54 protein-coding genes and 1 pseudogene (1 of these 55 only partly in view) are annotated in these 55,545 nt (G+C 66.7%); 27 read left to right on the plus strand and 28 right to left on the minus strand.

The features are described 5' to 3' along the window. The coding region (locus tag NFU08_RS09470) for a transglycosylase domain-containing protein (protein WP_251422548.1) at positions 1-2,144 on the minus strand (2,144 nt) is incomplete at its 3' end. Between the two features lie 178 nt (positions 2,145-2,322). Here NFU08_RS09470 and NFU08_RS09475 point away from each other — a divergent pair. Further along, positions 2,323-2,937: a PadR family transcriptional regulator gene (locus NFU08_RS09475; RefSeq protein WP_251422552.1), complete on the plus strand. Its 615-nt coding sequence runs from the start codon at positions 2,323-2,325 to the stop codon at positions 2,935-2,937. Between the two features lie 45 nt (positions 2,938-2,982). Here NFU08_RS09475 and NFU08_RS09480 read toward each other — a convergent pair whose 3' ends face one another. The 3 genes from NFU08_RS09480 to NFU08_RS09490 all read right to left on the minus strand — a co-directional run bounded on the left by NFU08_RS09480 (position 2,983) and on the right by NFU08_RS09490 (position 5,817). Then, positions 2,983-4,323, minus strand: a complete 1,341-nt coding sequence (locus NFU08_RS09480; RefSeq protein WP_251422554.1) for an ammonium transporter — start codon at positions 4,321-4,323, stop codon at positions 2,983-2,985. A 439-nt stretch (positions 4,324-4,762) separates the two neighbouring features. Next, on the minus strand, positions 4,763-5,557 hold the full coding sequence (locus tag NFU08_RS09485) for a carbon-nitrogen hydrolase family protein (protein ID WP_251422557.1): 795 nt from the start codon (positions 5,555-5,557) through the stop codon (positions 4,763-4,765). 23 nt (positions 5,558-5,580) lie between these two features. After that, complete coding sequence (locus tag NFU08_RS09490) at positions 5,581-5,817, minus strand: DUF2630 family protein (protein WP_174177323.1); 237 nt, start codon at positions 5,815-5,817, stop codon at positions 5,581-5,583. Positions 5,818-5,874: 57 nt separating this feature from the next. On the opposite strand from NFU08_RS09490, the gene NFU08_RS09495 reads away from it, so the two are divergent. Next, on the plus strand, positions 5,875-6,273 hold the full coding sequence (locus NFU08_RS09495) for a DUF3592 domain-containing protein (RefSeq protein ID WP_251422560.1): 399 nt from the start codon (positions 5,875-5,877) through the stop codon (positions 6,271-6,273). Between the two features lie 21 nt (positions 6,274-6,294). Here the strand turns inward: NFU08_RS09495 and NFU08_RS09500 are convergent, their stop codons facing one another. The 3 genes and pseudogenes from NFU08_RS09500 to NFU08_RS09510 all read right to left on the minus strand — a co-directional run. Then, a complete protein-coding gene (locus NFU08_RS09500) occupies positions 6,295-6,633 on the minus strand; it encodes a DUF202 domain-containing protein (protein WP_174177319.1) in 339 nt (112 codons plus the stop codon). Positions 6,634-6,636: 3 nt separating this feature from the next. Beyond that, on the minus strand, positions 6,637-7,041 hold the full coding sequence (locus tag NFU08_RS09505) for a YidH family protein (protein ID WP_251422563.1): 405 nt from the start codon (positions 7,039-7,041) through the stop codon (positions 6,637-6,639). A 56-nt stretch (positions 7,042-7,097) separates the two neighbouring features. After that, positions 7,098-7,310, minus strand: a pseudogene (locus NFU08_RS09510) (YnfA family protein); the annotation flags it as partial. Between the two features lie 32 nt (positions 7,311-7,342). On the opposite strand from NFU08_RS09510, the gene NFU08_RS09515 reads away from it, so the two are divergent. The 5 genes from NFU08_RS09515 (at position 7,343) to NFU08_RS09535 (ending at position 12,337) form a co-directional block, all read left to right on the plus strand. Continuing rightward, positions 7,343-8,374: an LLM class flavin-dependent oxidoreductase gene (locus NFU08_RS09515; RefSeq protein ID WP_174177315.1), complete on the plus strand. Its 1,032-nt coding sequence runs from the start codon at positions 7,343-7,345 to the stop codon at positions 8,372-8,374. Between the two features lie 225 nt (positions 8,375-8,599). Further along, entirely contained in the window at positions 8,600-9,697 is a 1,098-nt protein-coding gene (locus NFU08_RS09520) for a ferredoxin reductase (RefSeq protein WP_141002268.1), read from the plus strand. A gap of 13 nt (positions 9,698-9,710) precedes the next feature. Next, positions 9,711-10,898 carry an acyl-CoA desaturase gene (locus NFU08_RS09525; protein WP_251422566.1) on the plus strand — a complete coding sequence of 396 codons (1,188 nt, stop codon included), beginning with the start codon at positions 9,711-9,713 and terminating at the stop codon, positions 10,896-10,898. A gap of 271 nt (positions 10,899-11,169) precedes the next feature. Next, positions 11,170-11,367: a hypothetical protein gene (locus NFU08_RS09530; RefSeq protein ID WP_251422569.1), complete on the plus strand. Its 198-nt coding sequence runs from the start codon at positions 11,170-11,172 to the stop codon at positions 11,365-11,367. Positions 11,368-11,500: 133 nt separating this feature from the next. Beyond that, positions 11,501-12,337 carry an alpha/beta fold hydrolase gene (locus tag NFU08_RS09535; RefSeq protein WP_251422572.1) on the plus strand — a complete coding sequence of 279 codons (837 nt, stop codon included), beginning with the start codon at positions 11,501-11,503 and terminating at the stop codon, positions 12,335-12,337. Positions 12,338-12,511: 174 nt separating this feature from the next. Here the strand turns inward: NFU08_RS09535 and NFU08_RS09540 are convergent, their stop codons facing one another. The 6 genes from NFU08_RS09540 to NFU08_RS09565 all read right to left on the minus strand — a co-directional run bounded on the left by NFU08_RS09540 (position 12,512) and on the right by NFU08_RS09565 (position 18,621). Further along, on the minus strand, positions 12,512-14,131 hold the full coding sequence (locus NFU08_RS09540) for a carbohydrate-binding domain-containing protein (protein ID WP_251422575.1): 1,620 nt from the start codon (positions 14,129-14,131) through the stop codon (positions 12,512-12,514). Positions 14,132-14,169: 38 nt separating this feature from the next. After that, the gene (locus tag NFU08_RS09545; RefSeq protein ID WP_251422578.1) at positions 14,170-14,958 is read right to left on the minus strand and encodes a polyphosphate polymerase domain-containing protein; all 789 of its coding nucleotides are present in this window, start codon (positions 14,956-14,958) and stop codon (positions 14,170-14,172) included. After that, positions 14,955-15,635, minus strand: coding sequence for a DUF4956 domain-containing protein (locus NFU08_RS09550; protein WP_251422580.1), 681 nt, complete (start codon positions 15,633-15,635; stop codon positions 14,955-14,957). The genes NFU08_RS09545 and NFU08_RS09550 overlap by 4 nt, the downstream gene beginning before the upstream one ends. 75 nt (positions 15,636-15,710) lie before the next feature. Continuing rightward, positions 15,711-16,820 carry a GtrA family protein gene (locus NFU08_RS09555; RefSeq protein ID WP_251422583.1) on the minus strand — a complete coding sequence of 370 codons (1,110 nt, stop codon included), beginning with the start codon at positions 16,818-16,820 and terminating at the stop codon, positions 15,711-15,713. Between the two features lie 9 nt (positions 16,821-16,829). Continuing rightward, positions 16,830-17,813 carry a phosphodiester glycosidase family protein gene (locus NFU08_RS09560; protein WP_251422587.1) on the minus strand — a complete coding sequence of 328 codons (984 nt, stop codon included), beginning with the start codon at positions 17,811-17,813 and terminating at the stop codon, positions 16,830-16,832. Between the two features lie 64 nt (positions 17,814-17,877). Then, a complete protein-coding gene (locus NFU08_RS09565) occupies positions 17,878-18,621 on the minus strand; it encodes a GAF and ANTAR domain-containing protein (RefSeq protein WP_174177296.1) in 744 nt (247 codons plus the stop codon). Between the two features lie 300 nt (positions 18,622-18,921). Between NFU08_RS09565 and NFU08_RS09570 the strand changes: the two genes are divergently transcribed. Beyond that, the gene (locus NFU08_RS09570) at positions 18,922-19,515 is read left to right on the plus strand and encodes an adenylate kinase (protein WP_174177294.1); all 594 of its coding nucleotides are present in this window, start codon (positions 18,922-18,924) and stop codon (positions 19,513-19,515) included. 34 nt (positions 19,516-19,549) lie between these two features. Then, positions 19,550-20,422: an NAD(P)-dependent oxidoreductase gene (locus NFU08_RS09575; protein ID WP_174177292.1), complete on the plus strand. Its 873-nt coding sequence runs from the start codon at positions 19,550-19,552 to the stop codon at positions 20,420-20,422. A gap of 3 nt (positions 20,423-20,425) precedes the next feature. Here NFU08_RS09575 and NFU08_RS09580 read toward each other — a convergent pair whose 3' ends face one another. After that, positions 20,426-21,547 (minus strand): DNA alkylation repair protein, encoded by a 1,122-nt coding sequence (locus tag NFU08_RS09580; protein WP_251422590.1) that lies wholly within the window; start codon positions 21,545-21,547, stop codon positions 20,426-20,428. Between the two features lie 78 nt (positions 21,548-21,625). Between NFU08_RS09580 and NFU08_RS09585 the strand changes: the two genes are divergently transcribed. Beyond that, on the plus strand, positions 21,626-22,426 hold the full coding sequence (locus tag NFU08_RS09585) for a phosphatase PAP2 family protein (protein ID WP_251422593.1): 801 nt from the start codon (positions 21,626-21,628) through the stop codon (positions 22,424-22,426). A gap of 32 nt (positions 22,427-22,458) precedes the next feature. Here NFU08_RS09585 and NFU08_RS09590 read toward each other — a convergent pair whose 3' ends face one another. After that, a complete protein-coding gene (locus NFU08_RS09590; RefSeq protein WP_174177288.1) occupies positions 22,459-22,779 on the minus strand; it encodes a MerR family transcriptional regulator in 321 nt (106 codons plus the stop codon). A gap of 136 nt (positions 22,780-22,915) precedes the next feature. On the opposite strand from NFU08_RS09590, the gene NFU08_RS09595 reads away from it, so the two are divergent. From NFU08_RS09595 to NFU08_RS09605, 3 genes are all read left to right on the plus strand, one after another. Next, positions 22,916-23,341 carry an Hsp20/alpha crystallin family protein gene (locus NFU08_RS09595; protein ID WP_251422810.1) on the plus strand — a complete coding sequence of 142 codons (426 nt, stop codon included), beginning with the start codon at positions 22,916-22,918 and terminating at the stop codon, positions 23,339-23,341. A gap of 109 nt (positions 23,342-23,450) precedes the next feature. Then, positions 23,451-23,774: a J domain-containing protein gene (locus NFU08_RS09600; protein WP_251422596.1), complete on the plus strand. Its 324-nt coding sequence runs from the start codon at positions 23,451-23,453 to the stop codon at positions 23,772-23,774. A 97-nt stretch (positions 23,775-23,871) separates the two neighbouring features. After that, the gene (locus NFU08_RS09605) at positions 23,872-24,249 is read left to right on the plus strand and encodes a hypothetical protein (protein WP_174177286.1); all 378 of its coding nucleotides are present in this window, start codon (positions 23,872-23,874) and stop codon (positions 24,247-24,249) included. A 28-nt stretch (positions 24,250-24,277) separates the two neighbouring features. Here NFU08_RS09605 and NFU08_RS09610 read toward each other — a convergent pair whose 3' ends face one another. Further along, entirely contained in the window at positions 24,278-25,687 is a 1,410-nt protein-coding gene (locus tag NFU08_RS09610; RefSeq protein WP_251422599.1) for an ATP-binding protein, read from the minus strand. 147 nt (positions 25,688-25,834) lie between these two features. Between NFU08_RS09610 and NFU08_RS09615 the strand changes: the two genes are divergently transcribed. Beyond that, positions 25,835-27,412, plus strand: a complete 1,578-nt coding sequence (locus NFU08_RS09615) for a glycoside hydrolase family 1 protein (protein ID WP_251422601.1) — start codon at positions 25,835-25,837, stop codon at positions 27,410-27,412. Here the strand turns inward: NFU08_RS09615 and NFU08_RS09620 are convergent. Beyond that, positions 27,409-28,509, minus strand: coding sequence for an App1 family protein (locus NFU08_RS09620; protein WP_251422603.1), 1,101 nt, complete (start codon positions 28,507-28,509; stop codon positions 27,409-27,411). The genes NFU08_RS09615 and NFU08_RS09620 overlap by 4 nt on opposite strands. 65 nt (positions 28,510-28,574) lie before the next feature. Next, on the minus strand, positions 28,575-29,306 hold the full coding sequence (locus NFU08_RS09625) for a DUF72 domain-containing protein (RefSeq protein WP_251422606.1): 732 nt from the start codon (positions 29,304-29,306) through the stop codon (positions 28,575-28,577). A gap of 61 nt (positions 29,307-29,367) precedes the next feature. On the opposite strand from NFU08_RS09625, the gene NFU08_RS09630 reads away from it, so the two are divergent. The 3 genes from NFU08_RS09630 to NFU08_RS09640 all read left to right on the plus strand — a co-directional run bounded on the left by NFU08_RS09630 (position 29,368) and on the right by NFU08_RS09640 (position 32,296). Beyond that, positions 29,368-31,218 carry a glycoside hydrolase family 15 protein gene (locus tag NFU08_RS09630; RefSeq protein ID WP_251422609.1) on the plus strand — a complete coding sequence of 617 codons (1,851 nt, stop codon included), beginning with the start codon at positions 29,368-29,370 and terminating at the stop codon, positions 31,216-31,218. A gap of 68 nt (positions 31,219-31,286) precedes the next feature. Then, positions 31,287-31,577, plus strand: a complete 291-nt coding sequence (locus NFU08_RS09635; protein ID WP_251422612.1) for a hypothetical protein — start codon at positions 31,287-31,289, stop codon at positions 31,575-31,577. Next, positions 31,577-32,296, plus strand: coding sequence for an HAD family hydrolase (locus NFU08_RS09640; protein ID WP_251422615.1), 720 nt, complete (start codon positions 31,577-31,579; stop codon positions 32,294-32,296). The genes NFU08_RS09635 and NFU08_RS09640 overlap by 1 nt, the downstream gene beginning before the upstream one ends. A 55-nt stretch (positions 32,297-32,351) precedes the next feature. On the opposite strand, the gene NFU08_RS09645 is transcribed toward NFU08_RS09640, so the two are convergent. Then, entirely contained in the window at positions 32,352-32,600 is a 249-nt protein-coding gene (locus tag NFU08_RS09645; RefSeq protein ID WP_174177272.1) for a hypothetical protein, read from the minus strand. Between the two features lie 169 nt (positions 32,601-32,769). Here NFU08_RS09645 and NFU08_RS09650 point away from each other — a divergent pair, with 169 nt between their 5' ends. Further along, positions 32,770-33,951 carry a zinc-dependent alcohol dehydrogenase gene (locus tag NFU08_RS09650; protein WP_251422618.1) on the plus strand — a complete coding sequence of 394 codons (1,182 nt, stop codon included), beginning with the start codon at positions 32,770-32,772 and terminating at the stop codon, positions 33,949-33,951. Between the two features lie 27 nt (positions 33,952-33,978). Here NFU08_RS09650 and NFU08_RS09655 read toward each other — a convergent pair whose 3' ends face one another. From NFU08_RS09655 to NFU08_RS09675, 5 genes are all read right to left on the minus strand, one after another. Beyond that, entirely contained in the window at positions 33,979-35,124 is a 1,146-nt protein-coding gene (locus tag NFU08_RS09655; RefSeq protein WP_251422621.1) for a serine hydrolase, read from the minus strand. A gap of 87 nt (positions 35,125-35,211) precedes the next feature. Continuing rightward, the gene (locus tag NFU08_RS09660) at positions 35,212-36,024 is read right to left on the minus strand and encodes a bifunctional allantoicase/(S)-ureidoglycine aminohydrolase (RefSeq protein ID WP_174177266.1); all 813 of its coding nucleotides are present in this window, start codon (positions 36,022-36,024) and stop codon (positions 35,212-35,214) included. A gap of 16 nt (positions 36,025-36,040) precedes the next feature. Continuing rightward, positions 36,041-37,318 carry a DUF6986 family protein gene (locus NFU08_RS09665; RefSeq protein WP_251422623.1) on the minus strand — a complete coding sequence of 426 codons (1,278 nt, stop codon included), beginning with the start codon at positions 37,316-37,318 and terminating at the stop codon, positions 36,041-36,043. A 3-nt stretch (positions 37,319-37,321) separates the two neighbouring features. After that, entirely contained in the window at positions 37,322-38,920 is a 1,599-nt protein-coding gene (aceB, locus tag NFU08_RS09670) for a malate synthase A (RefSeq protein ID WP_174177262.1), read from the minus strand. 39 nt (positions 38,921-38,959) lie between these two features. Beyond that, on the minus strand, positions 38,960-40,408 hold the full coding sequence (locus NFU08_RS09675; protein ID WP_251422626.1) for an NAD-dependent malic enzyme: 1,449 nt from the start codon (positions 40,406-40,408) through the stop codon (positions 38,960-38,962). A 209-nt stretch (positions 40,409-40,617) separates the two neighbouring features. Here NFU08_RS09675 and NFU08_RS09680 point away from each other — a divergent pair, with 209 nt between their 5' ends. After that, complete coding sequence (locus tag NFU08_RS09680; protein ID WP_104189556.1) at positions 40,618-41,373, plus strand: IclR family transcriptional regulator; 756 nt, start codon at positions 40,618-40,620, stop codon at positions 41,371-41,373. A gap of 92 nt (positions 41,374-41,465) precedes the next feature. Here the strand turns inward: NFU08_RS09680 and NFU08_RS09685 are convergent, their stop codons facing one another. Together NFU08_RS09685 and pucL are read right to left on the minus strand one after the other, a co-directional pair. Next, complete coding sequence (locus NFU08_RS09685) at positions 41,466-42,977, minus strand: nucleobase:cation symporter-2 family protein (protein WP_174177258.1); 1,512 nt, start codon at positions 42,975-42,977, stop codon at positions 41,466-41,468. A gap of 182 nt (positions 42,978-43,159) precedes the next feature. After that, positions 43,160-44,068 carry a factor-independent urate hydroxylase gene (pucL, locus tag NFU08_RS09690; protein WP_174177256.1) on the minus strand — a complete coding sequence of 303 codons (909 nt, stop codon included), beginning with the start codon at positions 44,066-44,068 and terminating at the stop codon, positions 43,160-43,162. A gap of 359 nt (positions 44,069-44,427) precedes the next feature. Here pucL and NFU08_RS09695 point away from each other — a divergent pair, with 359 nt between their 5' ends. Next, the gene (locus tag NFU08_RS09695; RefSeq protein WP_174177254.1) at positions 44,428-44,616 is read left to right on the plus strand and encodes a hypothetical protein; all 189 of its coding nucleotides are present in this window, start codon (positions 44,428-44,430) and stop codon (positions 44,614-44,616) included. Here NFU08_RS09695 and NFU08_RS09700 read toward each other — a convergent pair. Beyond that, entirely contained in the window at positions 44,613-45,980 is a 1,368-nt protein-coding gene (locus NFU08_RS09700) for an 8-oxoguanine deaminase (RefSeq protein WP_251422629.1), read from the minus strand. The genes NFU08_RS09695 and NFU08_RS09700 overlap by 4 nt on opposite strands. Before the next feature lie 402 nt (positions 45,981-46,382). Between NFU08_RS09700 and NFU08_RS09705 the strand changes: the two genes are divergently transcribed. The 7 genes from NFU08_RS09705 to NFU08_RS09735 all read left to right on the plus strand — a co-directional run bounded on the left by NFU08_RS09705 (position 46,383) and on the right by NFU08_RS09735 (position 55,312). Beyond that, the gene (locus NFU08_RS09705) at positions 46,383-46,877 is read left to right on the plus strand and encodes a nucleoside deaminase (RefSeq protein WP_174177249.1); all 495 of its coding nucleotides are present in this window, start codon (positions 46,383-46,385) and stop codon (positions 46,875-46,877) included. 15 nt (positions 46,878-46,892) lie between these two features. Then, the gene (locus tag NFU08_RS09710) at positions 46,893-48,413 is read left to right on the plus strand and encodes an NCS2 family permease (RefSeq protein WP_251422632.1); all 1,521 of its coding nucleotides are present in this window, start codon (positions 46,893-46,895) and stop codon (positions 48,411-48,413) included. Positions 48,414-48,574: 161 nt separating this feature from the next. Continuing rightward, positions 48,575-49,816 (plus strand): XdhC family protein, encoded by a 1,242-nt coding sequence (locus NFU08_RS09715; protein WP_251422636.1) that lies wholly within the window; start codon positions 48,575-48,577, stop codon positions 49,814-49,816. Then, the gene (locus tag NFU08_RS09720) at positions 49,807-50,727 is read left to right on the plus strand and encodes an FAD binding domain-containing protein (protein ID WP_251422639.1); all 921 of its coding nucleotides are present in this window, start codon (positions 49,807-49,809) and stop codon (positions 50,725-50,727) included. The genes NFU08_RS09715 and NFU08_RS09720 overlap by 10 nt, the downstream gene beginning before the upstream one ends. 3 nt (positions 50,728-50,730) lie before the next feature. Beyond that, a complete protein-coding gene (locus tag NFU08_RS09725; protein ID WP_251422642.1) occupies positions 50,731-53,562 on the plus strand; it encodes a molybdopterin-dependent oxidoreductase in 2,832 nt (943 codons plus the stop codon). A 76-nt stretch (positions 53,563-53,638) separates the two neighbouring features. Continuing rightward, positions 53,639-54,619: an aldo/keto reductase gene (locus NFU08_RS09730; RefSeq protein WP_251422645.1), complete on the plus strand. Its 981-nt coding sequence runs from the start codon at positions 53,639-53,641 to the stop codon at positions 54,617-54,619. Between the two features lie 21 nt (positions 54,620-54,640). Beyond that, on the plus strand, positions 54,641-55,312 hold the full coding sequence (locus tag NFU08_RS09735) for a uracil-DNA glycosylase (protein ID WP_251422648.1): 672 nt from the start codon (positions 54,641-54,643) through the stop codon (positions 55,310-55,312). Here the strand turns inward: NFU08_RS09735 and nboR are convergent. Beyond that, positions 55,309-55,545, minus strand: the final stretch of a protein-coding gene (gene nboR, locus NFU08_RS09740; RefSeq protein WP_251422651.1) for a nicotine blue oxidoreductase. Its footprint extends 393 nt past the window's final position; only the last 237 of its 630 coding nucleotides appear in the window; its start codon lies off the right edge, out of view; the stop codon is at positions 55,309-55,311. The genes NFU08_RS09735 and nboR overlap by 4 nt on opposite strands.

Raw genomic sequence — 55,545 nt, forward strand, 5'->3', positions numbered from 1 at the left:
ATCATTGATGGCGGCGGGGGTGGGAACGGGTTGGTGGGATACAGCGGCGCTGCCTGAAGCATGTAGTTGGCCCACTGCGGCCCGGCAATCATGTAGCCGTCCAGGCGGGGGTAGAAAGTCCCGTTGATGGTCACGTTCTGCCCTGCCCGCTTCTGCCCCTCCAGCGCGTCGCCGAAGAAGGAAGCTGTGGCAACGCCGGTGGTGTAGCCAACGATCCAGGTGGACCCGTTGTTGTTCGAGGTACCGGTCTTGGCCGCCACGGGGAACTTGTCATGGGTCTTCGGGTTGATCCAGACGCCGGATCCCTTGACGAGCACATCCTGCAGCACATTGTTGACGCCACGGGCCACGTCCGGCTTCACGGCATCACGGCACTCCACGGGCTGGGCGGGAAGATTGCCGCCGGTTGCATCCTTGACGTCCACCAGGGCGATCGGTGAGCAGTAGCGGCCGTCATTGGCGAACGTGGCAAAGGCGTTGGCCAGGTGGAGGGGAGCGACGCCGATAGCGCCGAGAAGGTTGCCCAGCTGATGCATGTTGATCGGGGCTCCATCGAGTCCGCTGTGCAGCCCCACGGCGTCCACCATCTTTTGGATACCGCAGAAATCGAGCTGCGCTGCCGTGGCGAACGTGGCCGTGTTGATCGAGTTGTACAACCCGTAATTGATAGGCATCTTCCGGTAGAACCCCTCTTCGGCATTCTGGAGGTCGTCAGCGGCGCCCAGCTGGGGGTTGTTCTGCGCGGTGCTGTAGGCGCCCATCACCTTGCCGCAGCTGGACCGCCACGGGAAGTCCAGCGGATAAACGCGCCGTGAAGCGTCCACCTCCGCGGTCAGGGACTTGCCCTCGTTAAGCCACTCGGCGAAAGTGAACGGTTTCATGGTGGATCCGGGCTGGAAGCCGCCAGCGCCGTTGAGGTCGTTCCCCTGCGGGTCCTTGGCATCGACGTTAAAGTTCAGGTGCGTGTCGAACTTGCCCGGTTCCGGCAGGAACACCGTGTTCTGGGCCATCGCGAGGATCTTGCCGGTCCCCGGCTGCACGGTGACCAATGCGGCGCCCCACCGGTCCGGGTTCGGTCCGGCCGTGCCGTCCACTTGCGCCTGGGCGGCCGCCTGCAGCCTGCTGTCCAGGGTGGTGACAATGGTGAGTCCGCCGCGGTAGAGCTTCCGCTGCCGTTCGATCAGGCTGGGCCCGTACGCAGGGTTGTTCAGGATGAGATGGGAAATGTAGTCACAGAAGTAGGGCGCCATGGCCGCGTAGGCGCAGCCCTGCCGCTCCGGACTGATCTTCAGCTCGATCGGTGTGGCCACGGCTTCATCGTGTTGGGCCTGGGTGATCTTGCCCTGGAGCAGCATCTCCGAGAGCACCTGGTTCCGGCGGACGATTGATTTGTCCGGGTTGATCGCCGGGTTGTAGAACGTGGGGCTGTTGACGAGTCCGGCCAGCAGCGCGGCCTGGGGAAGGGTGAGGTCCTTGGCGGTGGTGCTGAAGAAGTAGCGCGACGCGGCTTCGATGCCGTACGCGTCGCTGTTGAAGAAGACGATGTTCAGGTACCCCTCAAGGATCTGCTCCTTGGTGAACTTCTTTTCCAGCGCAATGGCCAGCTTCATCTCCCGGAGCTTGTCACCAACGTCCTTCTGTCCGGAGAGGATCACCTCGTCCGGCCTGTCCTGCGACAACCGTGCTTCGTTGACCACGTTGGTGACGTACTGCTGAGTGATGGTTGACGCGCCTTGCTGGCCGCCCTGCGTCAGGTTGGAAACCAGTGCCCGCACAATGCCCTGGGGATCGATGCCGGCGTGTTCGTAGAACCTGCTGTCCTCGATGGCAATGATCGCATCCTTGATGTGGGGAGACATCTGGTCCAGGGGAATCCTGACGCGGTTCTCGGCGAAGAAGGTGGCGATCGGCTGGCCGTCGGAAGTCAGCACTTTGGTGGATTGCGACGGCGGCTGGACGGTGAGTTCCTCGGGCAGGCTGTCGAAGAACCCAATCGAATTGCTGACGCCGAATCCCGCAGCCGCCACCGCCGGAACCACCAGGCTGGCCGCCAGGACGCCGCACATGGCACTCGCCGCCAGGAACCCCAGGAACCTTCCCAGGGCCGCGCCGAAACCGTTTCTGTGCTTCCTTTTCGTCGCCATTTCTCAGCCCTCGAGCTTGGAGGTCTCCAAAGACTACGCCGGTCCAGCGGCACTGTGTGGTGCCGAAAGGTCAGGATTTGGTCACACTCATGATCTTGACGAGGCGATAGTTAGCGACATATCGTTAACTATCGCCGAAAAGGTCGGTGAACTTATCCCGCGAGAGGACGGTGCCACGATGAAAGGCATGCACGATGAGAAATTTCCCGGCGCTGATTTCAGGAACGAGCCATTCGGGCGGGGCAGGGGCCGCAGGGGGCCGCACGGGCACCGCGGGGGAGGCTTTGGCCCTGGCTTCGGACAGGGCTTCGCGCCGGGCTTTGGCCCCGGGTTCGGTCCAGGGTTTGGCCGTGGCCCACGGCGGGCGAGCAGGGGGGATGTCCGGGCAGCCATCCTCTCGCTCCTGGCCGAGGCGCCTTCCAACGGTTACGGATTGATCAAGACGATTGCCGAAAGGACGGAGGGCGCGTGGCGGCCCAGTCCCGGATCCATCTACCCCACGCTGCAGCAACTCGTTGACGAGGACCTGATCTCAGCCCTCAGCGAGGGCCGCGGGACGGAGTTCACGCTCACGGACCAGGGCCGGGCCTATGTGGCCGAGCACGGTGAAGAAATGGACAATGCCTGGAATGCCGGGCCGGACAGCTCCGACCGTGAGTTCCACCAGAGCATCGGCAAACTGATGGGAGCCATCCATCAGTTCCGCAGTGGTGTCAGCGAGGAGCAGCGCGCCGCAGCCATCGAAAAAATGGATGAGACCCGGCGGGCGCTGTACAAAATCCTGGCGGACTGACGCGGCGCTTAGTGCACGACGTTCCGGCCCTTACCGCCGCGCCGGTCAGGCAAAGGAGTCTTCTTTAGTCCGCGTGGCGCTCTTGCTGGGCCGGTCGGCGGCAGCTGCCACCCCCGCCGCGGGGGAGGGGGAGGCGGGATGCAGCGGATTGAAGCCCGCGCCGATTTCCCCGAACGCGTAGGCGCTCTCAGCGTGTTCAGCCAGATCCACTCCAGCGGTTTCCGCCTCAAGGCTGACCCGGAACCCGATGGTCTTGTTGATGGCGCGGCCAATGACAAAGGTTCCTGCGCCGGAGAGCAGCAGGGTGATCACCACAGCCGCCGTCTGGGCAATCAGTTGCTGCGCACCGCCGCCGTAGAAGAGTCCGCCGCCCTGGCCATCCACCGGAAGGGCGATGAAGCCGAGGGCAAGGGTGCCGATGAGTCCGGCGCCAAGGTGCACGCCCACAACGTCCAGCGAGTCGTCCAGGCCGAAGCGGTACTTCAGGTCAACGAAGACGGCGCAGGCGGCTCCGGCCACGAAGCCCAGGCCGATAGCGGCCACCGGGCTGATGTTGGCGCAGGACGGCGTGATGGCCACAAGCCCGGCAACCACACCCGAGGCGGCACCGAGGGACGTCGGATGCCCGTGGCGGATCTTTTCGGTGACCAGCCAGCTCAGCATCGCCGCGGCGGGAGTCACCAGGGTGTTCACCCAGATCAGGCCGGCCTGCTCAGCCGTTGTTGCCGCGCCGCCATTGAAGCCGAACCAGCCGAACCACAGGATCGCGGCACCCAGCATGATGAAGGGGACGTTGTGCGGGCGGTGGTTGGGGTCCTTGGCGAAGCCGTGGCGCTGCCCCACGATCAGGGCCAGGACAAGGGCTGCGGTCCCGGAACTGATCTCCACCACTGCACCGCCGGCGAAGTCGATGACCTGGCCGAATACGGCGGTGACTGCTCCGCCGGCGCTCATCAGCCCGCCGCCCCAGACCATGTAGGCGAGGGGGCAGTAGACCACGGTGATCCAGAGCGGTACGAACAGTGCCCACGCGCCGAACTTTGCGCGGTCAGCGATGGCTCCACTGATCAGCGCCACCGTGATGATCGCAAACGTGGCGCTGTAGCCGGCTTTGATCAGGTCAGGGGAGCCCATCAGGCTCTGCAGGCCGAAGTTGGCGAAAGGATTGCCGAAGATGCCCAGCACGCCGTCGCCCGTTGTCATGGAGTAGCCCCACAGGACCCACACCACGCCGACGATCCCGGCGGAGATGAAGCTCATCATGATCATGTTGAGGGCTGCCTTGGCGCGGGTCATGCCGCCGTAGAAGAGGCCCAGCCCGGGGGTCATCAGCAAAACCATCGCGGCTGAAATCATCAGCCAGATATGTTGGGCAGAAATTTCCACCTGCGGGTCCCTTCGCGTTGCGCCAGCGGGGCGCTCTTTGCCGGCCCTCGCACTTCCCCCGGCGTCTATGGTTGTCCTCCGGTGTTTCAGGAAGGGCGCGCAAAAGTTGCGGCTGCGTTACACAATCCGCTCCTACGTGAAGTTCACGCGTCGATCATGTTTCAAGCTTGTTAACCGCCGCCCTCCACGCGGTGGCACCGATACGGCATAGGGCCCCAGGCCAGCGCAACGGCGCGGGACGGACCGGGCGGAAGGTGAGAACCGCCGTCGGACGCGAAGAACGCGTAGGTTTCCTGTGCGTAACCGGCGGCTCACCCTCCCGGCGCTGGGTTTCACAGCCTTAAGGACCGACGACGGCGCGCCGCTGGGAAAGTGCGGTGCGCCGTCGTCGTGCGCTGCCAAAGGTGGGAGGCCCAGCAGGATGGCAGCAGCGAAGGCGTCAGAACTGCCGGGCGTTGGCCAGTACGGGAAGTTTGCTGCGAACCTCATCCACCATGGACGGGTCGATATCCACGACGGCGAGTTCCGGCCTCCCGCCCAGCGCCACGACGGCGGAGCCCAGGGGGTCGATCACCGCGCTGTGCCCTATGCCCGTTGGGGCGCTGCCTGCCGGACCTGCGCCGACGGTTTCCGGGTCCCCCTGGCCGCAGGCCACCACGAACGTGGTGCTGTCCAGCGCGCGCGCCCGCACCAGGAGGTCCCACTGTTCAGCCTTGCCCTCGCCCGCTCCCCAGGACGCACACAGGATGTTGACCTGCGCCCCGGCCCGGGCGTTGGCGGTGAAAAGGGCAGGGAAGCGGACGTCGTAGCAGGTGGCGAGGCCGAAGACCGTGCCGTTGAGCTCGAAAGTCACGGGAGTTTCGCCCGCGTCCACAGTCTTCGACTCTGTAAAACCGAAAGCGTCGAAGAGATGGACCTTGTCGTAGGAGGTATCGACGCCGGGGCCAGTGACCAGCAGGGTGTTGCGGACCCGTCCGTCCTTCCCGGGAGTGAACATGCCTGCCACGATCACAATGCCTTGGTCCCTCGCGATGGCCCGGACTTCGCCGGCCCAGGGGCCGTCCAGTGGCTCTGCGACGTCGCGGAGGGAATGGCCGAAGGCCCGCATGGCAGCCTCGGGGAACACCACCAGCTCCGCACCAGCGGCCTTCGCCTGCGCCGCGTAGTCCCGGATCAGTTCCAGGTTTTCTGCGGGGTCTGCACTGCTGATGATCTGGGCTACAGCCAGACGCATGAACGCTCCAATCTGGGGGGCCGCTACTGTTTGTAGCCTTCGACTTCGCTGACGGGCCGGGCTTCGGCATCGTTGGGGTTCTCGCCGGAGTCCGACTTGGCCCGCCGCTGCCGCAGCAGGTCCCAGCACTGGTCCAGGCTTTCCTCCACCTGCTTCAGCCGCGCCTTGTCCGGCACCTGCCCGTCCCCGGGGGCCTCCCGCAGTGAGTGCTCCTCCTCAACGAGGGCCTGGATGCGCGTCAAAATATCCTGATCATTCATGGCTTCCCCTTACTCCCCGGACCGGTCTCCCCAGCGTACGCCTGTACCATCTGAATCATGCCCACTGTGCTTGATATGGCAGGTCCAATCCTGGAAATGCTGACCTGGATGTGCCTGCCCGCCGGGCTCGCGCTGCTCTTCTACACAGGCTTCCTCCGCCGCTTCGTTCATCCGTGGGCTGTGGCTGAAGCGGTGGTGTATTCCGACAGCACGGGCGTGGGCTTCCGCTGGTTCGACCGCAAATACCAGGTGCACCACGCGCCTATGTCACCCCACGACATCAGGGACCTGGCTGTGGGCGACACCCTCCCCATCTACTACCACCCCAAACGCCCCACCCAGTGGCAGACCGCTGCACCGGAAGAGGCAGGCAAAACCGCATCGGTGCTGGGCCGGTGCCTGACGGGCATTGGCGCCGTGGCCTTCCTTGCCGGCTTTATCCTGCCGATGTTCTAGGGGCTGCCCTGGACGGCTGCCCTATCCAATAAGCACCACGCCAATGCCGAGGGCGCCCAGGATTACCCCGGCGGAAGCCGTCCAGAGCACGGCGGTGATGTCGGCGTCATGCCTTTCCTTGCGGATACCGTGCGAGCTCACGCGGTAGCGGCGCCGCTGCGTGAAGTAGATGCCGGCGGCCGTCCCGGCGGACACCGTGAACAGGAGCAGGATCGGAAGGCCGTGCTGCGGCAGCCAGCGCAGGAAGATCGCGCTGACCGTCACCAGGGCCAGCATGGTCCTGCCCCACGCGAGCGTGGTCCGTTCAGGCTGCAGTCCGGGATCCCCATGCAGTGGTGCGGGGCCGCGGGATGGCGCCACGGGTCAGCGCCAGAGAATGAAGATCAGTACGACGACGGCCGCCAGGGCACCGGCCGCAGCCAGCAGTGGCACGATGAGGGGCAGCGGCAGCGGCGCCTTGTTGCGCATGCTGCGTTCCACCCGGAGCCACCGGACAGCGGAGCCTGCGCTCAACAGCATGCCGAGCAGTAGCAGGACCACCGCCAGGCCCTTGCGGACCGGTTCCAGGAAGAGGTCCGAGGTGAAGGCTTCAATGGCGATGCCGCCGGCCAGCAGCGCGAGGGAGGTACGGATCCAGGCCAGGAACGTGCGCTCATTGGCCAGCGTGAACCGCGGGTCCGGTTCCTCCCCGCCAGGCAGCAGGCGTTCGGCGATTCTCCCGCGCGACGGCGGGACGGGGGCGCTGGCGGGCTGCTCGCGGTTGGTCACGGTGCCAGTTTAGCTATGCGGCTGGGTGCATCCTCCGCTGCGCTGTCCTCGCAGCGCTATGCCCCGCTGCGAGGGGCGAACATGATCACTGCCACGCCCAGCAGGCAGATCAGTGAACCAGCGATGTCCCAGCGGTCTGGCCGGAAGCCGTCAAAGATCATTCCCCAGGCCAGCGATCCGGCCACAAACACCCCGCCGTAGGCCGCCAGGATCCGGCCGAAGTGGGGGTCAGGCTGGAAGGTGGCTACAAAGCCGTAAGCCCCCAAGGAATGCCGGGGGCCAGGCCGGGGTTGGGCCGTGTATGGAGCGCATCGGATTTCTCTCATTTGGCCATTGGGGTCCCGGGCAGGGCTCCCGCACCAGGACAGCCGGTGATGCCCTCCTCCAGGCCATCGACTTGTCGGTGGCGGCGGAGGAACTCGGGCTGGACGGCGCGTTCTTCCGGGTGCACCACTTCGCCCGGCAGCAGGCCTCGCCATTCCCGCTTCTGTCCGCCATCGCCGCGCGCACCACCAGGATCGAGATCGGCACGGGTGTCATCGACATGCGGTACGAAAACCCGCTCTACATGGCCGAGGAAGCCGCGGCAGCGGACCTGATCAGCGGCGGCCGGCTGCAGCTCGGCATCAGTCGCGGGTCACCCGAGCCGGCCCGCCAGGGAGCGGCAGCCTTCGGGTACGTGCCCGGCCCCGGAGAAACCGACGCGGACATGGCCCGCCGGCACACCGACCTCTTCCGGAAGGCGATCACCGGTGCGGGGGTCGCGGAAGCAGACCCGCGGTACGCAGGCGGAGCCACCGGACTCCTGCCGGTCCAGCCGCAGTCGCCCGGGCTCGCCGAGCGAATCTGGTGGGGAGCCGGGACCCGGAAGACAGCGGTCTGGGCCGCGGAACTCGGCATGAACCTGATGAGCTCCACGCTGCTGACCGAGGATACCGGCGTGCCCTTCCATGAACTCCAGGCCGAGCAGATCCAGTTGTTCCGGGATGCCTGGGCTGCAGCAGGCCACGAGTACACGCCGCGGGTATCGGTAAGCCGCAGTGTCCTTCCCATCGTGGATGAGGAAGACAGCCGCTTCTTTGCCGGTGCCGCCCTTCGGGACGGACGGGACCAGGTGGGCATCATTGACGGGCTCACTGCAAGGTTCGGGAAGAGCTACGCGGGCGCCCCGGACGTGCTGGCGGAACAGCTCGCCGCGGACACCGCCGTCCAGGCCGCCGACACCCTCCTGCTGACCATCCCCAACCAGTTGGGCGTCGACTTCAACGCGAAGCTGCTGGGCACTATCTCCCGGCACATCGCGCCCTCGCTGGGATGGAATCCCGGCTCCTGAACAGCCGCGGCGAAAGAGTGCTGACCTAAAATTTCTCCCCGCCAGCAGCAATACGGCGATATAATAAGTAGGCTTATGGAAGGGTGGGGGAACATTACGCGTTGCCGAACCGTTACTCTTAGAGTGCGGCTTGGGGGCTTTGCGCCACTTACTACAGCGTGACTGCGGAACGGTCATATGACGGAGAGAGAGAAATATGGCTCGCGCCGCTCTAGGCTTAATAGCATGATCCGGTTACGCCAGCTGGCCCAGGCGGCCACTGTCCTCACCACGCCCTTGTCGCCGGAGGACATCCTCGCGCTGTTCAACCCCGTCTACTCCGCACGGCAGCTCCGTGGTGTCGTCACGCGCGTTGTCCAGGAGACGGCCCAGTCCGCAACGATCTTTTTCCGGCCCGGCCGCGGCTGGCACTCGCACCTGGCGGGCCAGTGGGCGCGCATCGGCGTCGAACTCGACGGCGTCCGCCACTGGCGCTCCTACTCCCTCAGCGCCCCTGCCGGCAAGGACCCCGCCATCACCGTCACGGATGTTGGCGCCGTGTCCGGCACCCTGGTGCGCACCACCAAGCCCGGCGATGTCCTGTTCCTGGCTCCTCCACAGGGCGACTTCGTCCTCCCCGAGCACCCGCGGCCCCTGCTGATGGTAACCGCGGGCAGCGGCATCACTCCCGTCATGTCCATGATCCGTACGCTCGTCCCGCGGCGTCCGGATGCCGACGTCGTGCTTGTTCATTCGGCCCGCACTCCCGGCGACAGCCTCTTCCGCGAGGAACTTGCCGAGTTGGCGGACCAGTTCCCCAACTTCCGCCTGGCCCACTGGTTCACCGGTGAGCAGGGCCGCATGGACCTGACCAACACCTCCCAGCTGGACGAGATCTGCCCTGACTGGAAGGAACGCGCGGCGTATGCCTGCGGTCCGGACAGCTTCCTGGACGACGCCGAGGCGCTGTGGAAGCGCGCGGCGCTCACCACTGCAGCCCCCGGCTCGGACGTGGCGGTGGCCGGCAGTGCCGGCAACCTCATGATCGAGCGCTTCAACACCACCTTTGAAGGCGGTGTGGGGCACGACGGCGGGCTGGTCACCTTCGAAGCCTCGGACAGGGAAGTGGAAGCCGACGGCGACACCCCCATCCTCGACGTCGGCGAAGACGCAGGAGTCCTCATGCCCAGCGGGTGCCGGATGGGCATCTGCCACAGCTGCCTGACCCCACTCCTGTCCGGCCAGGTCCGCGACCTCCGCACCGGCGAAGTCCACGGCGAACCCGGACAATTGATCCAAACGTGTGTCTCGGCAGCCGCCGGACCCGTCAACCTCGAAATCTGAGGAGCACCACGGTATGACTGTAGTAACACCGAGCAAGACCACATCCGCCGAAGGCAAGCCGACCGGAGGGTCAAGGACGCGCCCCGGAAAGCTCGCCGAGTCCGGCAGCCCCACCGTCCGGCCGCCGGCCGCCGCGCACCTGAGCGATGAGCAGGTGGCGGAACTTGGGCGTGAACTGGACGCCATCCGCGACGAGATTCTCGCCAAGCGCGGGGCGGCAGACGCCGCCTACATCCGCCGCGTGATCAAGGTCCAGCGTGGCCTGGAGATCTCCGGGCGTGCCGCGTTGCTGGTCAGCAAGAACAAGGCTGCCTGGGTTACCGGAACCACGCTGCTGAGCCTGGCCAAGATCCTGGAGAACATGGAAATCGGGCACAACGTCCTGCACGGCCAGTGGGACTGGATGCGGGACCCGGACATCCACTCCACCACCTGGGAGTGGGACTTCGTCACGCCCTCACGCTCGTGGCAGCACACCCACAACGACCTCCACCACCGCTGGACCAACGTGGTGGGCAAGGACAACGACGTCGGATACAACCTCCTGCGGATGGACGAACAGCAGCCGTGGAAGCCCATTAACCTGGCCAACCCGCTGTTCAACGCCATCCTGGCGCCCCTCTTCGAGTGGGGTATCGCCATCTACGACCTTGAGCTCACGGAGTTCAAGGAAGGCAAGAAGTCCAAGGAAGCGCTGCTCAAGGACCTCAAGGCCCTCGGCAAGAAGGTAGTCACCCAGTTCACCAAGGACTACGCCGCAACCCCGGCTGTCGCCATGCTGACCGGCTCCGGCAAGCAGGCCCTTTACGGCACCCTGACTGCCAACGCCGTTCGCAACGTGTGGGCCCACGCCGTGATCTTCTGCGGCCACTTCCCCGAAGGCACGGACACCTTCACGGAGGAAATGGCGGAAGGCGAAACCCGCGGTGACTGGTACATCCGCCAGATGATCGGCTCCGCCAACATCTCCGGGTCGAAGTTCATGCACATCATGACCGGCAACCTCTCGCACCAGATCGAGCACCACCTGTTCCCGGACCTGCCGTCCAACCGGTACGCCGAGGTGGCGCCCAAGGTCCGTGAGATCTGCCAGCGCTACGGTTTGAAGTACACCACCGGGCCGCTGCTGAAGCAGGTCGGATCCACCTGGGGCAAGATCTTCAGGCTGGCATTGCCCGGCAAGACGGCAGCCACGGCCTAACCGCCGCACCGCCTGCCCAAAGCACTGAAAGCACCTCCGGCTCCGGGATTATCCCCGGGACCGGAGGTGCTTTTCTGTCCCCACCGACGCTCTCTCACCTAACGCAAGGTTTCCCCGGACGCTCTCTCACTTAACGCAAGGTTTCCCCGGACGCTCTCTCACTCGATGCACGTTTCCGGCCGATCCTCTCGCACTTTCCCTGGAACCCTCTCGCACACCCGCGGCAGGCGCGCATAATTGATCCCACAGCGCGGCGCCCAGTGGAGGAATCATGCGGATTGTCGGAGCACTCATCGTTATCTGGCTCATTATTGGCGGTGTGGCCGCCTGGCAGCGCGGCTATTTCGGCGCCGCGCCCGGAAACTGCGCGGAGGCCGGAACCATTGCCATCACCATCGCTGCGGGACCGCTGAACTACATGGGAGCGAATCCGCAGATTACCTGCGAGCTTCCGCAACCCTCCCCGTAGCAGGGCGTGCCTGGCAGAAAGCCACGCGCGGGAAGGGCTGGACTGGACGGTGGACCGCCCTAGAGTAGGTACTGCGCGGCCGCGGCACCCTCCCGGCCGCATCGATCCCACAGTCTCGAAAGGACCCGCCGCGATGGCCTTCATCACCGTTGGAACCGAAAACAGCACTGATATCGAGCTTTACTACGAAGACCACGGCTCCGGCCAGCCCGTCGTGCTGATCCACGGGTACCCCCTGGACGGTTCCTCCTGGGAAAAGCAGACAGCGGCCCTCCTTGACGCGGGCTACCGTGTCATCACCTACGACCGCCGCGGTTTCGGCAAATCAAGCAAGACCACCGAGGGCTACGACTACGACACCTTCGCTGCAGACCTCAACACTGTGCTGACAGCCCTGGACCTCAACGATGTTGTACTGGTGGGCTTCTCCATGGGCACCGGCGAGGTGGGCCGTTACCTGGGCACCTACGGCTCCGCCCGGGTGGCGCGGGCAGCCTTCCTCGGCTCCCTGGAACCTTTCCTGCTCAAGACCGATGACAACCCGGACGGCGTCCCGCAGGAGGTTTTCGATGGGCTGAACGAGGCCGTCACTGCGGACCGGTACGCCTTCTTCACCGAGTTCTTCAAGAACTTCTACAACTCGGACACGTTCCTGGGCACGCCCCGACTGAGCCAGGAGGCAGTCAACGCCAGCTGGAACCTGGCCGCGAATGCGGGTGCCACGGCATCAGTGGCAGCCCAGCCCACATGGCTTACGGATTTCCGGGACGACATCCCCAAGATCGACGTTCCCGCACTCATCCTCCACGGCACCGCGGACAATATCCTGCCCATCGACTCCACCGGCCGGCTGTTCGCCAAGGCCTTGCCCAGCGCCGAATACGTGGAAATAGAAGGTGCCCCGCACGGCCTGCTCTGGACACACGCCGCCGAAGTCAACGAAGCGCTCCTGCGCTTCCTCGCCAAGTAGCAGCTGCCCTCCCCACACATGCAAAACGTCCGACGGCGGCATGACTGCCGCCGTCGGACGTGGGAGAGCGTTTGGGGAAACGTTGCGTTAAGTGGGAGAGCGTTTGGGGATACGTTGCGTTAAGTGGGAGAGCGTTTGGGGAAACGTTGCGTTAGGTGAGCGAGGGTTGGGGGTTTACCAGCGGGGGCCGCCTCCGCCGCCGGGGCCCTGCGCTGCGCTGTATTCCCCGGCCGTGACCGTACCCTGCTCCGAGGCGCCGTCGAGCGACCCTTCACCGATGCCCGCGCTGACCGTTGCCGTTCCGCCGGTGTACACCGTGTATTCCGCGCCGTCGCTGATGGCCGCGGAGGAGAACACCAGCGAGGCTGCGGCCTTGGTGGTGACGAATGCAGCCACCACGGTGCCGGAGGAGTCGGCGATCTGGACTACGGTGCCGGCGGGAATGGACGAATCAAGGGTCACCTGCACGCCGGACTGCGTGGAGGAGGCTCCCGGTGTGACAGCCATGCCCGCGCTGCCCGCGGCGGCCACTGTTCCGCCCGTGACCACCAGTTCACCGTTGACGTCAAGCGCCCCGTTGCCGTCGTTCGTGGGGCCGTTGACCACCACGGTGCCGCCGGAGATGCTGGCGTTGCCGTTGGAGTCCAGGCCGTCGCCCTGTGAGTTGATGGTCAGCAGGCCGCCGCTGATGTCCACGGTGTAGTCGCCCACGGCCATCTCCCCGCGACCCATGCCGCCGCCCATTCCGCCTTCGGCGGTGGTGCTGGAACTTGTGCTGCCGCCTGAGGCGTTCACGCCGTCGTCGTTGGCGGTGACGGTGGCGGTGCCGCCGGTCATGATGATGTGCTGGGCCTCGAGGCCTTCCTCCGACTCCTCCACCGTGGTGGTGCCTGCCGCGATGGTGAGCGTGTTGAAGGCCTTGATGCCGTCGTCGCCGGCGCTGACGTTCAGGGTGCCGCCGTTGACCAGTACCCAGCCGCGCCCCTCGTCCTCCTCGTTGTCGGACTTGAAGCCGTCGTCGCCTGCTGTCACCTTGTAGGCGCCGTCCAGGAGCACCGCGTAGTCCTTGCCGACGATGCCGTCGTCCGCGGCGTCCACCGTCACGGTGCCTCCGGCGAGGACAAGGCCGTCCTTCGAGGAGATGCCGTCGTTGAAGTTGCCGTCTACGGTGAGGGACCCGGTCCCGGCGATCGTGAGGTCGGCCATGGAGTACAAGGCTGCGTCGGGGGCATCCGTGCCCTGGCCGGCGTAGGTGGCGGCGTCGCTGAGGGAATTGGTGGTTCCGTCCTCGAGGTACACGATCGCCTCGTTCGCGCCCTGCACCACGAACGGGGACCCCGTGGAGCTGGTGATGGCTGCCCCGTCAAGGATGATCCGGACCACGTCTTCCTCACTGGCAGCCACCACCACCTGCCCGTCGGACAGTGAGCCGCTGAGGCGGTAGGTGCCGGCGGCGGTGATGGTGACGGTATCGCCGTCGACCTTGACAGCGGACGACGACGTTCCGGCGGCAGCAGCGCTGGCACCGTCCGCCAGGGTCACGGCTACTTCGGAGGCGGCGTCCCAGGTGAGGTCGTCGGCGTCGTAGTGGGTGTCGTCAGCGAGGGCGTCCAACGAGACGGCCCCCGCAGTGCCGGTGGAGGCAGTGGAGGCGGCAGAGCCCGCGCTGGTGGTGGAGGCCTGGCTGCTGACGGCCGAGACCCCGGTGGGAGTCGTGCCGCCCACGGAGCAGCCCGCCAGGCCGAGGGCCAGGGCAAGCGCGGTGACGGACAGGTGTGTGCGGAAGCGTTTCATGGTTTTTCCTTCAGGTGAAAGCGTGGGGGAGATGGGGGTCAGGCTGCGGGCCGGAGGGAGAGGCTGCGGCGCAGCGTCCGGTTCCAGCGGTTTGCGGGCAGGTCCGGGCACAGGGCGGCCATGCCGGTGGCGAATTTCGAGATCCGGGAGGGGCGGACACCGTGTGCCCACAAATGCCGGTCCAGCGGCCCGGCCGTGGAGCCCGACTTGGTCTCCAGGATCACCGCATCATCGAGCACCCAAGCAGCCCGGCCGGGACGCTGCCAGGTCACGTCCGTGTCGATGGTGGCGCGACTTCCGGACTCCGGCAGGTAGAGCGTGGTCCGGTGGTAGCGGGTTTCCAGGACCGGGTGGAGGCGGCCGGGGGGTATTGAACCCACGGCCGCGGTGAGCGTTTCGCGGACGTATTCCAGGCCTTCGGCCGTGAGCCGGGCGCGGTCCTCGGGGAGGTACGGGATGCGTTCCTTGACCGTCGCTTCCCGTGCGCCTTCGGTTTTCACCTCCAGGAAGCTCACCGCGCTGTCCACATAGGTCCGGGTGCGGATCTTATAACGGCGCCGGCGGCCGCGGGCAGCCAGAAGGTAGCTGTCCAGGCCGGCGGTGTCGAAGTAGACGGAGTCGTAGGCGAAGCTGCGGGAGCCGTCCATCTCCAGGACGCGGACGTCGGCGCGGAACGTGGCGAGGAGCTGGCCTGCAAACCGGGCCGGGACCACGTACTTGCGGTCCACGCGGGTCTGCAGTGCGGCCTCGGAGTTGAGCTCCTCCAGCCCAACGGGGCGGAGGGAGCCGAGGTTGCTGACGACGACGGCCGTTGCGGGCGTGCTCATGCGGCACCTGCAGTGGTTGTCAGGCGGGCGGTGGCTGGTTCTCCGGCGGCAGGTTGAAGGGAGGCAGGTTCCATGGGGGCAGGTTCCGCGTGCCGCGGCGCCGGCAGGGCCGTGACAGCTGCAGGGAAGGCTGCGGGGGAGTAGGCGTACCGGACATCCACGATGGTCTTGTCGTTCACCAGGTCCAGTTCCTGGATGGTGGCGGAGTGGACCTTGCCGTGGAGGACCTCCTCCAGCCGGGCGTAGAGTTCGCCGTCCTCGGCAATGGCGCGGTCCAGGATGACGGTCTGGTGGCGGTGGGCCGGCAGGACCCGTGGGTGGTCTCCCACGAACATCACCAGCAGGATCAGTGCCATCAGTGAACCTGTCAGCCAGAGGGGCTCAATCCCCAGGCCGGCGATCAGGCCAAGGGCCAGGGCCGAGAAGTAGTAGGCCACCTCGTGCTGGGCCAGCTCGGTGGAGCGCAGCCGGATGATGGACAGGACCCCGAACAGGCCCAGTCCCAGGCCAAGGCCGGCGGCCGAACCCGAGAGCGCTGTGGCCACGGCCAGGACGCCTACGTTCATGCCCAGGTAGGACACCACCAGGTCGCGGCGGCGGTGGCGGCGGAGGTACAGGACAAAGGTCAGGATGCTGATGGCTGCCAGGTCGGCGAGGGTGAAAATAAGGGGGTTCATGGGATTCTCCGGGATGTTTTTGGTGGGCTGGTATTCACGGTGCCCGCCCAAACTGTGCGGGTGCTGTGACGGAACCTAGCCGGGTATATGAGTGCTGGCTGACGGTTCCCTGGGGCCGGTGCGGGAGGATTTGCTGGCTGCTTTTCCGCGTGCCTGTGCCGTGAAGAGGAAGCGTTGCTGCACCACAAAACTGATCCCCAGCAGGATGGCCTCAGCCAGGATCTTGGCCGGAAGCGCCAGCAGCCCGGCGCCTTCCAGGGCCCAGATGAGGCCGAAGTTGGCAGCAAGCAGCAGGGCGGCGAGGCTGAAGTAGCGGATTCCGGTGGTGCCGGCGGGCTTCTCCCTGCCATGGTCAAAGACGATGCGCCGGTTCACCATGAAGTTCACGGCAGAACTCACCGCCCTGGCCCCCAGCACAGCGAAGAGCAGGGAATCGGCCAGCAGCGTGAGCAGCACGAACAGCACGGTGTCCACCAGGAACGCTGTGAAGGACGAGGCCAGGAACTTCAGCAGCGGGGCGTAGATCCGCACTGAGTCGGCCAGCGGACGGAAGTGCGAACCGGAATTGTGGTCCAGGTATACCGTGGCGATGTCCACCGAACGGATGGCATAGCCGGCGTTCCGCGCTTCCAGCAGCAGGTTCAGCTCGTATTCGTACCGGTCGCCGCGGACGGACCGGAGCCAGGGGATCACGGCGGCGGGGTAGCCGCGGAGGCCGGTCTGGGTATCGGGAATGCGCTCGCCGGTGGCCAGGGTGAAGAGCATCTTCGTTGCGGTGTTGCCGAACCGGCTGCGCGCCGGGACGTCGCCGGTGAACTTCCGGCTGCCCAGCACCATCGTGGACCAGCCCTGCCCAGCCCGGTCCTCCCGGAGGGAATCGGCCACCCGGAGGATGTCCGCCGTCCGGTGCTGGCCGTCGCTGTCGGCGCACACCACGTCGTGGCCGGGCAGGTTGTCCGCAATGAAGCCCAGCCCGGACTTGAGGGCGAAGCCCTTTCCCCTGTTGCGCCCATAGCTGATCACATGGCACCCAAGGTCCCTGACGGCGTCGAACACATCCCGGTACTCCGGGCCGCTGCCGTCATCCACCACCACGATGGGAAGCCACGGTTCCGCCTGGCGGATGGAGCGGATCAGGGCGGGAAGCTGCAGGTCCGGCTCATAGGCAGGGATCAGGATGATCATGTCCGGGCCCTACCCGCCGATGTAGAGGATGTCGGAGGTGCCGCGTTCTTTGCTGGCGCCCAGCGGGTTGTTCACCAGAGAACCGTTGAAGTACATGGTGGAGGAGCCTCCGCCGTCGATGTTGTACGCCGTGGTGGCACCGAGGCCCTGCATGATGTCCGCGAGGCCGGTCATGGTGACCCCGGCGCTGTAGCCGGGGCTGCGGCCGTCCACCACCACGAACACCAGGTGGTTGTCGTCGATGATGCCGACGGCGGTGCGGGGCTGTTCGCCCTGGATGGAGTGGTTGCCGAAGTTGGTGTCCACTTCCACGTCCTCGATGCCTTCGGCCACTTCGCCGTTGTCCAGCAGGGACGGGCCGAAGGAGAGGGTGTTCCAGACGCCCTCGGCCACCAGCTGCCCGGCCGTGGTGGTGGTTTCGTCGTAGACCTTGACGGTGCCGTCGCGGTAGAACGCCAGGCCCTGCCGCGCCCCCTCGTCGCGGAACACCACGCCGTTGCGGATCACGATGCCGGTGTCCCGGAAGCCGTAATAGTCGCCGTTGATGGCGAACACTGCGTTGTTGGCCTCGGCAATGGCGGACGTGGTTTCGGTGATGTTCTCGCCGAAGCTGTCGTTGGCGAAGGCGGACTGGAGGGTGGTGGCGTCATCGAGCACGACGTCGGCAACGTAGTACGTGACGGTGTCGTCGCCGCTGCCGGTGGTTACCGTGGAGATGCTGATGTTGGACGAGCCGGAGACGTAGGAAGTGTCCGTGGTGACGGCGGTGGATGACGTGGAATTGGTGGCGGTTTCAGCCGTCGTTCCGGTGGAGTTTCCTGCCTGGCTGGCTTCGTAGGCCGAGACATCGGCGATCTCGACGTGCTGGACCACGAACCGGTCCAGTGCCCAGGCCGTTGCGCCCCCGGCGGAAAGGGTGAGGGCCACGGCCCCGGCGATGATGGCCCGCCGGGCGCGGCCGGGTTTACGTTCTCTGGTCTGTTGCGGAGTCATGCCTCATTTCTAGGGAGGCAAGCTGGCAGGGGGATTTGCCGGATATATAAGGGGCCTGTGAAAACTAGCCGTCGTAGTGCGTGCGTGCCGGCCCTTGGCCCAGCGAATTCACCACGGCCGCGGCAACGTCATGAAGCTTCGAGTTGCGGGTGCTGGAGGCCGTTTTCAGGATCTCGAAGGCGTCCTGCTGGCTGCACCGGTTCTGGGCCATGATGATGCCCACGGCCATGTCGATCACCGTCCGGGACTCCAACGTGGCGCGGAGGTTCGCCGCAGTCTCGCTGTAGTGGGCAAAGCGCACCGCCAGGCGCAGGGCCAGGGACGTCTGGCCCACGAAGTCCTCGGCAAATTCAAGGATGCGCGGCTCGAAACGGTGTGGCCGGCGCGAGTACAGCAGCAGGGCAGCCTTCGTCCCGCCCTCCAGCTGGAAGGGCAGCGCGAGGACGGAGCGGATGCCCTGGGCCAGCACGGCCGAGGAGTATTCGGGCCAGCGGCCGTCGTCGCGGGCGTCGGGGACGTGGATGCTTTCCTGGGCGGCAGAGGCCGTCAGGCTCGGCGTCTCGCTGAACTCATACTCAAGGTGCGCAATGGCCTTCGCATCCGGGCTGCTGCTCGCCACGGTCGCGGCCTTGCGCTGCCGCAGGAGGGTGATGGCGCACATGATCTCATCGCCGGGCTCGGAAAGGTTGCGTGCGGATACCTGTGCCAGCTCGTTAAGGAAGTCCTCAACATCAGAGCTGTTGAGGACCAGCTCATGCAGGTGCTCGGTAATGGATGTATCAGTTTTTGCTGTTGACTCGCTGGCCACGGTTTTCTGGTGCCATTCGCTCAGGACAACCCGGTGACTTCCAGCATCCCCCCGGCGGAGCGGGCAGGCTGTGAAGGTCGCTGGATCGAGGAACTTTCCAACGGCCTGCTGCTAAACCGATATCCAGAAGTATATACATCCTCCGGCGGGGGAAATGGTCACTTTGACACATACGGTGCAGGCTCTCTGGCGCCGGCCGGGGAGTTACCGGCAGAATGAAGCAGGCGCCGGTGCTCCCGGCGGCAGACCCCCGGAACCGGCGGCTGGCAGGCCCCGCTGGGGCAGGAAGAGGGACAGGACATGACCAGGCTGCTCATCATCGGTCCGCCGGGCTCCGGCAAGGGAACGCAGGCGGAACACCTGGCCCGGCACTTCGGCGTTCCCACGCTTTCCACCGGAGAAATTTTCCGGACCAACGTCAACGAGGAAACGGAGCTGGGAAACCAGGCTGCCGGCTATCTCGACGACGGCGATTTTGTCCCGGACCACCTCACCAACGCGATGGTCAAGGACCGCCTGCAGGACAGCGACCTGCAGGCGGGCTTCCTGCTGGACGGCTATCCGCGCACGGCTCCGCAGGTGGCGGAGCTGGACAACATGCTCGTGTCCCAGGGGTTTGCGCTGGATGCGGTCATTGAGCTGACCGCCCCCGACTCCGTCCTGGAGCAGCGGATGCTCCGGCGTGCCGCGGAGCAGGGCCGCACGGATGACACGGTGGACGTGTTCCGGCGCCGCCTGGATCTCTACCACCGTGAGACGCATGAAGTAGTCTCGGTCTACGCCGGCCGTGGAATGCTCGTTTCCGTGGACGGCAGCGGAGATCCCGGCGACATCACCAGACAGGCGATCGCCGCCGTCGAAAAGTTCCTGGCTTCCCCGCGCCCCGGCGCCTGAACCGGCGCAAGCCACCAACGTAAAGGACAACCTGATGAGAATTGCGGTCACCGGCGGTAGCGGAAAACTTGGACGGCACGTGGTCCGCAGGCTCACGGAGGACGGCCACCAGGTCCTCAACCTGGACCGCGAAGGCAGCCGCAGTCCCGGCCTGGTCGTGGTGGACCTGCGGAACTACGGCCAGGTCCTGGACGTGCTGCTGGGAGTGGACGACAGGCATGACGGTTTTGACGCCGTGGTGCACCTCGGTGCCATCCCGGCCCCGGGCATCATTCCCGATGCCGCCACCTTCGAAAACAACATGCTGTCCACCTACAACGTGTTCCAGGCGGCGCGCCGCGCGGGCATCAAGAAGGTGGTGTACGCCTCCAGCGAGACGGTGCTGGGACTGCCGTTCGACGTCGACCCGCCCTACATCCCCGTGGACGAGGAGTACCCCGCCCGGCCCGAAAGCACCTACTCCCTGGTGAAGCACCTGGAAGAGCAGATGGCCGCTGAGCTGACGCGCTGGGACCCGGAACTGAGCATCGTCGGGCTGCGGTTCTCCAACGTCATGGACGTGGAGGACTACGAAAAGTTCCCCTCCTTCGACTCCGACGCAACCCTCCGGAAATGGAACCTGTGGGGCTATATCGACGGCCGGGACGGGGCCCAGGCGGTGGTCCGCGCCCTCGACAACGGGAAGCCGGGATTCGAGGCGTTCATCATCGCCAACGCGGATACCGTCATGAGCCGGTCCAGTGCCAGCCTGGCCGCGGAAGTGTTCCCCGGCGTCAAGGTGGTCAAGGAGCTGGGCGAACACGAAACCATGCTGTCCATCGACAAGGCGCGCCGGCTGCTGGGCTTTGAGCCTGAGCACACCTGGCGGGACCACTGGCAGAACCCCGCGGGCGGCCCGCCGCGCTAGGTGCTAGCCGGCGTTGCCGGTTTCGAGCAGGAACTCGGCGCGCCCATGCACCGCACCATTGATCTGCAGCTCCAGGGCGTGCAGGCCAGGGTGGTGCACCCTGGTGGTCATCTGCCTGAAGGCATGGCGTTTGGAGAGCCTCCTGCTCTCACCCGGGGCAAGGGTAAGCGTTGACACCTTGAAAACCTTGGCGGACTGGCTGCCATTGGCCTTGCGGTAGTGGACGAGGTAGTCCACGGCCAGGCGCACGTCGTGCGCGCCGGTGTTGGCTATCTCGAAGGAGAACGTCAGTTCACCGGGCAGGGTCAGGACCTCCCGGTCCAGGTGGGGCCCGGCCACCGCCACCTGCGCCGGCGAAAAACCAAGCAGTTCCAGTGCCTCCGGATGCCCTTTCTTGATGAGCGTGCGGAGCCCGTGCCGGACCACCCACCCCCTGTTGCCGTCAGCTGCGGAGAGCCACTCCCTTGCCGTGGCCACCACGGGGCCGGGTGCGTGCCGGGCAAGGTCATTGAGGTGATTGGCCACGGACCGCCGCACGTACTCCGAGGAGTCCCGATACAGCGCGGCCAGGACGGGAAGGGTGGCTTCGGGCCGCTCCACGAGGCCGGGCACGCGCACCGCCCACGGCAGGTAGGGGCGGGTTCCCTCACTCGCCAGGCGGCGGACATGCTCATCCGGGTGGGACGTCCACTCCAGGGCAGCGTCCAGTGCCCGGTCCAGGTTGTGGCGCAGCAGGCGGCGGACGGCAAACTCGCTGGTGAGCCGGGGCGTCAGTTCCGCCAGCAGGGCCAAGGCGTCGTCAAAGTCCTCCCCGGTGCCGGAATCCACGGCAAGGCTGGCAGCAGCCTCTGACACCGGCCACAGGATCCAGCCCGTGAACTCCGGAAACCGCAGGGCTGCACGGAAGCTGACCGCCGCCGTCGGATATCCGGCACCGGAGGCGCTCAGGACATCCTCCCGCAGCGCCTGCGCCGCAAGATCTGTCCGGGCGCGCAGGTTCAGGTCGCCCAGCAGGGAGGCGGCGGCGCGGGTCCGGGCCCACTGCACATCGGGAGCGGCCTCCGTGAGGACCGCCGCGGCAGAATGAACGGCGGCAGCGTCAATCAGTTCATTCATTGCACCCATGGAGTCAGGCTACCGCCAGTGCTGAACGCGATACTCTTCCCCTAGGAAAATCTCAACGGCGCAGGGACGGGCATCACAGTGGGACATCAGGATTCAGCAGGCTCCGCAACTACCAGCCGGAGCCGCGGCAGGTGGCGGGCCTTCCACGACAAGTTCGTGGTGGAGGAGCGCTACATGGTCCCCGCCGACCGGCGGGGACTGTACCGGGCGGCCATCATCCTGGTGGTGACGGGGGTTGCGCTGTTCATCGCCACACTGGTCAGCGTGCTGCAGGCCGATGGCCTCTCTGCCGCAGATGTGCCGGTCCGTGACTGGCTCCTGGGGATAAGGTCCGACGCCGGCACGGCCTTCATGATTTTCCTCGCCGTGGTCTTTGGCCCGATCGCCCTGCCCATCATCGTCCTGGTGGTTATCCTGTGGTGGGGCTTCGCCGCGAAACATGCCTGGCGCCCCATCCTGCTGGCGTCGGCGATGGTCACCGGGGTCATCATCTCCCAGATCATCCTGCGGATCGTCCAGCGCTCGCGGCCGCCCGTGGAGCAGATGCTGTTCGGGATCGACCACACGTTTTCGTTCCCGTCGGGGCATGTCCTGGGGGCGTGCGACTTCCTCCTGGTTGGAGCCTTCCTGGTGTTCTCCCGGCACAGCAACACCAAAGCAGCCGTTCTTGGTTTTGTGGGGGCGGGGATTGGCATCGTGCTTGCCGCCGTGAGCAGGTTGTACCTGGGATACCACTGGCTCAGCGACGCCCTCGCGTCGCTGTCCCTCTCCCTGGTCATCCTGGGCGGGGTCATTGCACTGGATACATGGCGCACCGCCCGTGTTCCCGGGGAGCGGATCACCGGTGAGCTGTCCAAGGCGGATTCGCCCCGCGACTGACTGGTCCGGGGGGTGAACTGTTGTCCGGCCCCTCAGCCTGGCGGCCTGGACCTGGCCCGCTTGAGGGCGCGGTGCAGTTTGTTGTTGGCGGCCTCAAGCTCCAGCACCTTGGCCACGCCCGCGAGGTTGAGGCCCTGTTCCAGGAGTTCGCCGATCCGCAGCAGCACGGCGATGTCGTCATCACTGTACTGGCGGGTGCCGCCGGACGTCCGCGACGGCGTCAGCAGGCCCCTGGTCTCGTAGAGCCGGATGTTCTGCTGTCCTGTTCCAGCCAGCTTCGCTGCCACCGAGATGGCGTACAGCGCGCGGCTGCTGCTCGGGCCGGTCTCCCGTCCCGCGTCCTGTTCCGCCATCAGTTCTCCAGTATCCGTCCGGGGTCTTGCTTCAGTTTCCCACGGGTGCTATAAAAAATCTATATCCATCACCATAGATTAACCGATGGATATGGCACAGGTGGAACACCTACTGAAGCTGAAGGAGTGGGAAATGATGTTGATGCGCACGGACCCGTTCCGTGAGCTGGACCGGCTCACGCAGCAGGTCTTCGGAACCGCCGCCCGCCCGGCTGCCATGCCCATGGACGCCTGGCAGGAAGACGGCGAGTTTGTAGTGGCCTTCGACCTGCCTGGCGTGAAGATGGATTCCCTGGACCTGAACGTTGAACGCAACGTCCTGACGGTCCGGGCGGAGCGCAAGGACCCCACCCAGCCCAATGTGGAACTGGTGGCCTCCGAACGTCCCCGCGGTGTCTTCAGCCGGCAACTGATCCTCGGTGACACGCTGGATACTGACAACATCAAGGCCAGCTACGACCAGGGCGTCCTGACCCTGCGGATACCGGTGGCTGAAAAGGCAAAGCCTCGCAGGATCGAGATCCAGACCCAGCAGAGCGAAAAGCACCAGATCGGAACCTAGCCACAGCCGGCAGGCGCGGGGGACCTCTTCACGGTTGCCCGCGCCTGGCGTTCTTGTCCGCCGGCGTCCGCGCCGCTCGCGGACGCCGGCGGAGCGGAAAAGGGCCACCATGACAACAAGCCCCGACTACTACGACACCCTGCGGGTCCAGCCGCACGCCACGCAACAGGAAATTTCGCGCGCCTACCGGGCCCTGATGCGCAGCCACCATCCGGACGTCGACGGCGGTACCTCCCCGGAAGGTGTGCTTCTGATGATCATGCAGGCCTACAACGTCCTCAGGGATCCTGAGCGGCGCGCCGCATATGACAAGCAGCGGGCCGCCGCTGCCGGACAGTCCGTTCCCGTCCGGAAGGTGCGCAGCCCCGGCGGACCCCGGCACCCCCTCATCAGGGTCACCCCGGTGCGGTGGGAAAGCGGGCCCTGGGCCTGACGATGATCCTGGCAGGGCCCCGGCAACGTCCCCGGCGGGGAACGGAACGGGGAGCGGAACACAACAACAGCAACACCGCGAGGAGGCGGAGAACCGGATGAGCGACTGGCGCCGATACGATTCACACCTGATTCCGGCATTCCACGAGCGCTTTGAACAGCGCTGGGGAGCCGGAACTGCTCCCTTCCTGGACCCTGAAGCGCATGAGCAGCCGCTGCCCCGTGCGCAATGGATCAACCCTGCCACGGGCGCAGCGCTGGCCGTTGTGCCGGTGTGGACGGCAGACGAGAAGCAGCAGCGGTCCTTTGGCGTGTTCTACCTTCCGCCCGGGGGCGACATCTGGGTCCTGCGGCCCGGCTACACGGGCTACCTCGAACCCGCTGACGGCGAAACAGAGCACCTGGTGACGCTCCGGAACGATGCCTTCCGGAAGGCGGTGGCCCACGCCAAGGAGTTCCTGTTCGGCTCCCAGTAGCCGCAGGGGCGGACCGGCAGCCCACGGGTTACTGCGGCCCGTGGCTGTGGGACGGCAACGTCCCGGCAGCGCTTCCGAGCAGGCTGCGGGTCAGGGTCTCGGCGTCCGCCATGAGCTCGTCCACTGCGGCATTCAGGTGGGCGTCAGCCACAGCCTCACCCGCTGCGGCAGCGGTCAACACCGCGCGTCGGACCAGCTCCCGTGCGAAGGACGCCGTGGTACCCGCGGTCCGTTCCGCGGCAGACTGCAGGGCCTCGGGACTGAAACGAGCATGCCTGCTGTAAAGCCGGAGAAGGCCGGTGCGTTCGGCGAGGGCGGGAAGGGGGATCTCCACGGCCAGGTCCACGCGGCCGGGACGCTGGGCCAGTGCCCGTTCAAGCAGGTCCGGCCGGTTCGTGGTGAGCACAAAGGCGACATCCGCGTCCTCGTCCAGCCCGTCCATGGCATCCAGTACCTCGAACAGCAGCGGCTGGGGGCCGTGGCCGAAGCTGCGGTCCTCCGCAATGAGGTCGCAGTCCTCCAGGACGACCATGGAGGGCTGCAGTGCCCTGGCTATCCGGGCCGCCTCGGAAATTCGGGCGAGTGAACCGCCCGAGAGCAGGATAGCCGTGGTGCCCGCGTCCTGGCCCAGGAGGTAACGGACGGTGTGGGTCTTGCCCGTTCCAGGCGGCCCGTAGAGCAGGACCCCGCGCTTGAGGTGCTGCCCATGTTCCCTGAGTGACTGCCGGTGGCCGGCAATGCCGACCACATGGCCGGCCACCTTCTGCAGCAGCCCGGACGGAAGGACCACCTCCTGTTCCTTGAGCCGGGGCCTGTGGTGGAAGGTCACCCCGCCGCTGCTGGGTCCGTACTCGCCCATGGTCAATGAAATGACCTGGCCCTGGAGGACGCTCTGGCTGTCCATTCGCCGGCGGTACTCCGCCAGGAACGCGGCGCCGGTCTCCGCGGTTCCAGCCACCAGCTCAAGTACCGCGGACTGCCGCCCGGAGCGCGGGTCCGCGGCCCGCTGCAGGACCGCAAGGCTGCCGCCGTCGTACGAAAAAAGCCGCAACCCGAATGCCACGGCCTGGCGCAGCGTGCCAGGGCCCACTGCCATGTTCACGAAGTCCGGCTGGGCGAGCGGAAACTGGGGGAAAAGCTGCGACTGCTGCACCATGTCGCTGAGGGATGCATGGTGGCGCTGGCCTCCGCCGCCGATGCCCACCAGCCTGCCTTGGGGATCCGTGGCGGTGAGTTCAGCCAGGACGATGTCCGCATCCACGAACCGGTGCGGCGGAATCTGTTCTTCCACCACGGCGAGTTTTTCGGCCGGCAGGCCCAGATGCTCCGTCAGCGCGTCAAGCAGTTGCGTACCCGCTGTTGCCTTATGGTTGCCAGCCGGTGCCAGCTGCACAAGTGCAGCGAAATCGTCGATGAACTTCCCCAGTTTTTCATCCATCCACAGACCCTAGCAGGGCCCAACGGGCTGCCCTCCGGCCCGGCGGGCTGCCGGGACACCGGCCGGGAACCGCCGTGCTCGTCAGGCGCCCACAGCTGTGCGATCCTGTTACGTACTTACAAACGCTCCGTTACAAAAGGCCCGCAGATGCACATCACCGCCAAAGAACTCGCTGCCCTTATCCCGTCCGGATTTACGCTCGGCGTGGCCACGGCTGCCTTCCAAATTGAGGGCGCGCTGGATGAGGACGGGCGGGGCCCGGCGGGCTGGGACGTCTTCGCGGCCAAGGACGGAGCCATCGTGGAAAACCACAGCCCCGTCATTGCCACGGACCACTACCACCGCATGCCGCAGGATGTTGCGCTCATGAAGCAACTCGGCGTGGACTCCTACCGTTTCTCCTTCGCGTGGCCGCGCATCCAGCCGACCGGGCGCGGGCCGGCCAACCGCGCCGGCCTGGCCTTCTACGACAGGCTCCTGGACGAGCTGCTGGCCAACGGCATTTCCCCCATGGCCACGATCTACCACTGGGACACCCCGCTGACGCTGGACGAAGCCGGCGGATGGATGAACCGGGACACCGCCTACCGGCTGGGCGAATACGCTGCCATCCTCGCGGAGGAATTCGGCGACAGGGTGGCGCGCTGGGTGACCATCAACGAACCTGCCACGGTCAGCACCAACGGCTACACGCTCGGCCTGCACTCACCCGGCAAGGAACTGATGCTGGGGGCATTCCCGACGGTGCACCACCAGCTGCTGGGGCACGGCCTCGCCGTCCAGGCCCTGCGCGCCGCCAAGGTGCCGGGGGAGATCGGCATGACCAACGTCTACTCGCCCATGGTGCCCAATTCCATCAACCCGCTGGACAGGATCAGCGCCGGGCTGATGGACCTGGCCCAGAACCGGCTCTATGCGGACCCCGTGCTGACCGGCAAATACCCGGACCTGATCCGGGCGGCCAAGTTCTTCAGCTCCTTCGAGCACCCGGACGAGGATATGGAACTGATCTCCCAGCCGCTGGACTTCTACGGGCTCAACTACTACATGCCCACCAAAGTGGCGGTAGGGCCGGGCGGCGGAGCAGTGCCCGCCAGCATGGCCGAAGCCATGGGCAGCGACCTGAGCGCGGCCGGCAATGGCGGAACACCGTTCCACGTCGAAACCTGGCCCGAGGCGGACATCACCGCCTACGGCTGGCCGGTGAAGCCCGAGTACATGGCCGTGGCCCTGAAGGAGATGGGCGAACGCTATCCCAACCTTCCGCCGGTCATCCTCACGGAGGGCGGCGCCAGCTTCGAGGACATCATCGTCCGGGACAAGTCCACCAACACCAGGTTCATCCCGGATGAGCGGCGGCTCAAGTACCTCTCTGACCACCTTGAGGCGGCCCTGAAGGCTACTGCCCCGGGCGGGGATGCCGCATCGGTTGACCTTCGGGGCTATTACGTGTGGTCGCTCCTGGACAACTTCGAATGGTCCGCCGGGTACAACCAGCCCTTCGGCCTCCTGCACGTGGACTTCGAAACACTGGAACGGACCCCAAAAGCCTCCTACTTCTGGCTCCAGGAACTCATCGAGGAGCGTGACCTTGCCGCCGCGGCAGGCACCGCCATAGCAGAGGCCATGGCAGGTGACGCCCTGGACGTCGAGGTCTTGGGCGCCGGGGCGATGGGAAATGATGTGCCCGACGACGACGTTCCCGCCGTGGGTGCCAGCGCCTAGAGCAGGTCCAGGGCCGTGAGCTGTTTGGCGATGCCGGCGCCGTCCGGTGAATAGATCCACGGAACCTGCGACGCGGTATGGTCCCCGTCCTCGGAGTGGCCGCCGGCGAACACCGATTCGCTGACGGACAGCTGGCGGATGGCGATCGCGGCTACCTTGTCCGGGTGCTCCTGCGAGAAGCCGGAATAGATGGCTTCGTCATGCTGGCCGTTGTCCCCGATCAGGAGCCACTGCATGTCCGGGAATTCCCTGGCGAGCCGCTCCAGGTTCCGGTGTTTGTGGTCCTGGCCGCTGCGGAACCACCGGTCCTGCGTGAGGCCCCAGTCGGTCAGCAGCAGCGCCCCGGACGGATACATGTTGCGGGTCAGGAAGCGTGCCAGCGTGGGCGCGGCGTTCCAGGGTCCCGTGGAAAGGTAGATCACCGGCGCGTCCGGATGCTCCACCGTGAGCCGGTCCAGCAGGACAGCCATGCCGGGTGTTGCCATGCGTGCCCGCTCGCTCAACACGAAGGTGTTCCACAGAGCCAGGAACGGCCGGGGCAGGGCAGTCACCATGACGGTGTCATCGATATCTGACACGATCCCGAACTTCACGTCCGGCGCGATGACCCGGATCCTGGCCTCGACGGGCTCCGTGCCCTCGGCGCGCAGAACCGCGGTATGCCAGCCTGGCTCCAGCTGGACGCTGACTTCCGTATCGATCAGCCCGCCCCTGTCCGCCCGGACATGGGTGACAACATCGCCGATGGTGATCTCGACGTCGGTGAACTGCAAAGGAACGCTGGTGAAGGCCCGCCAGCCGCGCACGTTCTGGTTGCCGTTCTGCGCTGCGTGCTCCGCCTTGCTTCCGGGCATCGGCTTCTGGGTCAGCAGGACCCGTCCCAGGACGCGCACCAGGCTGGTTGATCCGTAGCCCTGGTACGCAATGGTCTGCGGCACGAACTTCCAGCGCTTGGCCAGCTGGATGCGCACACCGTTGACGCCGTCGGAAATCCGGTGGGCAAGCTTGAACACCGTGTTGCCGGAAAGCTGGGACTGCCCTTCCGGGTCCGGTCGTGTCGCGGCGTTCTGTGGCGGGGTCTGGGGGGCCGTGTCCATGGGACCACTCTGCCACAGGCTGAAGCGCGCCGAGCTACCCTGGTCCTTGCCGTTCCTCCATGACGTCACCCTTCCCCCAGGATCCAGCGCAGGGTCTCGGCGTTGCGCACTGCGTTGCCGCCGCCGTCGTTATTGAAGTAGGCGTAGACGTCCAGGCCGCTGCCGGACCACTCGCGGATCCGGTCGGCCCACCAGCGAAGGTCGGCATCCGAATAGGAGCCTGCGTAGAGGTGCTGGTGGTCGGGGCCGTGCAGCCGCACGTACGTGAACGGTGCAGTAGTGCGCAGGATACAGGGAAGGTTGGCCCCGCTCATGATGCAGTAGGCGGCCTGGTGCCGCTCCAGCAGAGCGTAGACGTCGTCGCAGTCCCAGCTGGGATGCCGGAACTCCACAGCCACCCGGATCCATCCCGGAATCCTGGCCAGGAAGTAGTCCAGCCGGGCGTCGTCGCGTTCCATCCCGGGCGGCAGCTGCACCAGGAGGACTGCCCGCTTATCGCCGAGCTCGTGCCAGCACCGCTGAATCCGTTCCACCCATATCTCCGGCTGGTAAAGCTTCCGGGCGTGGGTCAGTCCGCGGGGAGCCTTGACCGACATGCTGAAGCCCGCAGGCAAACGCCGGTTCCAGCCCGCAAACGTGGTGTCCCGGGGCCACCGGTAGAAGCTGGCATTAAGCTCAACGGTGCTGAACCGGGCAACGTAATGCTTGAGCCGGTCCCTCGCCGGGAGCCCCGGCGGATAGAGGACGTTCTCCCAATGGTCGTAGCTCCAGCCGGAGGTGCCGATGTGGACTGCCATGACTGCAGGCTACATCGAATCGTGCCCATCACCGCGGGGCGGACTGTGGCAGTGTAAGCACATGGCGCGCATCGAGGATTATGCAGTTGTTGGCGACCTTCAAACGGGGGCCTTGATCAGCAAGGAAGGCTCCATCGACTGGCTGTGCCTGCCACGGTTCGATTCCCCGGCATGCTTCAATTCCCTGCTGGACAGTCCTGACGCGGGGCGCTGGCTGCTGGCGCCGGAGGGTGGCGGCCCCTGCACCCGCCGGGGTTACCGGGACGGCACCCTGGTGCTGGAGACGGAGTGGGAAACACCTGAAGGAACGGTGCGCGTCATCGACTTCATGCCGCCCCGCGACTCCGTGGCGGACATCGTCCGCATTGTGGTGGGCGTCAGCGGAACCGTGCGGATGCACAGCGAGCTGGTGCTCCGCTTCGACTACGGCCACATCATCCCCTGGGTCCGCAGTGACAACCTGGGCCTGCACGCCATCGCCGGCCCCGACGCCGTCTACCTGGTGACACCGGCACCCCTCCGCGGCGAGAACATGCACACCCTCAGTGACTTCACCGTCAGCGCGGGGGAGCGCGTCCCGTTTGTCCTGACGTGGGCGCCAAGCCACGTGGGCCGGCCGCACAGCGTGGACGCTGAAGAGGTCCTGGGCACCACCTCCGCCTTTTGGCGCGGCTGGGCATCGCAGTGCACGGTCAAAGGGAAGTACCAGGACGCGGTGGTGCGGTCCCTGGTGACCCTGAAGGCACTGACCTACGCCCCCACCGGCGGCATCGTGGCGGCCGTGACCACGTCCCTTCCCGAGCAGCTGGGCGGTCCGCGCAACTGGGACTACCGGTACTGCTGGCTGCGGGACGCCACCATGACGCTGCAGGCCCTCATGGCAGCCGGCTACACGGCCGAGGCGGCGGCCTGGCGGGACTGGCTGCTCCGCGCGGTGGCCGGCGACCCCGCCGACCTGCAGATCATGTACGGCATCCACGGTGAGCGCCGCCTGCCGGAGATGGAACTGCCGTGGCTGAAGGGCTACGAGAACTCGTCCCCGGTGCGGATCGGCAACGGGGCGGCCGAGCAGCTGCAGCTCGATGTGTGGGGCGAGGTGCTGGACTGCCTCGCCCTGACCCGGAATTCGCTGCTGACGCATCCGGATGAATCATGGGACGTCCAGCTTTCCCTGATGGAGCACCTCGAGAAGATCTGGGACCAGCCGGACAACGGGCTGTGGGAGATGCGCGGGCCCCGCCGGCATTTCACGCATTCGAAGGTCATGGCCTGGGTAGCCGCGGACCGGATGGTCAAAGGCGTCCGCGAGTCCGGCCTTTCCGGACCGGTGGAGCGCTGGGAGCGGCTGCGGGACACCATCCACCGGGACGTTATGGCCAACGGGTTCGACGCCGTCCGCAACACGTTCGTCCAGTCCTACGGCAGGCCCGAGCTCGATGCCAGCCTCCTCCTGATCCCGCGCGTCGGCTTCCTGCCTCCGGACGATCCGCGGGTAATCGGGACCATCGACGCCATCCAGCGCGATCTCACCGAGGACGGGTTCGTCCTCCGCTACCGTCCTGAAGAGAGCGACGACGGCCTGCCGGGGGACGAGGGTGTTTTCCTCGCGTGCTCCTTCTGGCTGGTGGAGGCGCTCCTGGGTGCGGGCAGGCATGAGGAATCACGGGAACTCTTCGAGCGGCTGCTGGAGCTGCGGAACGACGTGGGGATGCTGAGCGAGGAATGGGCCGTGAAGGCCGGCCGGCAGCTGGGCAATACCCCGCAGGCCTTCAGCCACTTCGCGCTTGTGACTAGCGCCCTGGAGCTGCATCAGGATACGGTTCGGCGAAGTGACACCCCCATTCCGCCGGAGACGGCGGGACGTGCTGAGGCGGCGCGGACAGGGGTGGCTTCTCCTTCGCAGAACAGATAAGTATACTTACTAACACCTCAGTGCTCCTGACGAAGCACAACGCGGTGACTGATGGAGGAGTGATACGAATGGCCGGATATTTTGAGCTCGTGGATGCGCCTGACGGCGGCTACAGGGTGCGGATGCTGGATGGAGCCGGGAGCCTCATGGCCATCTCGGTCACCTTCCCCACGAAAAGGGCTGCTGTTGCCGGCGTGGCGATGGCACGGGAAATTGCAGGGACCGGGCTGATCCGGGACAAGAGCCACGACGGCGCAGGAACGGTCCTCCGGGAACGCGTCCGCCCCGTGAATTCTGCCAAGGAAGAGGCGGCCCGCCAGAAGAAGGCGCCGGCAGCCAAGCGGGCAGCGGTCGGCTGATGGCACACCACAACCCTGTACCCCCTGGCGGACGACGCCGGGGGGTTCTTTTTGACGTTGACGGCACCCTGATCGACTCGTCCTACATCCATACGGTCGCCTGGTGGGGTGCCTTCCGGCAGCAGGGCTACGACATCCCGATGGCCACCATCCACCACCATGTGGGCATGGGCGGCGACCGCCTGGTGGACAGCCTCCTGCCCGAGGGGCGCGACCGGTCCCTCGACCCGGAGGTCATGGCCAGCCACGGGGCGCTCTACGCATCCCACTGGCCATCGCTCCGTGCCTTTGACGGAGCCAGGGACCTGCTGGCCCGGTGCCATGCCGGAGGCCTGGCCGTTGCGCTGGCCTCCTCGGCGCGCAGGAAAGACCTGGACGTCATGAAGTCCGTCCTGGGCGCCGACGCCTTCATCGACGGCGCCACCAGCGCCAACGACGCAAAGAACAGCAAGCCGGCACCGGACATCCTCGTGGCGGCACTGGATGCCATTGGCGTCCAGGCCGCAGACGCCGTCTACATCGGGGACGCCGTGTGGGACATGAAGGCTGCTGCAGCCCTGGGGATCCCGTCGATTGCCGTGACATGCGGGGGGACAAGTGCAGGCGAACTCCGGGATGCAGGCGCGGCGGAGGTCTACGAAGGGCCGCGGGACCTCCTGGAGAACGTGTCCTCCAGCGTCCTTGGCCGGCTGCTCGCCAGTACGGAAGGGCCGCGCTGAGGCGCGTGGCAGGGTGGCCTGGCTGGGGCGTTTGCCGTTCGGCCGGCCAGCCGGTTCAGACGCTTTGGCCGCCGGTGACGGCATCCTCGTCGCCCGCGTTAGCGGGTTTGTTCCACACCACCGCCACCCTGACTGAACCGTCATCGCTCCGCTCGATGTCCGTGCTCACTTCCGCCATGTTGGCACCCATCTCCATGATCCTGGTGCGGTAGGTGCCCACGAGTTCCTCCAGGCTCTCTTCCGTCCATTCGCCTGGCCGTATGCGGGTGGAGATCTCAACCGGTTCCGGCTGGTAGAGCGTCATGGCGTTCCTCTTTCGCGCGTGTCCTGGGATCTGGCCCTTCCTACGCTAGAAGCCCCGGGGCCCCGCGACAAGACTTTAGTCAGCTTACTTACTTTTTTCTGCCGGAACCGATACCGTCGGTTGATGGGCTCCGCCCGGACTGAAGGCAAAACCTGCGGAAAGGCGAATCGTGAAAGCACTGACCTGGCAAGGAAAACGCTCGGTAAGCGTGGCAGAAGTACCCGACCCCGTCATCCAGGATCCGACGGACGCCATTGTGCGGATCACGTCGACGGCGATCTGCGGCTCGGACCTGCACCTGTACGAGGTGCTCGGCGCGTACATGCAAAAGGGCGACGTCATGGGCCATGAGCCGATGGGCATCGTCGAGGAGGTGGGCAGCGCCGTCACCAACCTCCGCAAGGGCGACCGCGTGGTGATACCTTTCAACATCTCCTGCGGCCACTGCTTCATGTGTGCCCAAGGACTGCAGTCGCAGTGTGAAACCTCTCAGGTCAGGAGCAAGGGTTCCGGCGCCGCGCTTTTCGGCTTCTCCGAACTTTACGGCTCGGTTCCGGGCGGGCAGGCGGAGTACCTGCGTGTGCCCCACGCGGACTACGGGCCGGTGAAGGTGGGCAGCGAACTTCCGGATGACAGGTACTTGTTCCTTTCCGACATCCTTCCCACCGCCTGGCAGGGCGTCGAATACGCGGACGTCCCGCCCGGAGGTACCCTCGCGGTCTTTGGGCTCGGGCCCGTGGGACAGTTCGCGAGCCGTATCGGCGTGCAGCGCGGGCTTAGGGTCGTCGGCGTGGATCCGGTCCCCGAGCGCCGCGCGATGGCGGAGCGGCACGGCGTGGAAACCCTCGACTACGGCAAGGACGTGGCGGACCAGTTGCGGGAGATGACCGCCGGGCGGGGACCGGACGCGGTCATTGACGCCGTCGGGATGGAAGCCCACGGTTCCCCTGTTGCGGGTTTCGCCCACCAGGCGCTCGCACTGCTGCCCGACAAGCTCGCCCAGAAGGCGATGGAAACTGCCGGCGTGGACCGCCTGGCCGTGCTCCACACCTCGATCGACGCAGTACGGCGCGGCGGCACGCTGTCCCTGAGCGGCGTGTACGGCGGCCAGGCCAGCCCCATGCCCCTGCTGACCATGTTCGACAAGCAGATCCAGGTCCGGATGGGCCAGTGCAACGTCCGGCGCTGGACCGATGACATCCTGCCCCTGGTGGAGGACGACGCCGATCCGCTGGGCGTGATGGACCTGGTCACCCACCGCTCGGGGCTGGAAGGCGCGCCTGCCCTGTACGAAAAGTTCCAGAAGAAAGAGGACGGCTGCATCATGGTGGTCCTGAACCCGGGGGCCTGACCCCGCACGAAGCTCGACAGGATGCCCTCAGCACAGGCTGTTGAGGGCTTCCTGTGCCACGTCCTGCATCTCATGGATCAGCGGGTGGGCCTCAAGGGTGGGCGGTGCCGGAGGGTAGGCGAGGGACATTGCCAGCTGGATCCTGCCGTCCTCGCTGGTCATGGCGATCATTCCGTATCCGTCGGTGTCACCGGGCAGGCCGTAGTAGAAGCGGTTGTTGCAGGTGTTGTTCCAGCGCCGCAGGGCAAAGCCGTAGTACTGCGAGTAGCCGCCCTTCATGGCCGTCACGCTGTCCGGGGGCAGCAGCCTGCCCTGCAGCAGCGCGGCGTAGAACGTGTTCACTTCCTCCACAGTTGAGAGGGCCCCGGTGGAGGCCGATTCCGCCTGCCAGGCCGGCATGCTGGCATCCGTGCGCCTGCCCTCCAGGGTGATGTACCCGTGGACCATGCCGGTGGGCGGGGGGCCGCCCATCCGGGTCGCCTCCAGGCGCAGGGGGCGGGCGATGTCCTCAGCCAGGACCTCATCGATACCCCGGCCGCGGAGCCGTTCAACAATGAGGGCAAGCGCCGCGTAGTTCGAACGGGAGTAGTCGAAGATCCGTGCCAGCCGGCCGTCCCACGGCTCGGTGGCCGCCAGGGCCAGCTGCTGTTCGAGGCTGAGCGGCCGGTTCATCGTTTCTGCCCAGCTTCCGGACGCCAGCAGGGGGACGGAAAAATCGGGGATCCCGGATTCGTGGGTCAGGAGCTGCCGCACGCTCACAGGGCCGGGCGGATGGAGGACGCTGCCGAACTCGGGCAGGTAGCGGCTGGCCTGGCTGTCCAGGTCCAGCCTGCCCTCCGCCGCAAGTTTCATCACCGAGACGGCGATCAGGGATTCGGTAATGCCGCCCACACGGACGGTATCGGATACCGTGGCGGGCTCGGCCGAGTCCAGGCTCCGCACTCCGGCGGCGTGGCTCCAGGTGCCGGTTCCGGTCCTGACGGCGATCAGGACGGCGGGGGCGCCCTCCGCCAGCATCCGGGCGCTGAAGGCCTCCAGCAGCGCAAAGGCGGCGGGCGGCTCCGGCTTCGGGGGATCGGGTTCCCGGATGCAGCCGGCAGAGGCTCCCACCAGCAGGGCCACGCACAGGGCTGCCGCCGTACGCTTCCACCCGCGGACCCGGATTGTGCCCATGCCACCATTTTTCCCCCAACCAGGCAGCAGCACATGTCCTTTTGGTGGCCCACTACGGCATGTGCTGCTACGTGGCTGGAAAGAGGGTCAGGTGAGGCGGACCTGCCGGTTCATGTCCTTGTAGAGCAGGTAGCGGAACTCGCCCGGCCCGCCGGCATAGCAGGCCTGCGGGCAGAAGGCGCGCAGCCACATGAAGTCGCCTGCCTCCACCTCCACCCAGTCGTTGTTCAGCAGGTACATGGCCTTGCCCTCGAGGACGTAGAGGCCGTGTTCCATGACGTGGGTTTCGGGGAACGGGATGACGCCGCCGGGCTGGAACGTCACGATGTTCACCTGCATGTCGTGGGCGAGGTCGCTGGAATCCGTGAAGCGGGTGGTCTTCCAGGCGCCGTCGGTGTCCGGCATCGCCGTCGGCTCCACGTCCTTTTCGTTGGTGACGAAGGACTTGGCCTCGTAGCCCTCAAGGCGTTCGTAGGCCTTGCGGATCCAGTGGAAGGACACAACGTCGTCGGATACGTTCTCCAGGCCCCACTCCGAACCGGCCGCCAGGTAGGCGTAGCCGCCTTCCTCCAGCTGGTGCAGTTCACCGTCGAGGGTGAGGCTGACCTTGCCGCGGGTCACGAAGATGACGCCTTCCACCCCGGCCTCGAACTCGGCCTTGGGGGCGCCGCCGCCCGGGCCGATCTCCACGATGAGCTGCGAGAACGTGGTGGCGAAGCCGGAGATGGGTCGGGCGATGATCCAGGACCGGGTATTCGAGAAACCGGGCAGGTTGGACGTGACGATGTCCGTCATGACGCCCTTCGGGATTACCGTGTACGCCTCGGTCACGATGGCGCGCTCGGTGGTCAGGTGGGTCTGCGGCGGCAGTCCGCCGGTGGGGGAATAGTACTTGCCCATGAAAATTGATCCTTACCTAGGAGTTGGACGTGGTGGCGAGCCGCGGGTGCGCCAGCACTGTGAGCTGCGGAATTCCGACGCCGGCCAGCGCCTGGACTTCCTCGGCACCGACGGCGCCGCACTGGACGCCGCGGAGGACGAAGGCGGCCAGGGCGCGGGCCGTGGCGGGTTCATCCATGACGCCGCCTTCGGTCTGTTCCACGTAGTTCCGCAGCCGGGCCGCGGCAGCGGGGAGTCCTTGCCGGTAGAAGGCATAGGTGGCGGCGAACCGGCTGGGCAGCTGGGCCGGGTGCAGGTCCCAGCCCTGGTAGAAGCCGCGTTCCAGCGACCGCCGGACCAGGCGGCCGTGCAGCTGCCAGGCGTTTTCCACGTTGTCGCCCACGGGGATGATGTTGGTGGACCCGTCCGAGAGACGGATGCCGGTGCCGGCCACTGCCAGCTGCATGACTTCCTTGGCGAAGTCCGCCACCGGGTGCTCCATGGACTGGTACTCGGCAGAGATCTGCAGGGAGGCGGAATAGTCGTAGGTTCCGTAGTGCAGGCCGCTGATCCGGCCGGGGACGGCGTGCGGCAACTGCGCCACCGGAGAGGTGCCGTCCGGACCCAGGATGAGCTGCGGGGTTTCCACCTGGACCTCGAAGCGGAGTCGGCCGGCGGGGAGGGAGTGGACCTCTTCCAGCCGGGACACGGCATAGTCCATGGCCTGGACCTGGGCCACGGTGGTGACCTTGGGCAGGGTCAGGACCAGTCCCTCGGGAAGTTCGCCAGCCGCTGCGAGCCCGGAGACAAAGAGGTCCAGCGTCCGGAGCCCTCGGGCCCTCGTGGGCGCCTCGAAGCACTTGAACCGGATGCCGATGAACGGGGGAGCGGACCCGGCCGCGACGGCGGCGGCCACCGCTGCTGCTGCTGCCACGGCGGCGGCGTCCTCGGCGTCGTCGCCCCTGTCCCCGAACCCGTCCTCGAAATCGAGCCGCAGGTCCTCGACCGGCTCACTGTCCAGCTTCGCTTCCACGCGGGCCGCGACGGCCTCAGCCAGCGCGTCATCCTGGCCCAGCAGCGTGCCCAGGCGTTCCAGCCCGCCGTGGCCGGCCGCCGTCGCCATCGCCTGCGCGCCCCAGTCAGCTGCGAACGACGGCGTAAACCGGTCTGCGGGGACGTACACGGTGTGGACGGGCTGGCGGGAGCCGTCGTCGCCCGGGTAGTTCCGCTCCAGCAGGTGGTCCGTCGCGGCGAGCTGCGCGTCGATGGCCGCCAGGTCGCCCACGGACAAGGACGGTTTGGGTGTTTCCGCCATGCCTCAGCCCACCAGTTCGTAGGCCGGGGTGGTGAGGAAATCCGTGTAGTCCTCCGAGAGGCAGATGTCGGCGATCAGTTCGCTGGCGGGCTGGTAGTAGCGGCGGAAGGCTTCGTCGCCGAATTCGGTCCGCAGCCGCTCGGTTTCCTCGCCCAGGATCCGTTCCACCAGCTCACGGGTCACGGTGTTGCCCGTGTCCGCCAGGACGGACTTGTTGCGGATCTGCTGCCAGACCTGTGAGCGGGAGATTTCCGCCGTGGCAGCATCCTCCATGAGGTTGTGGATGGCAACCGCGCCGTTTCCGGACAGCCATACCGCGGTGTAGGCCACGGCGACATACAGGTTCAGGCGCAGTCCGGACTCCGTCACCTGGCCCTCGGCGGACGAAACGTCCAGCAGCTGCTCCGCCGTGACGTTGACCTCCGGCCGCTGCTTGTCCAGCTGGTTGGGCCTGCTGCCCAGGACGGAGTCGAAGACCTCGCGGCAGGTGGGCACCAGGTCGGGGTGGGCAACCCAGGAGCCGTCGAAGCCGTCGTTGGCCTCACGCGTCTTGTCCGCGCGGACCTTGGCGAAGGCAGCCTCGGTCACCTCAGGGTGGCGGCGGTTGGGGATGACGGCGGCCATGCCGCCCATCGCGAAGGCCCCGCGCTTGTGGCAGGTCTTGACCAGCAGTTCGGTGTAGGCGCGCATGAACGGTGCCGTCATGGCCACCGAGGCGCGGTCCGGCAGCACAAATTCCTCGCCGGCGTCCCGGAAGTACTTGATGATGCTGAACAGGTAGTCCCAGCGGCCTGCATTCAGGCCGGAAGCGTGGTCCCGCAGTTCGTAGAGGATCTCGTCCATCTCGAACGCGGCCGGGATGGTCTCGATCAGCACGGTGGCGCGGACGGTCCCCTGGCCCAGGCCCAGGTAGTCCTGCGCGAAGACAAAGACGTCATTCCACAGCCGCGCCTCAAGGTGGCTTTCCATCTTGGGCAGGTAGTAGTACGGTCCCTGGCCGTTGAGGACCAGCTGCTTGGCCACGTGGAAGAAGTGCAGGCCAAAGTCCACCAGTGCGCCTACCGTGGGTTCACCGTTGATGAGCAGGTGCTTTTCGGGCATGTGCCAGCCGCGGGGGCGGGCCACCACGACGGCGAGCGGCGCGTCCGTGCGGAGCCTGTACTCCTTGCCCTCGTCCGAGGTGTAGCTCAGGGTGCCCTGGGCGGCGTCGCGGAGGTTGAGGATGGCGTCGATGACGTTGCCCCAGGTGGGGGTGCTGGCATCCTCGAGGTCCGCGAGCCACACCTTGGCGCCGGAGTTCAGGGCATTGATGGCCATCTTCGCCGGGGAGGCGGGCCCGGTCATTTCGACCCGGCGGTCCTGCAGCGGTGCGGGGGCGGGCGCAACTTTCCAGTCGCCGTCGCGCACGTCCTGCGTCTCCGGCAGGAAGTCGAGCTTTCCGGTCTCGGCCACCCGCTGGCGCTTGGCGGCCCTGGCCGCCAGGAGCTCGTTGCGGGTGCCGGCGAAGCGGGAGTGAAGCTCCTCGATGAATGCCAGCGCCTTGGGGGTGAGGATCTCCTCCGCGCGGTCGATCGGCCGGGGATCTGTGACAGTGATGGCCATTTCTGGTCCTTTCCTTGTGGCTTGCAGTCAGGCAGTGAATCAGGCGCTGGCCAGGGCGGCTTCGGGAGCCGGGGCTGCTTCGGCGGGGGCCGCGGTGGCCACGTTCGCTGCGTGGGCGGCCGCGGCAACAGCTGAGGCAACATCGGCGGCAACATGGGGATCGAAGACGCTGGGGATAATGTAGCTGGCATTGAGCTCTTCGTCAGCTACCCGGTTGGCAATGGCGTCCGCGGCGGCCACCAGCATCTCCGGCGTGATGTCCGAGGCTCCGGCGTCCAGCAGCCCCCGGAAGAAGCCGGGGAATGCCAGCACGTTGTTGATCTGGTTGGGGAAGTCGCTGCGTCCTGTGGCCACCACGGCGGCGTGCTTCGCCGCGAGCACCGGATCGATTTCCGGCGTCGGGTTAGCCATGGCAAACACGATCGCGTCGTCCGCCATCGCGGCGACCTGCTCCTCACCGATCACGTGCGGGGCGCTGACGCCGATGAACACGTCCGCACCCACGAGGGCCTCGTGCAGGGTGCCGTTGAAGCCTTCCTGGTTGGTGTTCGCGGCGATCCAGCTGCGGTGCTCGTCCCCATACTCCTGGCCCGAGTGGATCGCACCGGAGCGGCCCGCTGCAATGATGTGCTGCGCGCCCTGGGCCTTGAGGAGCTGGATGATGGCGGAGCCGGCTGCGCCCACGCCGGAGACCACAATGCGGACCTCGGAGAGCTTCTTGCCCACCACGCGGAGTGCATTGACAAGGGCCGCGAGGGTGACGATCGCGGTGCCGTGCTGGTCGTCGTGGAACACCGGGATGTCCAGTTCCTCGCGGAGGCGGTTCTCGATTTCGAAGCAGCGCGGGGCCGCGATGTCCTCGAGGTTCACGCCGCCGTAGACGGGGGCCAGGGCCTTGACGATGCTGATGATTTCCTCGGTGTCCTGGGTGTCCAGGCAGACCGGCCAGGCATCCACGTTGGCGAACTGCTTGAACAGCGCGGCCTTGCCCTCCATGACGGGCAGGGCGGCTGCCGGGCCGATGTTGCCCAGGCCCAGGACGGCCGAGCCGTCCGTGACAACCGCGATGGTGTTGCGCTTGACCGTCAGGTTGCGGGCCGCCGCGGGGTCCTCGGCAATGGCGAGGCAGACGCGGGCGACGCCGGGCGTGTAGGCGCGGGAGAGGTCGTCACGGTTGCGCAGGGCCACCTTGGGGACAACTTCGAGCTTGCCGCCCAGGTGCATCAGGAAGGTGCGGTCCGAGACGTGCTGGACCGTGACGCCGTCGAGCGCGTTGAGGGCGTCCTTGACGCGGCCTGCGTGCTCATCGTCGGTGGTGTTGCAGGTGACGTCCACAACCAGGGTCTCGTGGTGGGACTCGCTGACGTCCAGGGCAGTGATGGCAGCGCCGACTGCACCCACTGCCGCAGCGAGCTCGCTGGTGGCGCTGAAGCTTGACGGCGCTTCCACGCGCAGGGTGATGGAATTTCCGGGGCTCGGGTTCGCCATTGAATGTCCTCCTGTTGGGCCCAGTGGGCTGCTGTTCCATATCCGAATGTTTTCGTATTATGGATATTATTATCTACTTTGTGGAAACACAAGCCCACGGCGCCCTTCATCGCGCCTGCAGGGGTTGTGCTGTATCTTGGGACTCTAGGGCAATTCTTTTCACGATGCGGATAAGACTTGTCGGAATCCGAGTCCACAGGAGACTGGCCATGGCTGAAAAAGCCGCAGGAGGCGTGCAGTCCGTTGAACGCGTCTTCGAACTGCTCGAACTGATCACTGATGCCGGCGGCGACGTTACCCTCAGCGAGTTGTCGTCATCCACCGACCTGCCGCTGCCCACCATCCACCGCCTGCTGCGCACCCTGGTATCGCTTGGCTATATCCGCCAGCTGCCCAACCGGCGCTACGCCCTGGGCCCGCGGCTGATCCGGCTGGGCGAAGGAGCCAACAAGCAGCTTGGCGCCGTGGCACGGCCGCAGCTGAAAACCCTGGTGGACCGCCTGGGGGAGACGTCCAACATGGCCGTGCTCGATTCGGACATGGTCATCTACGTTGCCCAGGTTCCCTCGCTCCACGCCATGCGCATGTTCACCGAGGTGGGCCGGCGCGCCCATACCCATGCCACCGGCGTCGGCAAGGCCATCCTGGCCCAGCTGGACGACGACGTGGTCCGCGGCATCGTCACCCGTGCCGGGATGCCCACCCCCACGCCCAAGAGCATCGGGGACATTGACGACCTCCTGGCCGACCTCAAGCTCATCCGGGAACGCGGCTACTCCATCGACGAGGAGGAGCAGGAACTGGGCGTCCGCTGCTTCGCGATGGCTGTGCCCAACGCCCCCACCCCCACCGCCATTTCGGTGTCCGGCCCCGTGTCACGCGTGGACGAGCACTTCGCCGACAAGGCGGTGCCCGTCCTCCGCGAGGCTGCGGAAGCCATCTCCCTGGAGATGAACCGCACCTGATCCGCCCCCGCGCCGACGCCGGCGGCGGCCTGCCCTTTCCGGGACGGGCCGCCGCCGCTTTTTTATGCCGTGTTCCTGGTGCGCAGGCGTTCCTAGTGGTCCGATGCCTTTTCGGAGGACTGGACCGGAACTTCCTTGCCGTCGCAGTCGATGAGCTTGCCGCCTTCGAAGCGGTCGCCGTCGGCCAGGCACTTGAGGTCTTCCTCCCGGACCACCCGTCCGGTGCCGGCCACGAAGACAGACTGGTTTTCGGAGTTGCCTGCCTGAAGGTGGTTGAACAACAGGTTCAGCAGGATGGCCATGACGGCGGCCGAGCTGATGCCGGAGTGGAAGATGGTGCTGAACCAGGACGGAAACTGGTCATAGAAGGTGGGCGCGGCGATGGGGATCATGCCAAAGCCGATGGACGCTGCCACGATGATGAGGTTCATGTTGTTCTTGTACTCCACCTTGGCGAGCGTCCGGATGCCGCTGGCGGCCACCGTGCCGAACAGGACAATTCCTGCCCCGCCGAGAACCGCGGTGGGGACTGCTGCGACAACGCGGCCCATGACGGGCAGCAGACCGAGGATCACCAGAATGACGCCGCCTGCGGCCACAACGTAGCGGCTCTTGATTTTGGTGACAGCCACCAGGCCGACGTTTTGTGCGAACGCGCTCTGGGTGAACGAGCCGAAGATCGGGGCGATCAGGCTGGATCCCATATCTGCACGGAGTCCTGCGGCGATCCGCTTGGAATCGACTTTGGTCCCGACGATTTCACCGACTGCCAGGATGTCTGCCATCGTCTCCGTGAGGATGACCAGCACCACGATCACCATGGAGATGATGGCGGCGATTTCGAAGGTGGGGGCGCCGAGATGGAACGGGGTGGGGAAGGCCGCGATGGGTCCCTGGCCCACCTTGGAGAAGTCCGCCATGCCGGTCACGACGGCGATGACGGTGCCGCCCACCATGGCGAGGAGGATGGACAGGCGGGAAATGGTGGCGCTGCCGACCTTGCTCAGGAGCAGGACGAGGGCCAGTGTTACGCCGGCGAGGCCGATGTTGGCCATACTGCCGTAATTCTCTGCGGTCCGGTTGCCGCCCATGGCCCAGTTGGCGGCGACGGGCATCAGCGTAAGGCCGATGGTGGTGATGACGGTCCCGGTTACTACCGGCGGGAAGAACCGCACGATTTTGGAAAAGACCGGGGCGATCAGCAGGCCGATGGCCGCGGATACGATCACCGCGCCGAAGACGGCCGGCAATCCGCCTCCGCCGCTGACGATGGCCACCATGGTGGCGACACTGGCGAAGGACACACCCTGCACCAGGGGAAGCTGGGAGCCAAAGAACGGAACGCCGATGGTCTGCAGCAGGGTGGCCAGGCCGCCCATGAAGAGCGCCGCGGCAATGAGGATGCCGATGTCGGCAGGGGAGAGGCCCGCGGCCTGGCCCACAATCAGGGGGACGGCGATGATGCCGCCGTACATGGTGAGGACGTGCTGGAACCCGTAGGCAAAGCTGCTCCCGACGGACAACCGTTCGTCCTCCGGCCGGTGGGAGGCGGGGCGCTTGCCGTGCTTCTTGGCGTCGGCTTTGAGGGTGTTCTTGATGTTCATGGCAGACTTTCTGGTTCATGGCAGACGTCATCGTCTGGCTAACGTTGTCTGGCTAACAGGGTTCTAAAGGCGAGGGGTGCGGGTCCGGAGTTTTTGTCCACCTATGCGGACTTCAGAGGCTCAGAAGCCGTCTTATCTGGAACAAAAACTCCGGACCGGATGGTGTTAGTGGGGCTGCGTGCCTAGCAGAAGCCAGCGATGCCGGACCAGGCGATGGCCGCCGGGGCGGCGTCCTCGCGCTGGACGGTGGCCTCGATCAGGCCGTAGGGCCGGTCCGCCGCGTAGAAGACCTCGTTGGGGTTGTCGAGGCCGAACGGGGAGAGGTCCACGAGGAAGTGGTGCTTGTTGGGCATCGAGAACTTGATCTCGTCGATCTCGCTGTGGGCTTCAAGCACCTTGGTTCCCATATCGAAGAGGGTCTGCTGGAGGGCGTGGGAGTACTTCTCCGTGAAGCCCTCGAGCAGGAGCCCCTTGACGTCGTCGTAGTTCTTGTTGAAGTCCAAGGCGCTGAAGTCCGTTCCGGTCTTGAAGCGCCAGCGGGCCGAGACGTCGGTAGCCAGGATGCGGTCGGTGGTTTCCTGGAGGGTTGTGTACCTGTCCTTCGGGTAGCCAACGAAGCCGGACTGGGTGGACTTCAGCACGGTGAGGTCCTTGAGTCCGGAAATGAGGTGCGTGGTGGCGCCGTCACGGACCAGGACCGCGGTGCGGACCTCTTGGCCGTTGCGCACGAAGGAGTGGTCGTGCTCAGCGCCGTGGGCCTGGATGCGGTTCCAGCTGTAGGACTCGGCTTCCCAGCGGCCGCCGGTCACCCAGTCGAAGCTGGAGGTGAAGTGCTCGCCGAGGCGCAGCAGGAATGCTTCGGGCGATCCTACGCCGTCGCGGGCAAAGGCGTAGATGGTGTTTTTCTGGGTGTCCGTGGCCACCACGTGGGCGTTGTCGCCCTCAAGGTGGGCCGCGGCGAAATCCCCCCGCAGTTGCGAGGTGACGTTGAGGTCTTCGATCTCGTGGCGGTCGCTGTCGCGGGTGATCTTGACGACCCGGACCTCGGCCTTTCCGTACTGGTTCTCGCCGAGGATGATGTTGCTGCTCATGGTCTGTTCCCAACTTCCGGTAAGTGGAACCTAGGTTCCATCACTGAAATTAAGCGCGCATTTCAAGCGCGTTTCCGGTGGAGCCGACCCAACAAAAAAGAGCCGGCATCCATTGATGCCAGCTCATTACGACCCTGCCTGCTGCTCCCAGGTTACGTGACATGCGCCACGAATTGACAACCAGCGTACCCCCGCCAGGCCGGTGGTGTACATCACAAGTTGAAAATTCGTTTTGCGACCGCCGGGGCCGCGGCCTCTTGACCTCCCCGAAGCCTGACCCTAGAGTATTCCGTATAGCAAAACTTTATTTCCGCTCAGCGGAATTAGAGCACTAGCGAACTACCTCGGAGGAGGATCAGATGTACCAGCAGGACACAACGCCGGTTGCACCGGCACAGGCGGCGGCGCCGGCAGTTCCGGAGTTCTACCTTCCCCTCGGGGGCGGCACGGATCCAGATTTCAACCTTCCGGCCGACCGGGAACACGTTCCCGGCAGGATTTCCCGCTGGATCCACGCCCTGCCGGGCTTCGGCGGCCGGCGGTCCTAGCCCCCCACCAGCCGGCGGGCTGCCGCTGAGTGTTCGGCGATAAGGCCGGCGACGTCGAGTCCCGGAATCGTGCCGTCCACCACGCGCCACCGGCCGCCGACCATCACGCGGTCCGCCCGGTCCGCGGCGCACAGCAGCAGCGCGGCAACGGGGTCGTGGCTGCCGGAAAAGCGCAGGCCGTCCAGCCGGAACAAGGCCAGGTCCGCCTGCATTCCCGGCGCCAGCTGGCCCAGTCCGGGGCGGCCCAGCACGGCAGCCGATCCCCGGGTGGCCCAGCCCAGCGCCCGCTCCACCGGAACGTCCGCCCCATACCGAAGCCGCTGGAGATACAGCGCCTGCCGCGCCTCCAGGATCATGTTCGAGGCATCGTTCGACGCCGATCCGTCCACTCCCAGCCCCACCGGCACTCCCGCGTCCTCCAGTTCCAGCACTCGGGCGGTCCCCGAGGTCAGGCGCATGTTCGACGTGGGGCAGTGGGCGACGGCGGTGCCCGCTGCTCCCAGCCGGATGATCTCGGCGTCGCTGAAGTGGATGCCGTGGCCCAGCCAGGTGCGGTCGGTCAGCCAGCCCACGCTGTCCAGGTAGTCCACGGTGCGCAGCCCGAACATCTCCCGGCAGAAGTCCTCCTCATCCAGGGTTTCCGCCAGGTGGGTGTGGAGGCGCACGTCCAGGCGCTCCGCAAGGGCTGCGCTCCCGGCCATGATCTCCTTGGTCACCGAAAAGGGCGAGCATGGGGCGAGGGCTATCTGGATCACGGCATCGTCGCCGCGCTCGTGGTACTGCTGCACCAGCCGCTCACTGTCCGCCAGGACCACCTCCGGCGCCTGCACCGTTGACTGGGGCGGCAGGCCGCCGTCGTCCGCTCCCAGGGTCATGGACCCGCGGGTGAGGGTGGCCCGCATTCCCAGCCGCCGGACGGTTTCCACCTGGATATCGATGGCGTCCTCCAGCCCGGCCGGAAAGAGATAGTGGTGGTCGGCCGCCGTGGTGCACCCCGAGAGCAGGAGCTCGGCCAGTGCCACGGTCGACGCCAGCTCGAGGTCCCGCGGCGTCAGCCGGGCCCACACCGGATACAGGTTCTGCAGCCAGGGAAACAGCGGAACGTTCGCTGCGGGACCCCATGCCCGGGTGAGGGTCTGGTAGAAGTGGTGGTGCGTGTTGATGAGGCCAGGCAGCAGCACGTGGCTGCCGGCGTCGAAGGTTTCCTGGCAGGGTTCGGAGGGGCTTTGCCCGGCAGCCAGTACTTCCGCGATGAGCCCGGCACTGACCACCAGGCCGCCGGAGGCATCCAGGCCGTTGGCGGTGAAGGCGGCCTGCGGGTTCCTGATCCACAGCCGGGGAGCGGGGGCGGGGGAAGGGTTCATGGGTTGTCCTTGCCTGAGCGCAGTTGGAATTAATCCAGCTCAGTGAACCCCTGTCTGCTGATCCAGGGCCCGCCGTCCGGGGGAGTGCGGGTGGGATCAGAGTAGGGTGCTGCCCGGGACGCGTCAACGCCGGCGGATTGTGACTACGCGCCGGCCGGGCGGCTGTGAACTGCAGGAAACATGGATTTCACATTGCGGAATAAAGTTTTCAGAAAACTATGGCGCGGACCACAATCCGGTGCTAACCTCGATCTTGCCAAAGGCGGGCACCCGGTTCCCGGGAAGCTATCTACCAGGCGCAACTTAACCTTCACAGCACATGCTGAAGCCTGGTAACCGTCGCACCTGGTTCTACTGGTCCTGCAAGCGGCATCAGGCTTCCCGGCAAAAGGAAGTCGCATCATGAGTACCACCGTCACGGCCGAACAGTTTCTGGCCAGATCCATCAGGTTGGCCACGGCCAACGTCCTCAACAGCGGCGGACCCTTCGGGGCGATGATCGTCACGGCCGACGGCCAAACGTTCGACGGCGTCAACCGCGTCACCGCGGACAACGATCCCACCGCCCACGCCGAGGTCACCGCCATCCGCACGGCCTGCCGCGAACTCGGCACCTTCGACCTCACCGGCGCCACCCTCTACACCAGCTGCGAGCCGTGCCCCATGTGCCTGGCCTCCGCGCTCTGGGCCCGGGTGGAGCGGGTCGTGTTCGCCGCAGACCGGCACGACGCCGCCTCCGTGGGTTTTGACGACGCCGTCTTCTATGAATACTTCGAGAACCAGGACAGGAACTCCCTGATGCCGGTCTCGAAGCTGGAGCTGGACGATCCGCAGGCACCCGCCCCGCTGGAGCCGTTCACCACCTGGAACACGCTCGAGTCCAGGATCGACTACTAGGCCCGGCGGCTCACCATGACCATCCTGGACAATTCCCACGAGGAGCATTCGGCTCCAAGCCCCCGCACCCCAAAGCCCGCAACGCGCGGCCCCAGGCCGCCGGCACCGGACTCTTTCCTGGACCGGTTCTTCCAGATCACCCAGCGCGGCTCCACGCTTGCGCGGGAGTTCCGCGGAGGCCTGGTCACCTTCTTCACCATGGCGTACATCGTCATCCTCAACCCCCTGATCCTGGGCGGCTTCAGCGCGGACAACGCGCCCACCGACGTCGCCGGCGGCTGGCTCTCCGCCGCGCAGGTGGGCGCCGTCACCGGACTGACAGCCGGCGTCATGACCATCCTCTTCGGACTCGTCGCCAACCTGCCGTTCGGACTCGCAGCCGGGCTCGGCATCAACTCCTTCCTGGCCGTCTCGGTGATCCAGGAGGTCACCTGGGCAGAAGCCATGGGGCTGGTGGTGATCAACGGCTTCCTGATCGTCCTGTTCGGCATCACCGGCGCCCGGACCGCCATCTTCCGGGCCGTCCCCCGGGAACTGAAGGCCGCCATCACCGTGGGCATCGGCCTGTTCATTGCCTTCATCGGCTTCGTGGACTCCGGCTTCGTCAAGGCGACGACGGGCGGCCCGCCCGTCCAGCTGGGCACCGGCGGCTCCATCACCTCCGTCCCCACCCTGGTGTTCGTGGTCGGCCTGCTGGCCATGGGCATCCTGGTGGCCCGCAAGGTCCAGGGCGGCCTGCTGATCGGCATGGTGGCCACCACCGTCCTCGCGGCCATTGTGGAGGCTGTCCTGAAGATCGGCCCGGCCAGCGCCGCCAACCCCGGCGGCTGGCACCTGAACACCCCCGTGCTCTCCGGCCAGCTGGTGTCCGCCCCGGACCTGGGCCTGGTGGGCCAGTTCGACCTGTTCGGCGCCTTCGGCCGGATCGGCGCGCTTGCCGCCACCATGCTGGTGTTCACCCTGGTGTTCACCAACTTCTTCGACGCCATGGGCACCATGACCGGCCTCGCCAAAAGCGCCGGCGTCGCCCACAAGGACGGCACGTTCCCGCGGCTGAAGTCCGCCTTCATCGTGGAAGGCTTCGGCGCCGTGGCCGGCGGGGCAACATCGGGCTCCTCCAACACGGTATATATCGACTCCGCCGCCGGCATCGGCGAAGGCGCCCGCACGGGCCTGGCCTCCGTGGTCACGGGCGTGCTGTTCCTCGGCTCGATGTTCCTCACCCCGCTGACCAGCGTGGTTCCGCTGGAGGTCGCCGCTGCCGCCCTGGTGGTGGTTGGCGCCATGATGATGGCGCAGATCCGCGAGATCAAATTCAGCAAGTTCTCCGTGGCCCTGCCCGCCTTCCTCACCATCGTGACCATGCCGCTGAGCTATTCGATTGCCAACGGCATCGGCGTGGGCTTCATCAGCTGGGCCATCATCGGCGCGGCGTCCGGGAAAGCCAAGAAAGTCCATCCGCTGATGTGGGTGGTCAGCGCCGGATTCCTGGTGTACTTCGCCCGCGGACCCATCAACCTGCTGCTCGGCGCCTGAGCGCACCGGTTCCGGGCATCCGCCCCCGCGACCCGGGAGCGGATGTCCGGAACTGCAGCGCATTTTCCGACCCACACGCTTCCAGGACCACATGCTTTCCGAACCAGCCCGCAGCAACGACAATATGGACACCACCGCAGCGCGGAAGAAGGAGTGCCGCCATGCTTGACTTGATCCCGTCACTGGGAACCTGGGCGCCGGCCCTGGCCGGACAGCCCTTCGCAGTGGCCACCATCGTGCGCGCCAGCGGTTCCGTCCCCCGGCCCGTGGGCACCTCCATGCTGGTGTCCGCGGACGGTGCAATCCTGGGCAGCCTCTCCGGAGGCTGCGTCGAAGGCGCCGTCATGGCGGCAGCGCTGGAAGCAATGGACGACGGCGCCACGCGCCTTGAGGCATTCGGCTTCAGCTCCGACGACGCCTTCGCAGCCGGGCTCACCTGCGGCGGAGAACTGGAGGTCCATATCGAGCCTGCCAACAGGAACCGCGGGTGCGCGCTGGGAGAAGCCGTCCGGCAGCTGGCGGGGTACGGGCCGGATGAACCCGTGGCGCTTGTCCGCAGGCTGGACGTCCGCCCTGATGCCGGCGGCAGCGGCGCCGTCGTTCTTCCGGACCCCGGCGCCATCAAGGCAGCCGGACACCGCGGACTGGCCACGCTGCTTGAAAGCAGCGACGGTACCGGCGGCAGCGAACCAACCTGGCGGGCCAGCGCCGCGCAGCTCGAGTCCATGCTCCGTGCCGGCACCACCGGTGTCCTGGACCTGGGCGGAGCAGGGCTGTGCACCAGTGACGCCGCCGTCCTGGTGGAAGCCAGGCTCGCACCGCCGCGCCTGCTCGTCTTCGGTGCCAATGACTTCAGCGCAGCGCTGCTGCCGGCCGCCAAACCGCTCGGCTACCTGGTCACCCTGGTGGATGCCCGCCCGGCTTTTGCCTCCCAGGCACGGTTCAGTGCGGCGGACGAGGTGGTCACCGCGTGGCCGCACCAGTACCTCGCAGCAGAGGCCGCCGCGGGCCGCGTGGATTCCCGAACCGTGATCTGCGTCCTCACCCACGACCCCAAGTTCGACATTCCGCTGCTGGAAGCCGCGCTGACACTGGATGTCGCGTTCATCGGAGCACTCGGCTCACGGCGCAGCCACGCCCAGCGGGTGGGCGCCCTCCTGGACCGGGGGATACTCCCCGGCCGGATCGCCCAGCTCCACTCACCGCTGGGCCTGGACCTCGGCGCGGCAACCCCTGCGGAAGTGGCGGTGTCCGTCCTCGCAGAAGTCATCGCCGCCAGGAACCCGGCGGCCTCCCACCAGCCGTTGAGGGAAACCTCCGGCCCCATCCACCAGCCGGCCGCGCCACCGGCCACCGCGCCGGCACCCACCAACGTTTTGCAGCAGGAGATCGCATGGACATGAACACCATCGAGGCGGTAGTCCCCACCACCGACCCCGCACAATGGCGTGACGGCGACGCATGGCTGGCCGGGGGCACCGTGCTGTTTTCCTACGGCAGCCTTGCGTTCGGGCCGCAGCCGTTGAAGCGGCTGCTCGACCTCGGCAGCGCAGGCTGGACCCCGGTGGCCATCAGTGACGAAGGAATCGAACTCGCCGCCACCTGCACCGTCGCCGAGCTGTATGGACTCCCCGGTTCAGCGGAGGCAGCAGGCCGCGCCTGGCCGGCCCTGGACCTGGTCCGGCCCTGCTGCGACTCCTTCGTGGCATCCTTCAAGGTCTGGAACATGTCCACCGTGGGCGGCAACCTGTGCACGTCCCTGCCCGCCGGTCCGGTCATTTCGCTCTGCGCCGGTTTGGACGGAACAGCCACAGTCCTCGCGCCCGGCGGGACCAGCCGCAGCGTGCCGGTGGCGGACTTCGTCACCGGCGACGCCCGGAACTGCCTGGCACCCGGCGAGCTTCTCCGCAGCGTCTTCCTCCCGGCGTCGGCCCTTGAATCCAGGGTGGCATTCCGCCGCCTGTCCCTCAGCAACCTGGGCAGGTCGGGGGTGCTGCTGGTTGGAAGGCTCGACGGCGGACACCGCCTGGTCCTCACCGTCACCGCCGCCACCAAGCGGCCTGTGCAGCTGCGCTTCGACGAGGTCCCGGAGACCGGGGACCTGGCCGCGGCCATCCGGGAGGCCATCCCTGACGACCTCTACCACAACGACATCCACGGCCTGCCGGCCTGGCGCCGGGACATGACCTACCGCCTTGCGGAAGAGATCCGCGCAGAACTCGCTGCACCCGAAGGGGCCCCCGGACTCCGGGCATCTGGCGACTTCTGGCCGCCGAACCACCGCAGGCTTGACGCACAGCAGGAAGGGGCCTGAAACGTGGCCATCGAAATCAACGGAAAACAGGCGGACGCCGCAACCCGTCCGGGGCAGTGCCTGCGCACCTTCCTGCGGGAACAGGGCAACTTCGGCGTGAAGAAGGGCTGCGACGGCGGAGACTGCGGTGCCTGCACGGTGCACGTGGACGGAACCCCGGTCCACAGCTGTATCTACCCAGCGGTCCGCGCGGAGGGCCGTGCCGTCACCACCATCGAAGGGCTGGCCTTAACTGCCGGCGGGGCTGCGGACCTGCATCCGGTGCAGCAGCAGTTCATGGAGCGGCAGGGGTTCCAGTGCGGTTTCTGCACGGCGGGCATGGTGATGACGGCAGCCACCTTCGACGACGCGCAGAAAGAGAACCTGCCCCGGAACCTCAAGGGAAACCTCTGCCGCTGCACCGGCTACCGCGCCATCTCCGACGCCGTCTGCGGCCATGCCGGGCACCCCGACCCCCGGGGCCAGGGTTCCGGAATCGCGGGGGCAGGCCAGCCGGACCCCGAGCCCGGGCGGCTGGGCGACGACGTCCCGGCCCCCGCCAGCCGCGCAGTGGTCACCGGCACCGCCCGCTACACCCTGGACGTGCCGGCCGACGAGCTGCAGGGCCTGCTGCACCTCAAGCTCCTGCGCTCGCCGCACGCCCACGCGAGGGTGCTGTCCATTAACACCGGGGCCGCCCTGGAGGTGCCGGGCGTCGTGGCGGTCTTTACCCACCAGGACGCGCCGGAGCAGCTGTTTTCCACAGCCCAGCATGAACTGTTCACCGATGACCCGGACGATACCCGGGTGCTGGACGACGTGGTGCGGTTCCGCGGCCAGCGCGTGGCCGCGGTGGTGGCTGAGACGGTGGCCGCCGCCGAGGCCGGGGTGCGGGCCCTGGACGTTGAGTACCAGGAACTCCCGGCTGTCTTCTCACCGCAGGAGGCCCTGCAGCCCGGCGCGCCCCTGGTGCACGGGGAGAAGGACGGAACGGTGTCCCGCATCTCGCGGCCCGGGCAGAACGTGGTGGCCGAGCTCCATTCCGAGCTGGGGAGCGTCGCCGAGGGGTTCGCCGCTGCGGACTTCATCCACGAACAGACCTACCAGACCCAGCGCGTGCAGCACGTGGCCCTGGAAACGCATGCGGCCATCGCCTCCGTGGACAGCGAAGGCCGCCTGCAGGTCCGGACCTCCAGCCAGGTTCCCTTCCTGGTCCGGCGGACCCTGTGCCGGGTCTTCGGGCTCCCGGAGGAGCAGGTGCACGTGCTGGCGGGCCGGGTGGGCGGCGGTTTCGGCGGCAAGCAGGAAGTCCTCACCGAGGACATCGTGGCGCTCGCGGCCCTGAGACTGGGGCGCCCCGTCCAGCTGGAACTGACGCGCACGGAGCAGTTCACTGCCACCACAACACGGCACCCGTTCACCATCAGGCTCAAGGCCGGCGCCAGCGTGGACGGCAGGCTGACAGCCCTGGAACTTGATGTCCTGACCAACACCGGGGCCTACGGCAACCACGGGCCCGGCGTGATGTTCCACGGCTGCGGCGAGTCCCTGGCGGTTTACAGGTGCGGGAACAAAAAAGTGGACGCCCACGCGATGTACACCAACACCGTCCCGGCCGGCGCGTTCCGGGGCTATGGACTGAGCCAGATGATCTTCGCCATTGAATCCGCCATGGACGAGCTCGCGGCCGGCATCGGCATGGACCCCTTTGAGTTCCGCCGCCGGAACATGGTGCGCGAAGGCGACCAGATGCTGTCCACGCAGCCTGATCCCGAGGAAGACGTCCACTACGGCAGCTACGGCCTGGACCAGTGCCTGGGCCTGGTCCGCGATGCCCTTGCCCGCGGCCGGGAGCGTTACCGCGCCGCCGGCCTGGATGAGCTGGGACCGGAGTGGCTGACCGGCGAGGGAACCGCCCTGTCCATGATCGACACCGTGCCCCCGCGCGGGCACTTTGCCCACTCCCGGCTCCGGCTCCTGCCGGACGGGACGTACCAGGCCGACGTCGGAACCGCAGAGTTCGGCAACGGCACCACCACCGTCCACGCCCAGCTGGCCGCCACCGCCCTGTCCACGGAGGCCGCAAAAGTTGCCGTGCGGCAGTCCGATACGGACCTGGTGGAGCACGATACCGGCGCCTTCGGCTCCGCGGGAACGGTGGTTGCCGGAAAGGCCACGCTTGCGGCGGCCGAGGAACTCGCCGTCCGGATCCGCGCCTTCGCCGCCGGCATCCGCCAGACCCAGGCCTCCGCCTGCGTCCTCGCCGGGGACGCCGTGGTGTGCGACGGAACGTCCGTGCCGCTCGCTGAACTGGCGCAGGCGGCTGCGGACGCTGGCGTCGAACTGGCCGCAGAGGGGCGCTGGGGCGGGACGCCGCGGTCCGTTGCCTTCAACGTGCACGGCTTCCGGGTGGCGGTGAACCGCGGCACGGGGGAACTGAAGATCCTGCAGAGCGTGCAGGCGGCGGACGCGGGCGTGGTGGTGAACCCGCGCCAGTGCCGCGGCCAGATCGAAGGAGGCATCGCCCAGGCGATCGGCGCGGCGCTGTATGAGGAGGTGGTGGTGGACGACGCCGGCCGGGTCACCACGGACATCCTTCGGCAGTACCACATCCCCACCTTCGCGGACGTGCCGCGGAGCGAGGTGTACTTCGCGGACACCAACGACAAACTGGGGCCCCTGGGCGCAAAATCCATGAGTGAAAGCCCGTTTAACCCGGTGGCCCCGGCGCTCGCGAACGCCATCCGCAATGCCACCGGAGTGCGGTTCGCCTCGCTGCCCATAGCCCGCGACAAGGTGTACCTGGGACTCAAGGAAGCCGGGCTGGTTCCCAATCTGCAGCGCTCGGCCACCTGAAGATCCGGCGCGGCGCGGCGGGGGCAGCGACCCGTAAAATTCCGGCGTCCCACGGGGCACCCCATATAGTCGAGGGATGGAACAGCGGATTTTAGGCAAGACCGGACGAAATGTCTCCGTCGTGGGGCTCGGCACCTGGCAGCTTGGCGCGGACTGGGGCAACGTTGACCCGGCGCAGGCGCAGGCCATCCTGGCGGCGTCCGCGGAAGCCGGCGTGAACTTCTTCGACACCGCGGACGTCTACGGCGACGGCAAGAGCGAGCAGGCCATCGGGAAGTTCCTCGCGGACAACCCAGGCCTGGACATCACGGTTGCCACCAAGATGGGCCGCCGGATGGACCAGCAGCCGGAGAACTACACCCTGGCCAACTTCCGCCAGTGGGTGGACCGGTCCCGGAAGAACCTGGGCACCGACACCCTGGACCTGGTCCAGCTGCACTGCCCGCCCACCCCGGTGTACAGCAGCGCCGAGGTCTACGACGCTTTGGATACCCTGGTGTCCGAGGGCGCCATCCGCAACTACGGCGTCAGCGTGGAGCGCACGGATGAGGCCCTGGAAGCGATCCGGCACCCTGGCACCGCCTCCGTCCAGATCATCCTGAACGCTTTCCGCCTCAAGCCCCTGGACGAGGTCCTTCCCGCAGCCAAGGCGGCCAACGTGGGCATCATCGCCCGTGTCCCGCTCGCGTCCGGCCTCCTGTCCGGCAAGTACTCGAAGGAAACCACGTTCGCGGAGAACGACCACCGGAATTACAACCGCCAGGGTGACAAGTTCGACGTCGGCGAGACCTTCTCCGGAGTGGACTACGAGCTCGGGCTGAAGGCCGTCGCGGAGTTTGAGCAGCTGGTTCCGGCCGGAGCCACCACCGCCCAGGCGGCCATCGCCTGGATAGCGGCCCAGGACGGTGCCACCACGGTGATCCCCGGCGCGCGCAACGTGGACCAGGCAACGGCCAACGCCGCGGCTGCTGCCGTTCAGGTCAACGAAGAGTTCGAGGCCGGCGTCCGCTGGATCTACGACCACTACTTCCGCGAAGCCATCCACCCGCGCTGGTAGCCGTTCGCTGGGAGCACGCCGGTGACAGACCGTTCCATTGCCTCTTTTGTGGACGGGCTCGCGGCCGTGCCCACGGTGCCGGGCCGCAACAACTTCCTTGACCACAGCCACCCCGGCAATGCCGTGCGCCGGCGCAACCTGGAGCTGTACCTCTCCGAAATGCTGGACCGTTCGCCGAGGGTGCTGCTGCTGGGCGAGGCCCCCGGTTTCAGGGGCATGCGGATCACGGGCGTGCCCTTCACCAACCGCACCATGTTCCAGGGACCGGCCAATATCTTCGGGCTTTTCGGGCCGGACAAAGGCTACGCCCTGCCCGCCGAGGCGGAGGGAGTGGCTGCCGAGCCTACGGCAACGGTCATGTGGGAGGTCCTGGCCGAACTGGACTTCCTGCCTTTGCTGTGGAGTGCCTGCCCCTGGCACACCCACGTGCCGGGAGAACCGCAGTCCAACCGGACGCCGCGGATCACGGAAGCAAAGCTGGGCATGCCCTACTGGCAGTCGCTGGTGGAGCTGTTCAGCATTGAGGTAGTGGTTGCCGTGGGAAACATCGCCCACCGAAGCCTGCAGGCCAGCGGAATGGATGCGCCCAAGGTCCGGCATCCGGCCCACGGCGGGCGCTCGGGCTTCAAGCGGGGCCTGGAGGAGTTGCTCCTGGCTGGAAGCATCACCACGCAGCCCAGCAGGCAGAACTAGTCCAGCAGGTAGAGCTGCTCCGGCGTGTCAACGTCCAGGCCGCTGGAGAGATCACTGCAATCCATCTCGTCCACCAGTTCCGGGTGGTTACGCAGGAAGGCGCGCGCGCCGGCATCGCCGCTCACGGTTGCAGCCACTGCCTGGCGCAGGGAGGTGTCGATCACCAGGGGGTGGCCGCGGCGGAGCCCGCCGTCCCCACCCTGCGCGGCGGCAGCGCCGTCGTCGTACGCCGC

This window comes from Pseudarthrobacter sp. NCCP-2145 (genome assembly GCF_023708005.1).
GTDB lineage: Bacteria > Actinomycetota > Actinomycetes > Actinomycetales > Micrococcaceae > Arthrobacter > Arthrobacter oxydans.

Bases quoted from the DNA above. Each gene is read 5' to 3' on its own strand.
- NFU08_RS09475 (WP_251422552.1), top strand. From the start codon at position 2,323: ATGAAAGGCATGCACGATGAGAAATTTCCCGGCGCTGATTTCAGGAAC.
- NFU08_RS09485 (WP_251422557.1), bottom strand. From the start codon at position 5,557: ATGCGTCTGGCTGTAGCCCAGATCATCAGCAGTGCAGACCCCGCAGAA.
- NFU08_RS09490 (WP_174177323.1), bottom strand. From the start codon at position 5,817: ATGAATGATCAGGATATTTTGACGCGCATCCAGGCCCTCGTTGAGGAG.
- NFU08_RS09495 (WP_251422560.1), top strand. From the start codon at position 5,875: ATGCCCACTGTGCTTGATATGGCAGGTCCAATCCTGGAAATGCTGACC.
- NFU08_RS09515 (WP_174177315.1), top strand. From the start codon at position 7,343: ATGGAGCGCATCGGATTTCTCTCATTTGGCCATTGGGGTCCCGGGCAG.
- NFU08_RS09520 (WP_141002268.1), top strand. From the start codon at position 8,600: ATGATCCGGTTACGCCAGCTGGCCCAGGCGGCCACTGTCCTCACCACG.
- NFU08_RS09525 (WP_251422566.1), top strand. From the start codon at position 9,711: ATGACTGTAGTAACACCGAGCAAGACCACATCCGCCGAAGGCAAGCCG.
- NFU08_RS09530 (WP_251422569.1), top strand. From the start codon at position 11,170: ATGCGGATTGTCGGAGCACTCATCGTTATCTGGCTCATTATTGGCGGT.
- NFU08_RS09535 (WP_251422572.1), top strand. From the start codon at position 11,501: ATGGCCTTCATCACCGTTGGAACCGAAAACAGCACTGATATCGAGCTT.
- NFU08_RS09540 (WP_251422575.1), bottom strand. From the start codon at position 14,131: ATGAAACGCTTCCGCACACACCTGTCCGTCACCGCGCTTGCCCTGGCC.
- NFU08_RS09545 (WP_251422578.1), bottom strand. From the start codon at position 14,958: ATGAGCACGCCCGCAACGGCCGTCGTCGTCAGCAACCTCGGCTCCCTC.
- NFU08_RS09550 (WP_251422580.1), bottom strand. From the start codon at position 15,635: ATGAACCCCCTTATTTTCACCCTCGCCGACCTGGCAGCCATCAGCATC.
- NFU08_RS09555 (WP_251422583.1), bottom strand. From the start codon at position 16,820: ATGATCATCCTGATCCCTGCCTATGAGCCGGACCTGCAGCTTCCCGCC.
- NFU08_RS09560 (WP_251422587.1), bottom strand. From the start codon at position 17,813: ATGACTCCGCAACAGACCAGAGAACGTAAACCCGGCCGCGCCCGGCGG.
- NFU08_RS09570 (WP_174177294.1), top strand. From the start codon at position 18,922: ATGACCAGGCTGCTCATCATCGGTCCGCCGGGCTCCGGCAAGGGAACG.
- NFU08_RS09575 (WP_174177292.1), top strand. From the start codon at position 19,550: ATGAGAATTGCGGTCACCGGCGGTAGCGGAAAACTTGGACGGCACGTG.
- NFU08_RS09580 (WP_251422590.1), bottom strand. From the start codon at position 21,547: ATGGGTGCAATGAATGAACTGATTGACGCTGCCGCCGTTCATTCTGCC.
- NFU08_RS09590 (WP_174177288.1), bottom strand. From the start codon at position 22,779: ATGGCGGAACAGGACGCGGGACGGGAGACCGGCCCGAGCAGCAGCCGC.
- NFU08_RS09595 (WP_251422810.1), top strand. From the start codon at position 22,916: ATGTTGATGCGCACGGACCCGTTCCGTGAGCTGGACCGGCTCACGCAG.
- NFU08_RS09600 (WP_251422596.1), top strand. From the start codon at position 23,451: ATGACAACAAGCCCCGACTACTACGACACCCTGCGGGTCCAGCCGCAC.
- NFU08_RS09605 (WP_174177286.1), top strand. From the start codon at position 23,872: ATGAGCGACTGGCGCCGATACGATTCACACCTGATTCCGGCATTCCAC.
- NFU08_RS09610 (WP_251422599.1), bottom strand. From the start codon at position 25,687: ATGGATGAAAAACTGGGGAAGTTCATCGACGATTTCGCTGCACTTGTG.
- NFU08_RS09615 (WP_251422601.1), top strand. From the start codon at position 25,835: ATGCACATCACCGCCAAAGAACTCGCTGCCCTTATCCCGTCCGGATTT.
- NFU08_RS09620 (WP_251422603.1), bottom strand. From the start codon at position 28,509: ATGGACACGGCCCCCCAGACCCCGCCACAGAACGCCGCGACACGACCG.
- NFU08_RS09625 (WP_251422606.1), bottom strand. From the start codon at position 29,306: ATGGCAGTCCACATCGGCACCTCCGGCTGGAGCTACGACCATTGGGAG.
- NFU08_RS09630 (WP_251422609.1), top strand. From the start codon at position 29,368: ATGGCGCGCATCGAGGATTATGCAGTTGTTGGCGACCTTCAAACGGGG.
- NFU08_RS09635 (WP_251422612.1), top strand. From the start codon at position 31,287: ATGGCCGGATATTTTGAGCTCGTGGATGCGCCTGACGGCGGCTACAGG.
- NFU08_RS09640 (WP_251422615.1), top strand. From the start codon at position 31,577: ATGGCACACCACAACCCTGTACCCCCTGGCGGACGACGCCGGGGGGTT.
- NFU08_RS09645 (WP_174177272.1), bottom strand. From the start codon at position 32,600: ATGACGCTCTACCAGCCGGAACCGGTTGAGATCTCCACCCGCATACGG.
- NFU08_RS09655 (WP_251422621.1), bottom strand. From the start codon at position 35,124: ATGGGCACAATCCGGGTCCGCGGGTGGAAGCGTACGGCGGCAGCCCTG.
- NFU08_RS09660 (WP_174177266.1), bottom strand. From the start codon at position 36,024: ATGGGCAAGTACTATTCCCCCACCGGCGGACTGCCGCCGCAGACCCAC.
- NFU08_RS09665 (WP_251422623.1), bottom strand. From the start codon at position 37,318: ATGGCGGAAACACCCAAACCGTCCTTGTCCGTGGGCGACCTGGCGGCC.
- aceB (WP_174177262.1), bottom strand. From the start codon at position 38,920: ATGGCCATCACTGTCACAGATCCCCGGCCGATCGACCGCGCGGAGGAG.
- NFU08_RS09675 (WP_251422626.1), bottom strand. From the start codon at position 40,408: ATGGCGAACCCGAGCCCCGGAAATTCCATCACCCTGCGCGTGGAAGCG.
- NFU08_RS09680 (WP_104189556.1), top strand. From the start codon at position 40,618: ATGGCTGAAAAAGCCGCAGGAGGCGTGCAGTCCGTTGAACGCGTCTTC.
- NFU08_RS09685 (WP_174177258.1), bottom strand. From the start codon at position 42,977: ATGAACATCAAGAACACCCTCAAAGCCGACGCCAAGAAGCACGGCAAG.
- pucL (WP_174177256.1), bottom strand. From the start codon at position 44,068: ATGAGCAGCAACATCATCCTCGGCGAGAACCAGTACGGAAAGGCCGAG.
- NFU08_RS09695 (WP_174177254.1), top strand. From the start codon at position 44,428: ATGTACCAGCAGGACACAACGCCGGTTGCACCGGCACAGGCGGCGGCG.
- NFU08_RS09700 (WP_251422629.1), bottom strand. From the start codon at position 45,980: ATGAACCCTTCCCCCGCCCCCGCTCCCCGGCTGTGGATCAGGAACCCG.
- NFU08_RS09705 (WP_174177249.1), top strand. From the start codon at position 46,383: ATGAGTACCACCGTCACGGCCGAACAGTTTCTGGCCAGATCCATCAGG.
- NFU08_RS09710 (WP_251422632.1), top strand. From the start codon at position 46,893: ATGACCATCCTGGACAATTCCCACGAGGAGCATTCGGCTCCAAGCCCC.
- NFU08_RS09715 (WP_251422636.1), top strand. From the start codon at position 48,575: ATGCTTGACTTGATCCCGTCACTGGGAACCTGGGCGCCGGCCCTGGCC.
- NFU08_RS09720 (WP_251422639.1), top strand. From the start codon at position 49,807: ATGGACATGAACACCATCGAGGCGGTAGTCCCCACCACCGACCCCGCA.
- NFU08_RS09730 (WP_251422645.1), top strand. From the start codon at position 53,639: ATGGAACAGCGGATTTTAGGCAAGACCGGACGAAATGTCTCCGTCGTG.